The 57,671-nt window shown below is 47.4% G+C and carries 48 protein-coding genes and 2 pseudogenes (2 of these 50 only partly in view); 30 read left to right on the top strand and 20 right to left on the bottom strand.

Translation table 11 applies throughout. The features are described 5' to 3' along the window. The 4 genes from MK185_09160 to MK185_09145 all read right to left on the bottom strand — a co-directional run. Positions 1 to 424 carry the 5' end (the start) of an OmpP1/FadL family transporter gene (locus MK185_09160; protein ID MCH2040789.1) on the bottom strand. 1,109 nt of this gene lie to the left of the window's left edge, so only the first 424 of its 1,533 coding nucleotides appear in the window; its start codon is at positions 422 to 424; its stop codon lies off the left edge, out of view. A gap of 341 nt (positions 425 to 765) precedes the next feature. Beyond that, a complete protein-coding gene (locus tag MK185_09155; protein MCH2040788.1) occupies positions 766 to 1,626 on the bottom strand; it encodes a TIM44-like domain-containing protein in 861 nt (286 codons plus the stop codon). 103 nt (positions 1,627 to 1,729) lie between these two features. After that, positions 1,730 to 2,731, bottom strand: a complete 1,002-nt coding sequence (locus tag MK185_09150; GenBank protein ID MCH2040787.1) for a hypothetical protein — start codon at positions 2,729 to 2,731, stop codon at positions 1,730 to 1,732. Positions 2,732 to 2,746: 15 nt separating this feature from the next. Then, entirely contained in the window at positions 2,747 to 3,946 is a 1,200-nt protein-coding gene (locus tag MK185_09145) for a hypothetical protein (protein ID MCH2040786.1), read from the bottom strand. 194 nt (positions 3,947 to 4,140) lie between these two features. Here MK185_09145 and MK185_09140 point away from each other — a divergent pair, with 194 nt between their 5' ends. Beyond that, positions 4,141 to 5,898, top strand: coding sequence for an aldehyde dehydrogenase family protein (locus tag MK185_09140; protein ID MCH2040785.1), 1,758 nt, complete (start codon positions 4,141 to 4,143; stop codon positions 5,896 to 5,898). A gap of 136 nt (positions 5,899 to 6,034) precedes the next feature. Here the strand turns inward: MK185_09140 and MK185_09135 are convergent, their stop codons facing one another. The 4 genes from MK185_09135 to ccsA form a co-directional block, all read right to left on the bottom strand. Beyond that, positions 6,035 to 6,892: a TraB/GumN family protein gene (locus tag MK185_09135; protein ID MCH2040784.1), complete on the bottom strand. Its 858-nt coding sequence runs from the start codon at positions 6,890 to 6,892 to the stop codon at positions 6,035 to 6,037. Between the two features lie 201 nt (positions 6,893 to 7,093). Continuing rightward, positions 7,094 to 9,214 carry a methionine--tRNA ligase gene (gene metG, locus MK185_09130; protein MCH2040783.1) on the bottom strand — a complete coding sequence of 707 codons (2,121 nt, stop codon included), beginning with the start codon at positions 9,212 to 9,214 and terminating at the stop codon, positions 7,094 to 7,096. Between the two features lie 117 nt (positions 9,215 to 9,331). Continuing rightward, the gene (locus MK185_09125; GenBank protein ID MCH2040782.1) at positions 9,332 to 10,624 is read right to left on the bottom strand and encodes an HlyC/CorC family transporter; all 1,293 of its coding nucleotides are present in this window, start codon (positions 10,622 to 10,624) and stop codon (positions 9,332 to 9,334) included. Positions 10,625 to 10,741: 117 nt separating this feature from the next. Next, positions 10,742 to 11,542, bottom strand: a complete 801-nt coding sequence (gene ccsA, locus MK185_09120; protein ID MCH2040781.1) for a cytochrome c biogenesis protein CcsA — start codon at positions 11,540 to 11,542, stop codon at positions 10,742 to 10,744. 194 nt (positions 11,543 to 11,736) lie between these two features. Here ccsA and ffh point away from each other — a divergent pair, with 194 nt between their 5' ends. The 3 genes from ffh (at position 11,737) to MK185_09105 (ending at position 16,023) form a co-directional block, all read left to right on the top strand. Continuing rightward, positions 11,737 to 13,149 carry a signal recognition particle protein gene (gene ffh / locus MK185_09115; protein MCH2040780.1) on the top strand — a complete coding sequence of 471 codons (1,413 nt, stop codon included), beginning with the start codon at positions 11,737 to 11,739 and terminating at the stop codon, positions 13,147 to 13,149. Between the two features lie 320 nt (positions 13,150 to 13,469). Beyond that, a complete protein-coding gene (locus MK185_09110) occupies positions 13,470 to 15,260 on the top strand; it encodes an ATP-binding protein (GenBank protein ID MCH2040779.1) in 1,791 nt (596 codons plus the stop codon). Positions 15,261 to 15,561: 301 nt separating this feature from the next. Then, positions 15,562 to 16,023 carry a DUF4124 domain-containing protein gene (locus tag MK185_09105; protein ID MCH2040778.1) on the top strand — a complete coding sequence of 154 codons (462 nt, stop codon included), beginning with the start codon at positions 15,562 to 15,564 and terminating at the stop codon, positions 16,021 to 16,023. A gap of 77 nt (positions 16,024 to 16,100) precedes the next feature. Here MK185_09105 and MK185_09100 read toward each other — a convergent pair whose 3' ends face one another. After that, the gene (locus MK185_09100) at positions 16,101 to 17,354 is read right to left on the bottom strand and encodes an alpha/beta hydrolase family protein (GenBank protein ID MCH2040777.1); all 1,254 of its coding nucleotides are present in this window, start codon (positions 17,352 to 17,354) and stop codon (positions 16,101 to 16,103) included. Between the two features lie 140 nt (positions 17,355 to 17,494). On the opposite strand from MK185_09100, the gene rpe reads away from it, so the two are divergent. From rpe to MK185_09035, 13 genes are all read left to right on the top strand, one after another. Then, complete coding sequence (rpe, locus tag MK185_09095; GenBank protein MCH2040776.1) at positions 17,495 to 18,172, top strand: ribulose-phosphate 3-epimerase; 678 nt, start codon at positions 17,495 to 17,497, stop codon at positions 18,170 to 18,172. A 3-nt stretch (positions 18,173 to 18,175) separates the two neighbouring features. After that, positions 18,176 to 18,889 (top strand): phosphoglycolate phosphatase, encoded by a 714-nt coding sequence (locus tag MK185_09090; protein ID MCH2040775.1) that lies wholly within the window; start codon positions 18,176 to 18,178, stop codon positions 18,887 to 18,889. A gap of 28 nt (positions 18,890 to 18,917) precedes the next feature. After that, positions 18,918 to 19,472, top strand: coding sequence for a hypothetical protein (locus MK185_09085; protein MCH2040774.1), 555 nt, complete (start codon positions 18,918 to 18,920; stop codon positions 19,470 to 19,472). 11 nt (positions 19,473 to 19,483) lie between these two features. Further along, positions 19,484 to 21,139 carry a DNA recombination protein RmuC gene (gene rmuC / locus MK185_09080; protein ID MCH2040773.1) on the top strand — a complete coding sequence of 552 codons (1,656 nt, stop codon included), beginning with the start codon at positions 19,484 to 19,486 and terminating at the stop codon, positions 21,137 to 21,139. Between the two features lie 77 nt (positions 21,140 to 21,216). Next, positions 21,217 to 22,218 (top strand): UDP-N-acetylglucosamine 4,6-dehydratase (inverting), encoded by a 1,002-nt coding sequence (pseB, locus tag MK185_09075; GenBank protein MCH2040772.1) that lies wholly within the window; start codon positions 21,217 to 21,219, stop codon positions 22,216 to 22,218. Next, on the top strand, positions 22,215 to 23,363 hold the full coding sequence (gene pseC, locus MK185_09070; protein MCH2040771.1) for a UDP-4-amino-4,6-dideoxy-N-acetyl-beta-L-altrosamine transaminase: 1,149 nt from the start codon (positions 22,215 to 22,217) through the stop codon (positions 23,361 to 23,363). The genes pseB and pseC overlap by 4 nt, the downstream gene beginning before the upstream one ends. After that, the gene (locus tag MK185_09065) at positions 23,356 to 23,898 is read left to right on the top strand and encodes a GNAT family N-acetyltransferase (protein MCH2040770.1); all 543 of its coding nucleotides are present in this window, start codon (positions 23,356 to 23,358) and stop codon (positions 23,896 to 23,898) included. Before pseC ends, MK185_09065 begins: the two co-directional genes overlap by 8 nt. A gap of 5 nt (positions 23,899 to 23,903) precedes the next feature. Beyond that, complete coding sequence (locus MK185_09060) at positions 23,904 to 24,794, top strand: aldo/keto reductase (GenBank protein ID MCH2040769.1); 891 nt, start codon at positions 23,904 to 23,906, stop codon at positions 24,792 to 24,794. Beyond that, on the top strand, positions 24,794 to 25,591 hold the full coding sequence (locus MK185_09055; protein ID MCH2040768.1) for a glycosyltransferase family protein: 798 nt from the start codon (positions 24,794 to 24,796) through the stop codon (positions 25,589 to 25,591). Before MK185_09060 ends, MK185_09055 begins: the two co-directional genes overlap by 1 nt. Then, positions 25,566 to 26,837, top strand: a complete 1,272-nt coding sequence (locus MK185_09050) for an aminotransferase class III-fold pyridoxal phosphate-dependent enzyme (protein MCH2040767.1) — start codon at positions 25,566 to 25,568, stop codon at positions 26,835 to 26,837. The genes MK185_09055 and MK185_09050 overlap by 26 nt, the downstream gene beginning before the upstream one ends. Next, positions 26,834 to 27,856 (top strand): UDP-2,4-diacetamido-2,4,6-trideoxy-beta-L-altropyranose hydrolase, encoded by a 1,023-nt coding sequence (pseG, locus tag MK185_09045; GenBank protein MCH2040766.1) that lies wholly within the window; start codon positions 26,834 to 26,836, stop codon positions 27,854 to 27,856. The genes MK185_09050 and pseG overlap by 4 nt, the downstream gene beginning before the upstream one ends. Beyond that, the gene (gene pseI, locus MK185_09040) at positions 27,846 to 28,892 is read left to right on the top strand and encodes a pseudaminic acid synthase (GenBank protein MCH2040765.1); all 1,047 of its coding nucleotides are present in this window, start codon (positions 27,846 to 27,848) and stop codon (positions 28,890 to 28,892) included. Before pseG ends, pseI begins: the two co-directional genes overlap by 11 nt. Further along, positions 28,885 to 29,445 carry a hypothetical protein gene (locus tag MK185_09035; GenBank protein ID MCH2040764.1) on the top strand — a complete coding sequence of 187 codons (561 nt, stop codon included), beginning with the start codon at positions 28,885 to 28,887 and terminating at the stop codon, positions 29,443 to 29,445. Before pseI ends, MK185_09035 begins: the two co-directional genes overlap by 8 nt. 10 nt (positions 29,446 to 29,455) lie before the next feature. Here the strand turns inward: MK185_09035 and MK185_09030 are convergent, their stop codons facing one another. From MK185_09030 to MK185_09015, 4 genes are read right to left on the bottom strand one after another with little or no spacing between them, the layout of a single operon-like run. Then, positions 29,456 to 30,211 carry an imidazole glycerol phosphate synthase cyclase subunit gene (locus tag MK185_09030; protein ID MCH2040763.1) on the bottom strand — a complete coding sequence of 252 codons (756 nt, stop codon included), beginning with the start codon at positions 30,209 to 30,211 and terminating at the stop codon, positions 29,456 to 29,458. Beyond that, positions 30,205 to 30,819: an imidazole glycerol phosphate synthase subunit HisH gene (hisH, locus tag MK185_09025; protein ID MCH2040762.1), complete on the bottom strand. Its 615-nt coding sequence runs from the start codon at positions 30,817 to 30,819 to the stop codon at positions 30,205 to 30,207. Before hisH ends, MK185_09030 begins: the two co-directional genes overlap by 7 nt. Next, entirely contained in the window at positions 30,816 to 31,970 is a 1,155-nt protein-coding gene (locus MK185_09020) for an N-acetyl sugar amidotransferase (protein MCH2040761.1), read from the bottom strand. Before MK185_09020 ends, hisH begins: the two co-directional genes overlap by 4 nt. A gap of 1 nt (position 31,971) precedes the next feature. After that, entirely contained in the window at positions 31,972 to 34,056 is a 2,085-nt protein-coding gene (locus tag MK185_09015; GenBank protein ID MCH2040760.1) for a DUF115 domain-containing protein, read from the bottom strand. A 206-nt stretch (positions 34,057 to 34,262) separates the two neighbouring features. Between MK185_09015 and MK185_09010 the strand changes: the two are divergent. The 4 genes and pseudogenes from MK185_09010 (at position 34,263) to fliD (ending at position 41,030) form a co-directional block, all read left to right on the top strand. Continuing rightward, positions 34,263 to 34,949, top strand: a pseudogene (locus MK185_09010) (flagellin). 1,284 nt (positions 34,950 to 36,233) lie between these two features. Beyond that, a pseudogene (locus tag MK185_09005) lies at positions 36,234 to 36,509 on the top strand (flagellin). A gap of 70 nt (positions 36,510 to 36,579) precedes the next feature. Then, complete coding sequence (locus MK185_09000) at positions 36,580 to 36,975, top strand: flagellar protein FlaG (GenBank protein MCH2040759.1); 396 nt, start codon at positions 36,580 to 36,582, stop codon at positions 36,973 to 36,975. A gap of 107 nt (positions 36,976 to 37,082) precedes the next feature. Next, positions 37,083 to 41,030 (top strand): flagellar filament capping protein FliD, encoded by a 3,948-nt coding sequence (gene fliD, locus MK185_08995; GenBank protein MCH2040758.1) that lies wholly within the window; start codon positions 37,083 to 37,085, stop codon positions 41,028 to 41,030. Between the two features lie 137 nt (positions 41,031 to 41,167). On the opposite strand, the gene MK185_08990 is transcribed toward fliD, so the two are convergent. After that, entirely contained in the window at positions 41,168 to 42,136 is a 969-nt protein-coding gene (locus MK185_08990) for a class 1 fructose-bisphosphatase (GenBank protein ID MCH2040757.1), read from the bottom strand. A gap of 215 nt (positions 42,137 to 42,351) precedes the next feature. On the opposite strand from MK185_08990, the gene mpl reads away from it, so the two are divergent. The 5 genes from mpl to MK185_08965 all read left to right on the top strand — a co-directional run bounded on the left by mpl (position 42,352) and on the right by MK185_08965 (position 47,764). Then, positions 42,352 to 43,755 (top strand): UDP-N-acetylmuramate:L-alanyl-gamma-D-glutamyl-meso-diaminopimelate ligase, encoded by a 1,404-nt coding sequence (gene mpl, locus MK185_08985; GenBank protein ID MCH2040756.1) that lies wholly within the window; start codon positions 42,352 to 42,354, stop codon positions 43,753 to 43,755. Between the two features lie 13 nt (positions 43,756 to 43,768). Beyond that, positions 43,769 to 44,395, top strand: a complete 627-nt coding sequence (locus MK185_08980; protein MCH2040755.1) for a UbiX family flavin prenyltransferase — start codon at positions 43,769 to 43,771, stop codon at positions 44,393 to 44,395. Then, positions 44,392 to 44,799 carry a hypothetical protein gene (locus MK185_08975; GenBank protein ID MCH2040754.1) on the top strand — a complete coding sequence of 136 codons (408 nt, stop codon included), beginning with the start codon at positions 44,392 to 44,394 and terminating at the stop codon, positions 44,797 to 44,799. The genes MK185_08980 and MK185_08975 overlap by 4 nt, the downstream gene beginning before the upstream one ends. A gap of 70 nt (positions 44,800 to 44,869) precedes the next feature. Next, positions 44,870 to 47,380, top strand: coding sequence for a thrombospondin type 3 repeat-containing protein (locus MK185_08970; GenBank protein ID MCH2040753.1), 2,511 nt, complete (start codon positions 44,870 to 44,872; stop codon positions 47,378 to 47,380). A gap of 126 nt (positions 47,381 to 47,506) precedes the next feature. Continuing rightward, on the top strand, positions 47,507 to 47,764 hold the full coding sequence (locus MK185_08965; protein MCH2040752.1) for a DUF2175 domain-containing protein: 258 nt from the start codon (positions 47,507 to 47,509) through the stop codon (positions 47,762 to 47,764). A gap of 18 nt (positions 47,765 to 47,782) precedes the next feature. On the opposite strand, the gene MK185_08960 is transcribed toward MK185_08965, so the two are convergent. Further along, entirely contained in the window at positions 47,783 to 49,336 is a 1,554-nt protein-coding gene (locus tag MK185_08960; protein ID MCH2040751.1) for a DUF3369 domain-containing protein, read from the bottom strand. Between the two features lie 116 nt (positions 49,337 to 49,452). After that, positions 49,453 to 50,091 carry a cAMP-activated global transcriptional regulator CRP gene (gene crp / locus MK185_08955; protein ID MCH2040750.1) on the bottom strand — a complete coding sequence of 213 codons (639 nt, stop codon included), beginning with the start codon at positions 50,089 to 50,091 and terminating at the stop codon, positions 49,453 to 49,455. A 212-nt stretch (positions 50,092 to 50,303) separates the two neighbouring features. On the opposite strand from crp, the gene MK185_08950 reads away from it, so the two are divergent. From MK185_08950 to MK185_08940, 3 genes are read left to right on the top strand one after another with little or no spacing between them, the layout of a single operon-like run. Beyond that, a complete protein-coding gene (locus MK185_08950; protein ID MCH2040749.1) occupies positions 50,304 to 50,726 on the top strand; it encodes an OsmC family protein in 423 nt (140 codons plus the stop codon). Between the two features lie 34 nt (positions 50,727 to 50,760). Beyond that, positions 50,761 to 51,552, top strand: a complete 792-nt coding sequence (speD, locus tag MK185_08945; protein ID MCH2040748.1) for an adenosylmethionine decarboxylase — start codon at positions 50,761 to 50,763, stop codon at positions 51,550 to 51,552. After that, positions 51,552 to 52,739, top strand: coding sequence for an MFS transporter (locus MK185_08940; protein ID MCH2040747.1), 1,188 nt, complete (start codon positions 51,552 to 51,554; stop codon positions 52,737 to 52,739). The genes speD and MK185_08940 overlap by 1 nt, the downstream gene beginning before the upstream one ends. 276 nt (positions 52,740 to 53,015) lie before the next feature. On the opposite strand, the gene MK185_08935 is transcribed toward MK185_08940, so the two are convergent. Genes MK185_08935 through MK185_08925 form a run of 3 tightly spaced genes read right to left on the bottom strand, consistent with a single transcriptional unit; the run spans position 53,016 to position 56,933 of the window. Then, entirely contained in the window at positions 53,016 to 54,992 is a 1,977-nt protein-coding gene (locus tag MK185_08935; protein MCH2040746.1) for a TonB-dependent receptor, read from the bottom strand. A 4-nt stretch (positions 54,993 to 54,996) separates the two neighbouring features. Continuing rightward, complete coding sequence (locus MK185_08930; protein ID MCH2040745.1) at positions 54,997 to 56,010, bottom strand: class I SAM-dependent methyltransferase; 1,014 nt, start codon at positions 56,008 to 56,010, stop codon at positions 54,997 to 54,999. Then, positions 56,007 to 56,933, bottom strand: coding sequence for a MerR family transcriptional regulator (locus tag MK185_08925; protein ID MCH2040744.1), 927 nt, complete (start codon positions 56,931 to 56,933; stop codon positions 56,007 to 56,009). Before MK185_08925 ends, MK185_08930 begins: the two co-directional genes overlap by 4 nt. A gap of 173 nt (positions 56,934 to 57,106) precedes the next feature. Here MK185_08925 and MK185_08920 point away from each other — a divergent pair, with 173 nt between their 5' ends. Continuing rightward, positions 57,107 to 57,562: a PAS domain-containing protein gene (locus MK185_08920; protein ID MCH2040743.1), complete on the top strand. Its 456-nt coding sequence runs from the start codon at positions 57,107 to 57,109 to the stop codon at positions 57,560 to 57,562. Between the two features lie 51 nt (positions 57,563 to 57,613). Here the strand turns inward: MK185_08920 and ppa are convergent, their stop codons facing one another. Continuing rightward, positions 57,614 to 57,671 carry the end of an inorganic diphosphatase gene (gene ppa, locus MK185_08915; GenBank protein ID MCH2040742.1) on the bottom strand. 476 nt of this gene lie beyond the right edge of the window, so 58 of the gene's 534 nt are visible here — the last part of the coding sequence; its start codon lies off the right edge, out of view; its stop codon occupies positions 57,614 to 57,616.

Below are 57,671 nucleotides of genomic sequence, written 5' to 3'. Positions count from 1 at the left end.
CAAAAGGAGCAAAAACACCCAGGCCCACGGCCGCTTTATCATCCAGTTTGTGAACGTAATAGCCAAATGGAATCAATTTATCTTCGAGAAAGTTTCCACCGTCGTTGTAGACACCGGCTTCGCCAAATGGCGTCTGTGCAGTTTTTGGCAGGTTGCTGCTGAGTCCGGCAGGGTCGATACGCTCTCCGCTGAATTCGCCGTTCAGATTCAGGTAAGTGAAACCGAATGATGCCTGGGAGCGTTCAAGGCGACTCATACCAGCCGGGTTAAAGAAGACAACGGAAGCGTCTTTCGCTACCGCAGCACTGCCAGCAAATGCACGGCCAGATGCACTTGCAGCCTGTTCATTGATTTTAAATCCGGATGCCATGCTTTGGGACGCAAGCATAACAGCCGCAGCCAATACTGAGCTTTGCTTCAACATTAAGTGATCCTTGGGTATATCTGGTTTTTAATAAAAATGGCGTAGATGGAGCGCCAGCGCGGCGGATTATGTCAGGATGAATTGCGCCAAAATGTAACTAATTGTGCTTTTTGTGTAATTTATAGAATTACAAATATGAAACTAAGTCACGAATGAGGCGCGATGTTTGGGTTGAAACCTCGCTAAATGAGTTCTCAAGACAGCGAATAATGCAGGGAGCAGCGACGGAAGAGCGCGAACGGAAACAGCCAGAAGCGCTGTTCGACAGTAGTTTTGAAGAATGTATAAGGTCCCTGATCTGGGGTGTTCTGACCAGGGACGTAAGCATAAAGGTAGTGTGCTTACTCGGCTTCGATTCCGACGATGACCCAGTTAGAATCTGACGCGGCGGTATCGCGTTCCAGATGCCAGGTATCAAAAATACCGTCTTCAGACTTCTCCAGCTCATCTTTGCACAAACCGCGAAACAGGACGCTGATTTCAGCGACGGAACCGTTCTGGTCTGCACGCACAATGTCGGCATTTAAATCGAGGATTTCTGTTTGTGGCGGTACCATAAGGCGTTCGCGTTGTTGCTTCAGACCAGCGAACAGTGGTGCAGATACGTATTCTTCAATCACTTCCAGCTTGCCGTCATTCCAGGCTTGCTGAACAGTTCGGTAATGCTCCAGTGCGCCCTGAACAAAACCTTCGGCATCAAAACCCGGTGGCAGGTTGCGGGGCGATTGATCTTGCGCTGTCGTTGCATCAAAAGCGTGTCCTCCTGCCGGGGCATCTTTTGGCATTTCAAAGCTCTGACGTTGTTGTGGTTGCTGGCCATAACCGGCTCCCTGAATGGCAGGCTGACGTTGGGCGCCTGCCAGTGAGCGAAATATCTTCAGCGCGATAAAGGCCAACAGGGCAAACAGGATGATGTCCATAAACTGGATCCCCTCAAATGCGCCACTTCCTAATAAGGCTGCAAACAAGCCGCCGGCCAATAAGCCACCGAGCAAACCACCCATCATGCCACCGCGTTTCTTCTGTGCAGCATTCTGGCCCTGTTGTTGCTGTTTTTGCGGTTCAGATTTTTTCTTAAAAAATGGCGTGGTCTTATGGCTTTTGCCAAAGCCACCACCACCACCAAAACGCTTGGCGTGTGCTTCGCCAGCAAAGGCAAAGATCAGACAAAGGGAAGTCAGAAAGGTCAGAAAGGCTTTCATCAAGGCGTCCATTGTTAGTGTTATTGATTGGCGGAGTATATCACTGCCCGATACCTCAGGCAGTGATACTTTCAGAAGAAACCGGCGACAAGAACTCTGAAAATCAGGCGTCTTCGAGGGTGAGATAAACCAGAGTCTGATTGACCAGCTGATAGGCAATTTCGCCGAAAGTAAATGGCCCGGTCAGAGTCGCGGTTTTTCGACTTTCCAGTTCCCCATACAGGAAATTAAGTATGCAGTTAAACGACAGTGCGGCCTGATCGGTTTGCTCCGTGGCGATTGCACCTTCCAGACTGGCAACGTAATCACCAACCGGATTGGCAAAACGATAGCCCACGCCCTCAAATACAGGAGCGTATAAATCCACGGAATCGGAACCGGCTTCCTTGATCGAAACATTGACATTGACACCGTTGTAGTCGGCTACCAGGGGCAAGCGGGTATCGATGTTGTGTTCTTTCAGGTAACTGGCGAGATTGGTTGGTTGGCCATCGACTTCGCAGTTGTTAACGTTAAAGCCACTTTGTGGGAATTTGATTTCTGCGCCATTGCCCTGCTGGAACAAGTTTACAATATTAATATTAGCGAACTGATTTTCCGGCAGAGGTACGTGCATTGCGATGCCTTTATCTGCCATCAACATGCTGGCGGTACCAAACCCTACTTTGGCGCTGGCGTCTGCTTCGGCCAGGTGAGCGCCGGCAATCCAGCCGACCACCGGAGTAAAGAACATATTCGCAAATGACGGTGCATTGTCAGCATAGTTAATATGGATATCGGAACCTGCCGGGAGAATGGTGATGGTAAAGCCATTATCTGGCGCATCGCTGGCGATGTTCTCAATGGAATGCACATCATAAGGCGTAATGCGTGGCGGATTATTGCCACTGATGCCGTCGATGGTATTAACGAACGCTTTATTCTGACTGACCTCACCACCGTCTTCACCCATAAAGTAGGGAATGGTGCCTGCAATCCAGTTACCACTGGGTAACTGGGATAGTACTTTCTCATCAGCAGCGATTACCAGGTAATCACGTTGATTGATTCTTTCGATCAGAGTTTCCAGGTTCAATAACTCGGAACGGATACTAACTTTGCTCATTACTTCTAAATCCTGTTATACCGCCTGGCGTACCAGTTGGTTAATCTGTGCAACTTCCGTTTTCATGGTTCGTTGATTTTCAACGAAGAACTGGCGTAATTCTTCTGCGCACTGTTCATTACTGACTTGGCCACGTTGGCCTTTAATTTTAACCAGCAATAAACTCAGATTGATACGTTGTGTGTTAATACTGACTTTATCGTCAAGAATATCGATCCAGATATTATGATGAGCATCGGGAACTTCGGCTCCACGGCTCTCTTGCTCAAGACTCTGCGACAGACGTTTAATCGAAAGCAGTTCTGCTTTCAGGTTCGTCATGTTCTTCTTCAGATACTTCATCATATCGATAACGATTTCGCGCTTCTCAGAAAGCGCAAGGTCATCTTTGTACAAATCCTTTAATCGAGTAATGTAGAGATTAAATGCCAGATTTGATGAGATAATAGAAACACTGCCATTAAGAATATTCTCCCATACCGGGTGGTCAGGCTTGAGTGACTTCTGACGTGGTTGTGTTTGTGGCAGCGCATCATTTTTAGCGCCAATTTGTTGATATTCCGACTTTAACCGCGCTTTGTTTTTAATGAAGAATGCACGCAGTGTCGAAATTGACTCCTGAAGTGATCCTTCTCCTTTCAGCTCTGCCAGTTCAAGTTTATGCAGCAACATACGCAAAGGATTGGACTTGGTTTTAAGCGGAAACTCGCTCTTTATAATCCGAATCCAGATCGGGTCAGTTTCAAGTGGTAATAAACTGCTTGCCTGATTGTCTAATTTGTCACTTTCTGCTGCCAGAATTATTCTCTTAACAATTTCTTCCTGACTCCCTGTCAGCTCTGAGATTGTTTTCGGATCGAGTTTTTTTGAGTGACCCAATAATACGGAGTCACAAAGTTGGACGGTGTACTCTGAATCGGGCTTACCTAAAAATGAAGGAAATACCGGTGTGGTTAACCGTTTGAAGCCAGACGGCGTTGTTCTGAATTCTATCTGAGTGGCATATCTTCCTAATTGAGTATGCTTCCATCGATAGGTCTTTGCTGTTGGGTTTTCTCTGAATCTTGACCTTATAGACAGCTTTGAGCGACTGCTTTCTTCATCAATTCTGATTAAAAAACTATCCTTGTTTTCATCGATTCCTATTTCTTTGATGAAGAAAGGAGGATATATCCCTAATAGGTTTTCTACATCCTTTAAACGTAGTTTATCCATGTATTTCTTCCGCTAAAAAAAATTCCTGGTGAGCAATGAATGAAATAAAACTGTATGAATTTTAAGCGTGTAATAAAGCTTTAAAAATTTGTAACTAGTTTCTTGTCAGTAACATTCAATGTGTGTCAGCATGATAACGGTTCTCATCGCAATAACCAACTATTTGATAACCTGAACTATAAGGAAAGTAGTAAATGATAGAGTCAGCAGTAAACCTATCAGAAACCTTTAACAATTTTGAAAACCTTAGAAACTATCTGGTTGATATCTCGTTTAATAAAGGCGATGTGGTTTTTTATCAGAATGAACAAGCAACAGATTGTTATTACCTTGAGCAAGGTGTTGTTGTCCTACAATATTATGATGAAGACCTGGGAATAATGGTCGATCTCAGTACTCATCACGCAGGCGATATTATTGGTGCGATTAGTATTATCAGCAAAGAAACACGTTCTTTGACAGCGGTTGCGCGTACTCCAGTAAAAACGCAATGCCTTACTCAGGATTGTCTCGAAAAAATATCTGTTACCGATACCGAAGCCCATAAAGAGTTTCTGGGTTTGGTTAATAACAGCCTGATTAATCGCTTTAAAAACAATCAGAGCATCGTAAAAAATGATGCGGTACTTCGTACCAAAGTGCCCGCTGTCGATCAGCAGGTTGCAGCCGCTGTATCTGCACATGAAGAGTTTATCAGCTGGCCAGAGGAAAAAGTTGACCAGATTATCGAAAAGATATCCCAACTAATTTATGACAGGGCTGCGGAACTGGCATTGAGAACCCGGGAAGAATCGGGTATGGGTGTTGTTGATCATAAAATGCTAAAAATTAAACTGGGCTCACTGGATGTGGCACAGTCTTTAATTAACAAACCGGGCAATGGTGTCCTCGAGTTGGAAGCAAACGGTGTAGAGAAAATGACCATGCCGGTTGGTGTTGTATTCGGTATGATTCCAATTACAAACCCGGTCGAAACCATCGTATTCAAAACGTTGATCTCTCTTAAGTCCCGTAACGCGATTGTCATCAGCTCCCATCGTAAGGGAAGACAGGTCGGTGATTATACCGTGCAGTTAATTCGCAATGTACTGAAGGACGCAGGTGCTCCTGAAAATCTGGTTCAAACACCACTGTTACCGGCTAATCGTAAGGTGACTCAGGCTTATATGAGTCATGATGATATCAGCATGATTCTGGCGACGGGTGGTCCATCGATGGTGAAGAGTGCTTATTCGTCTGGTACACCGGCAATTGGTGTTGGTAAAGGCAATGCACCGGTGTGGATTTGTGATGATTGCGATGTCGCTGACGCGGCAGAAAAAGTGATTAACAGCAAGTCATTCGACAATGGTGTTGTATGTGGCAGTGAAAATAATTTGCTGGTAGATCAGGTAATTGTTGATGAATTCAAAGTACATGCCATCCAGCATGGTGCGGCATTACTAACGAAAGACGAAATCCGGCGTTTGCTGGAGGTTGTATTTTCTTCCAACGGTCGTATTGCTCCTGAATTTATTGGACAGACGGCGGTGGATATTTGCCTGGAAATTGGTGTTGTACGTGATTATGACATTAAGCTTATCATTGCTGATGTCGCTGCTTATGAATTCGATTCGCCGCTGTTGCGGGAAAAACTGGCGCCTGTTTTATCGCTGGTAACTGTTCACTCAGAGCGTGAAGCTCTGGATCATGTCTATGAAATTCTGGAGCTTGAAGGAAAAGGACATACTGCAATCATCCATAGCCAGAATAAAGAGCGTATCAGTGCTTTTAGCATCGTTGCACAGGTGAGTCGTGTATTGGTCGCCACCGCAGGGACACAGGGGTGTATCGGTGCTGAAAACGGTCTCAATTTATCCTGGACGTTAGGGTGTGGAACTTTAGGTGGGGGCTCGGTAAGCGATAACGTGAGCTATCAGCATTTGCAGAACACCAAACGCATTGCCTATTGATTTATCAGGGCTGTGGCCAGATATGGCATCGATTCCATATCTGGTGAAATAATAACGTCTCTGTGATGGTTCTGATTCTGCAATATACCCGGATCTTAGCGTCGCTGATGTCGTTGTGACTCCCAGTTTTAGCTTGTTATCGTAATTGTTCGATCCGGTAGTCTTGTTGTGCCAGCAAATTCAGCAAGCCATCGTTTCCTGCCAAGTGTAAGGCGCCTACTAATACGAACTTGGATTCAGGGTGTTTGATCAGATTTTTGATGCGTGGCATCCAGTTGTTATTACGTTCAACCAGCAAACTGCGATAAATTTCAGGATAGTCGGTTAGCATCGGCATATTCCCGAGCAGATTGAGTTTTTCTTCGTTACCTGTTCGCCATGCATTGCGTAAGCCATTCATCATGGCTTCCAGTTCTCGTGCGTCGGCCAGAGTTTGTTCGATCAGATTGTCTTCATTGCCCTGCGCCATATTCGCCAGATATTGAATCTGGCTCTCTATGCTTTCCAGCTGACTGGTTATTTTTCCATCGGTTTTGGCCTTATTATAAAAATAGCTGTCGACGCCTTCAGCCGTCAGTCCATATTTTTGTAATTCCTGTACGGTGATAATCAGGGTGATAAACTGTGGTTTAAAGGCCATAAATTGCTGCAGGTCGATATTGTTCAGCAGGCAGTAATTGTTTAATTTACGGAATGCATCATCGGATAGGCTGGTTTTTAATGTCTGTCCCTCCGGCAATAAGAAAGCTTGCTGGAATTGTTGCTGAAACTCAGCCGTCTCCAGCTTGCCAATATCGGTTTCAAATACCAGCCAGTTTACTTTTTCGTAAGCTTGCTCAAACTCTTTTGGCAGTGGGTAATCTTCTTCTTTTAACAAATGAAAGGTGCCGCCAAGATAAATATGATTGGCCCCTTTGCTGACTTTCCACACAAAGGACTCGGCATGAGCAGTAAGCGCGGTGAGTAATAGAGGAAGACAGAGTAAATAACGCATTGCAGGAAACCACAGCTTAAACAAGAAAACGCCCGAACAGCATACTGTTCGGGCGTTTTGATGTCACTCGAAAGCAATCACGAATCTGCATTGGATATTTTTAGCCGCACTCATCGTAGGGCACGCCCCTGTGCCTGCGATAGGCACGCAACATCCTGTTGCTGCTTTAAAAAACATCCAACACAGATTTCAGCGGATTCCTTAGAGAATTCGCATACCAGGTTTAGCACCTTCATCCGGCTCCAGCAGCCAGATATCTTTGCCACCCGGACCCGCGGCCAGCACCATGCCTTCAGACATACCAAACTTCATCTTACGAGGTGCAAGGTTAGCAATCATGACGGTCAGGCTGCCAATCAGATCTTCCGGTGCGTAAGCGGATTTGATGCCCGAGAAAACGTTACGCACATCGCCGTTGCCAATATCCAGAGTCAGCTGCAATAACTTATCAGCACCTTCAACGTGTTGGGCATTGACGATTTTGGCGACACGTAAATCCACCTTGGCGAAGTCGTCAAACTGGATTTCTGGTGCGATTACTTCGTTACCGTCCTCTCTCAGCTCTGGACCTTTCTTCTTGGTCTTTTTCTCTTTTTTCGCAGGCTTTTTCTCAGCCGCTTTGGTTTCTGCTTTCGCCGGTGCTGCTTCGCCATTTTCTTTAGCAAGCTCAGCTTTGGTTTCTTCCAGAATCGCTTCTACTTTCGCCATTTCTGCACGACCCAGCATTGGTTTAAATTTGTTGATCTCATGATCAAGCAGAATCGTGGTGCGTGCATCCCAATCCAGAGATTCCAGATTCAGGAAGGCTTTGGTTTTTTCAGCAATTTCTGGCAGTACCGGTGCCAGGTAAGTAATCAGCTGACGGAACAGGTTGATGGCAACGGAGCACACGTCCAATACTTCCTGCTCACGGCCTTCTTCTTTGTTCATTGCCCACGGGGCTTTTTCCTGAATGTACTCATTAGCGCGGTCTGCCAGTGCCATGATTTCTTTCATGGCTTTGCTGAATTCGCGTTGCTCGTACAGTTCGGCAATAACGTCGCCGCGATCAATAAAGCTTTGCACCATGTCTTGTTCAACACAGTTTTCGCTCAGCTTGCCACCCGACTTCTTAACGAAGTTTGCAGTGCGGCTGGCGATATTCACCAGCTTGTTCACAAGATCGGTGTTAACGCGTTGTACGAAGTCTTCCAGATTCAGATCGAAATCATCGACGCTGGCACCCAGCTTCGCGGCGAAGTAATAACGCAGGTAGGTTGGGCTGAGATGGTTCAGGAAGGTACGAGCTTTGATAAAGGTACCACGCGATTTCGACATCTTGGCACCATTCACGGTGACAAAACCGTGGGCGTTAACCGCCGTTGGTGTTCGGTACTCAGCTGCACTCAATATCGACGGCCAGAACAGCGCATGGAAGTTGATGATGTCTTTACCGATGAAGTGGTAAACCTCGGTTTCTGAGCCTGGCTTCCAATATTCGTCGAAGTCTAAATCGTCGCGACGCTCACACAGATTTTTGAAGCTGGCCATGTAACCGATGGGTGCGTCCAGCCATACGTAGAAATATTTGCCGGGAGCGTCCGGAATTTCAAAGCCGAAGTAAGGTGCGTCGCGGCTGATATCCCACTCTTGTAACCCTGCATCCAGCCATTCTGCCAACTTGTTAGCGACTTCGTCCTGCAAAGTGCCGGAACGAGTCCATTCTTTCAGGAAACCATCGAAATCCGGCAGTTTAAAGAAGTAGTGCTCAGATTCTTTTTCAACCGGTGTTGCACCAGAGATCGTAGAGAACGGATTTTTCAGATCAGCCGGGCTGTAAGTTGCACCACAGCTTTCGCAGTTATCACCGTATTGATCCTCAGTGCCGCATTTCGGGCATTCGCCTTTGACATAACGGTCTGCCAGGAACAGCTCTTTCTTGGGATCGTACAGCTGTTTAATCTTGCGAACGTTGATGTGACCTTTGTCGCGACAAGCTTTGTAGATAGCCGCGCTCAGCTCGCGGTTTTCTTCTGAATGCGTCGAATGAAAGTTATCGAAGGCGATCTGAAAGTCGGCAAAGTCGGTTTCGTGTTCAGCTTTTACGTTGGCGATCTGCTCTTCCGGGCTGATACCTTCTTTTTCTGCACGCAACATAATTGCAGTACCGTGAGCATCGTCAGCGCAGACGTAGGTACACTGGTTGCCACGGGCTTTCTGGAAGCGAACCCAGATATCGGTTTGAATATATTCCAGCAAGTGGCCCAGATGAATAGAGCCGTTGGCATACGGCAGGGCACTGGTCACCAGAATTTTGCGGTTGTTGCTTGATTGATCTGTCATGAGAATCGTATCTACGCGCTGAAAAATAAAAGGCGCCATTGTACGAGGGGGAGTGGTTGCAGTTCAACCAAAGTTCCTGTGGTTATTGCGTAACGGTCGGAACTCTGGCTGTTTGGTTCAGTCATCGGTATCAGGTTTGCTGCCTGGTACCAGGGTAACCCGCGCGACTTTGATGGTGTTGTCCTTAACCTGCAGGGTTTCAAACCGGTAGTTGTCGATTTGCACACACACCGGGCTTTCGGGAATATGTTCCATGGTCTCGACCAGCATACCACTGATGGTTTTTGGTCCATCGGTTGGCAATGACCAGGCCATGGTTTTGTTGACGTCACGGACAAACGCGGTGCCATCAACAATAAAGGAACCATCCTTCACCGGTTTAACATCAGGCGAGCTGGCGGTAGCAACGTCGGTAGTAAACTCACCAACAATTTCTTCCAGTATGTCCTCCAGTGTACAAATACCCTGAACATCGCCGTATTCGTTGACCACCAGAGCCATGCGTCGCTGGTTCTTCTGAAAGTTGAATAACTGGGTGTGTAACGGCGTGCTTTCTGGGATGAAGTAAGGCTCGCGTACAACACTTTCCAGTTCCTCCTTCATGTACTCGCCAGATGCCAGGAAGCGGCTGATATTGCGTGTGTGCAGAATGCCCACTACTTCATTAAGCTCACTGCGATAAACCGGAATGCGTGTGTGTTGTGTACTTTCCAACTGCTGACGAATGGTATCGAGATCTTCATCCAGATCGATGCCATACACCTCGTTGCGCGGCACCATGATGTCGTTCACCATCATCTTTTCCATATCCAGGATGCTCAACAGCATATGTTGATGGCGTTGAGGAATCATGGAGCCAGCTTCACGCACCACGGTGCGCAGTTCTTCGGTGGATAAGTTGTCGGGTGTTGGGTTGTTGACATCGACACGACCAAGCTTCAACAGCGCATTGGCAATTGTGTTAACGAACCAGACAAACGGATAGAGCAGCCATTGCAATCCTGCCAGAACCGGAGAGGCGGGGAAGGCAATTTTCTCCGGTGCAATCGCGGCCAGCGTTTTCGGCGTCAGTTCGGCAAAAATCAAAACGACCAGGGTAAACAAAATCGTGTTCACAAACACGGCCAGATCCGGGTTATCCGGCCACAACCGTTGGCTGATGATGGTCGCTAATGCTGCAGCAGCGAAGTTAACCAGGTTGTTACCGGTTAATATGGTGCCAATCAGGCGGTCGGGTTTTTCCAGCAGTTTTGCGGCACGCTTGGCGCCCTTGTGGTCGTTTTTTGCCAGATGGCGCAGTCGGTAACGGTTGAGCGACATCATGCCGGTTTCAGAGCTTGAAAAAAATCCGGAGAAAACCAGAAGAAGAGCCAGTATGCCGAACAGCACACTTAAGGGAACGTCGTTCAAGACGGGGTCCTGTAGTTATGGAATGGTTGTGAAAGGGTTACTGATATCTGCTCATCATAGGCAGGCGCGGTGTGGTGTCAATCTCTTCTTCAGCGTGAAGCGCGAGAAAATCCATCGTCAGCCTTTGCCCAGCAGGACTTCGACAACAAACTTCGAGCCAAAGTACGACATGATCAGAAAGCCAGTACCAATTATGGTCCAGCGGCTGGCCGTGACACCACGCCAGCCAAACTGATAACGACCAAACAGCAGGGTCGCGAACACCAGCCAGCCAAGCACAGCAAACGCAACTTTGTGAATCAAAAACTGAGCTTTCAGATCGATAACGCTGGGAAGACCAATAACAAAGGCGGCAGTCAGCAGAATCATGCCGAGCCATATCATCTCAAACAGCAGCAGATCCATCGTTTGCAGTGGTGGCAGGTTTTGCACTAGACCACGAAAATGATGCTTTTTCAGACTCTGATCCTGCAGGTACAGCAACACCGATTGAACGGCCGCAATGGTAAACACGCTGTATGCCAGAATGGCCAACAGAATATGCCAGGCCAAGCCATAGCTGACTTTATCCAGTGGCACTTGTTGATCGGACAAGGAAGCTGACAACAGAATAATGGCAGCCATTGGTAATAAGCCGATAAGCAAGTTATCGATGGGCTTGCGCCAGCTTGAGAACAGCAACAGCAAGGTGATGACCCAACTGATCAGCGAGCCCACTTCAAAGAAAGCAAAATTGATGTATTGGCCAACCAGCATATCTGTGCCGAGGTAGCCAAGGTGCAGCAACGCAGCAACCATTGCCGCAGCCAATACCAGGCCGCGATTAGCGGGTTGTTTACCACTAACGGTTAACCATTGACGAAAGGCGCTGAACAAATAAAACGCGGCGGCGGGCAGCGCCAGGGCAAGTCCTGACATATCACTTCCTCATGGCTTCGTTCAGATGGGTCGATAGAACAGAACGAAGGTGTACAGGCTAAAGCAACGGAGTGTCGCACTTTTTATATTTGAAATCATCACTTGTAACGCTTTTTCATCGGATGACTGTTGGGGATCAAGGCGGGCTCGGGCTATACTGCCGACAATTTTTATTTGTATCTGAGTCATCGACGATGTTTGAGAGCCTTACCGATCGCCTGGGCGGTGCGTTAAAAAGTATCACCGGCCAGGCCAAGTTAACTGAAGAAAACATAAAAGGCACCCTGCGTGAAGTGCGCATGGCGTTGCTGGAAGCGGACGTTGCGCTGCCGGTTGTTAAAGAATTTACCAATCAGGTGAAAGAACGCGCCATCGGTGCCGACGTTCTGCAAAGTCTGAACCCGGGCCAGGCCTTTCTGAAGATCGTCCACGACGAACTGCAATCGGTCATGGGCTCGTCGAACGAAGCTTTGAACCTGGCCGTTCAGCCACCGGCTGTCGTATTAATGGCCGGTTTACAAGGTGCCGGTAAAACCACCACTGTGGGTAAGCTGGCTAAGTTCCTGGCAGAACGTGAAAAGAAAAAGGTCATGGTGGTTTCTGCCGATGTTTACCGTCCGGCGGCCATCAAACAGCTGGAAACTCTGGCGGGCGAAGTGGGTGCTTTGTTCCATCCTTCTACCGCTGATGAGAAGCCAATCGATATCGCCAACGGTGCTATTGAAGCGGCTAAGCGCGCTCAGGCGGATGTGCTGTTGGTGGATACTGCCGGCCGTTTGGCTGTTGATGAGGCCATGATGGCTGAGATTCAGGCGTTAAACGCGGCGATTAATCCGGCTGAAACCCTGTTTGTGGTCGATGCCATGACAGGTCAGGATGCCGCTAATACCGCCAAAGCATTTAACGACGCTCTGCCGTTAACCGGTGTGGTATTAACCAAAGCGGACGGTGATGCCCGCGGCGGTGCTGCGTTATCGGTTCGGCAGATTACTGGCAAGCCAATCAAATTTATGGGTATGGGTGAAAAGACCGATGCCCTGGAGCCATTTCACCCGGATCGTGTCGCTTCCCGTATTCTGGATATGGGTGACATTCTCACCCTGATTGAAGAAGCCGAACGTAAAATCGATAAGAGTAAAGCTGACAAGCTGGCTCAGAAGATTAAGAAAGGTAAAGGCTTCGATCTGGAAGATTTCCTCGACCAGATGCAACAAATGAAAAAGATGGGTGGCCTGACGGGTATGCTGGATAAATTACCTGGCATGGGTAATTTAGGTGCCATGGGTAAGCAGACTGATGCTGCTGAAGGGCAGTTTAAACAAATGGAATCCATTATTTATTCCATGACACCGGATGAGCGTCGTTTCCCGGACAAAATTAACGGTTCACGTAAAAAGCGTATCGCCCGTGGCTCTGGTACGCAGATTCAGGATATCAATCGCCTGCTGAAGCAACATAAGCAAATGCAGAAAATGATGAAAAAAGTCACTGCCAAAGGTGGTATGCGCAAAATGATGCGTGCGATGGGCGGTATGGGAGGCCCTGGTGGTATGGGTGGACCGGGCGGTGGTATGCCGCCGGGTGGACTGCCTCCTATGATGCGTTAAGCCTTTTTGAAGTAGCTTCCGATCAAGAAACGCCCGTTGTTATTCAATGGGCGTTTTTTTATGCAGATATCTGATAATAATGTGATATTCCGGCCAAATCGTGATGAAGATTTACCATCAGAAGCTATGATTTACTGGCTATTTATGACGGGCAGCTTTGACTTAAGAGATCGATGTCAGAAGGTCCTCGTCGAAGCGAACGGATATGTCTTGATAGCGGTATCGATCATTCTGCAAAAATAGTTGCCGCAAAAATATTACAAACTATGATTGATAAAATATTCCGATTACCTTCGAGCTATCTTCAATAAGGAGTGAAAATGGAAGCGCCCTCCAGAAGGCTTGCTGCAGCGGTACTGATTTACCTGGTGGGCATTGCTGTTGTTGCCTTCACAAGTTATCTGTTCGAGAAGCAACGGTACCTGGAAGATATTGATGCACGATTGTTAGCCGCTGCTAGTAATCTCAGCGAGATCCTGCCTAAGGATTTTCATGATATTGCCCGTTCTCCTGATGCTATTTCAGATGAGCAGGATCGTTATAATCTCGAATTGTTAACCAGTCACGCCAAAAGTGCAGATATGACCTATATCTACAGCTATGTGATGGTTGACGGGGAGATCTTTTTTACCAGCTGCAATTACACCGAAGAAGATGTCAAAAAGGGTCAGGTCGTAACCTATTGGACCGGTTATCCGGAGGGTGATCAAAAGTACTTTGATGCGATGACGGCGACGGAGCCGGTTTACGTTACAGCAGGGGATCGTTGGGGATTATTCCGTACCATCTTAATGCCGATGACATCGCCATCAGGATTGCCGTATGTGGCGGCAGCTGACATGGACATCACGGTGATCGAACAGGCTCTGGTCGACGATATGCTTTACGTTTTGGGTCTTAGCCTGTTGTTTGCCTTTTTTGTTGCTCCGCTGGTGTGGGCATATCACAAGACCTATTCCGAAATGAATCGTGAATTGCGCGTTCTGAATAGCAAGTTACAACAGGATATTGATCAGGCCAAAATTCTTGAGGAAGAACTGAAGCAGGCGAGTAGTGCGGCAGAAGCGGCCAGTCGGGTTAAAAGTCAGTTTTTATCCAATATGAGTCACGAGTTACGAACACCGATCAATGGCATTCTAGGGGTCAATCAGTTGCTTCTTGATACTTCGTTGAACGACGAACAGCATGAATACGTCAACTGGGCTGGGCAAAGTGCACTGATATTACTCGATACTGTTAACCAGATTCTCGATACCGCTGCGATTGAGGCCAATGGCCTGGTTCTTCATCCAGAGCCTGTAGACATGCTTACGCTGATTGAAGAGATCAGCCAAATGTTCAGTTCGCAGGTGGGGGCGAAACGGCTGGATCTTGTGTTCCACCTTGCCACCAATTTGCCTGCCACAATTTCGGTTGACGTTGTACGTTTTCGCCAGGTATTGATTAATCTGATTGCTAACGCGTTAAAGTTCACCAGTGTTGGGGGCGTAAAAGTAACGTTAACCTGGAAGGATAGTCGCTTGGTGGCCGAAGTGCAGGACAGTGGAATTGGTATACCTTCGAGCAAGCAGCAGGATATTTTTGAAATATTCCATCAGTTAGATACCTCTCATTCCCGTACTCATGATGGCAGCGGCCTGGGACTATCCATCGCGCAAAAAATCTGTGAGTTAATGGACGGTGAGCTGAGACTTCAGCACTCTGATTCCAGTGGCTCGTTGTTTGCCTTCTCTGTGGATGTTCCTGCAGTCGGTGATAAGACAATCAACCGTCTCGCCATTCGCTCTGGTATTCGTATCGGGTACTGTTCGTTGAGTCATTTTAATCAGCAGTGGCTGGAATATGAGTTAGGGACAGCGGATATCGAACAATTCTCATCGATCGAAGCGATCAACATCCAGGAAACGAAAATCAGTCATTTGCTTGTCGATGCCAGTATTAGTGATGATGATTTGGTTTCTCTGACTCAGTTAAGTCACGATATTGAGTTATCGCTGTTGTTATGGCCAGGTCAACATGTTCCGCAAGCACTGAAAAACAGGGCTAAGGTTATCCGGAAGCCTTTATTGCGCTCCGATTTAACTGGCTTCTTCGGTAATTCTGATGGCTGACAGCTGTCTCTGACCCTGGTTATAAATACGAATGTTAAGGTGAATGCGACATTCGTTCGTTATACCCAGGGGCCATCTGCATCGTTCCTTTTTACTCGTTTTTCTTGGGGTAACATCTCAGTGAGTCAGTCGTGGTTGCTGACATTGAGTTTCAAAACACCAACTGTTCTCCGGCCACGCACCCGCTATATGATGAACTGCGCTTTTTTCCCTGCTAAAAAGACCGAGCAACCATACTTGGCTTAACCTTATTTCCGGGATAACTTAATAGTGACAATCGTTTGGGATAGTGAGTAAACGTATGAGGCGTTTCGTACTTTTGGTGATGGGATTACTGGCTGCAGAAGTTCATGCCGAAATGTATAAGTGGACCGATGCCAATGGCAAGCAGCACTTTGGCGACTCGGTACCCATTGAGTATCAACAGCAGGCGGTACCGTTGAAACCGACTATCGAGCCAACCAGAGAGCAGCAAAATGAGGCGTCTGAAGCGGCAGCCCGTACCAAGGCGTTGGCGGAAGAGTATGATTATCGTCATCAGAGTCGGCAACAGGAACTACTCAATAAAAAAAATGCGGCTACGCAATCGACAACAACGAAAAAGCAGTCAGAGCAGGCCATTGATCAGCGTTGTGAGGCTCGCTTGAAGCGTTATCACGAAAGTGCCGAGTGTTTTAATCAATTTCGCAACGCCAACGGTTCTTTAAAAGCAGCGGCTTACGAAAAATGCAAAGACGTTGAGGCGCCAGAGGACTGTCTTTGAATTCTTGTCACTGACATTGATCTTTCCAGCAGGGCGTCTCGACAACGTTATTTGGCCATGGAATCCACACTGGTTTTTCAGGATGCCGGTAGCTCAATACCCGCTGCATTAACTTTCAGCCAGCCACGTATACGACGCTTTAATGTTTGATGTTGTCGGCTGGATAAGTCTGGTCCATCGATATAAATCTGACGATAACTATCACGCTGGCGGTGCCTCATCATGCCGGCGCGGCGTTTATTGTCGGCCGGATTCAGGTTATTAAACTCAGTCACCAGATCGAGAATCGGTATTTCTAATTGTTGCAGTTGCTGCTCGAGATAGAGTTGGTTGTCAGTATTCTGCACCGGATCAACCAATATAAGGGCCAGACCGCGTGTATCCTGATCGTCGGCCAGTCTTTGTTGCTGTTTATTATTGAGAAAATCGATCGCCCAGGAAGCGCTGTTGCCGTTGGCGATGAGCACCAGATTAAACTGGCCGCGACTATTGAGGTAGTTCATTCCTGCGGTCAGACGAGAACGCATTTGTTGTTGGTAACGCTGCTGTGGCGTCTGTTGGGTAGGTTGTACTTCCGCTGTTGTCTGCGGCGGGTTATCGACGATTTCTGGTAAGCCTGTCAGTCGCGGCAAGGCGGGTTCATTATCTGTCAGGGTCTGTTGTTCCAGCGGTTCTGTTTTGCCGCTTGCGGCAATACCTGTGCTATCGCTTTCTTCCGCAACCTGAGCCGCCTCCTCAGAATTATTGCTCGCCTGGGTTTCTTCTGTTGCTTCTGAGGCCAGCGCAGGCAGCTCGCTGTCACCGACTATTTGTGCGTCGTAGGATGGACGAGGGGGCAATAATGCGCTGGGTTGACTGGGTAGCTCAATGGCCAGCGTGGCCCAGCCATAATCCGGCAAATATTCCCGCAGTGGACCGGTGACTGCTGGCCAATGACCATGTTGCTGATTGTCGTGCAGAATCAAAATCCCCCCCTGGGGTTTGCCTGCGGTTTCCTGCAAAAACAGGCCATTAAACGGTGTATCCGCTGCAACCAGCTGAACCACTTCACGTTGACGCTGGTAAAGGCCGAGATGCGCAATCAGCGATGCATGTCGGTTAATGTGGGGTTGGGGAGAGCTACGTTCGATAACGGTCGCTGTCTCTGTGCCTGCCTCTTGTGATTCGTTACGCTGCTCACCATTGCCTGAGGTGTCAGTATTGTTATCCGCTACTTCGTTCACCTCTGTCTGGCTGTTGCTGGTGGCTTCGTCTTCAGCAGCAGCGCGCAGGGGCGCCGATAAAATGGTAAGCAGCAAAAATACGACGCTGGCGTTTGGTGAAAATGGCATGTTGCAGGCCTGTGGTAAATACGGTTGTCTGACTTTAGCAAAAGATGTACCTATCTGAGTGTGGCGCCTTGCTGCAATCACCCTGCGCAACACGTACAATGCCAGCCTGATAATTAAGACCGACATTACCGGATTCGCTCATGAAAGATTGTTTGATCGCCCCTTCTATTTTGTCCGCTGACTTTGCCCGCTTAGGCGAAGAGGTGGATAACGTTCTCGCCGCTGGTGCCGACGTGGTTCACTTCGACGTGATGGATAATCACTACGTTCCGAATCTCACGATTGGCCCTATGGTGTGTAAAGCACTGCGTGATCATGGCGTAACCGCTCCGATTGACGTGCATCTGATGGTGAACCCGGTGGATCGCATGATTGGTGACTTTGCCGAAGCCGGCGCAAGCTACATCACTTTTCACCCGGAAGCTTCAGATCATATCGATCGCAGCCTGCAGCTGATTAAGTCGGCTGGCCTGAAAGCAGGCCTGGTATTTAATCCGGCCACTCCACTGCATTACATGGACTATGTCATGGATAAGCTCGACGTCGTATTGCTGATGTCGGTTAACCCTGGGTTTGGTGGGCAATCTTTTATTCCGGCGACTCTGGATAAGCTGCGTCAAGCGCGTGCCAAAATTGATGCATCGGGATATGACATTCGCCTGGAAATTGATGGCGGTGTAAAAGCCGATAACATTGGTGAAATTCGCGCTGCTGGCGCCGACATGTTTGTTGCCGGTTCGGCCATCTTTAATGCGCCGGACTATAAAACCGTGATTGATCAGATGCGCGCAGAAATTGCCGCAGCAGAAGCGAAGTAACGGATGCGCTGGCATGAACGGATTCAGGCGTTGTTCTCTCATCTGGAGAACGGTCCGGAGTTGGTGTTATTCGATCTCGACGGTACTTTGATCAATAGTGTTCCGGATCTGGCCGCTGCCGTGGATACCATGTTGAAGGAATCCGGGAAGCCGATTGCGGGTCAGCAAAACGTCAGTCATTGGGTGGGTAACGGCGCCGATAAGTTAGTACGCCGTGCTTTGTGCAATGGCGATGACGTGGCAGCAGATGCGTTAGACCCGGAATCGGTTGCACCTTACCGGGCGATATTTGATCGCGCCTATCTCTCGGCATTGCATCATGCCACCGGCGTCTATCCGGGCGTACAGTCATTACTGGATCGCCTGTCCGAGGCCGGCATTCCGAAAGTACTGATTACTAACAAGCCCCGCTTGTTTACCGAACCACTGGTCGAGTCTCTGGGCTGGCAAGGTCAGTTTCAGTTGCTGCTGTGTGGCGATGATCTGGCGGAGAAAAAGCCGTCACCTATGCCACTGCTGTTCGCCTGCGATAGACTGGCTGTTTCGCCAGGAAAGGCGTTGATGGTGGGGGATTCTCGTCATGATATTGGCGCCGCCAAAGCGGCCGGTATTGTGAGTGTTGGCGTGCCCTACGGCTACAATCACGGGGATGATATCGCCCTGTCTGGCCCTGATATGGTCGTTGATAATCTGAAGACCCTTATTTTCGCTGGATGACTCAGGTTCTTGTTTAATGGCGACGTTTATGGATAAAAAGATGTGCCGACTTTACTGCGTATCCTTAATGCTGATTGCAGGTCAGATGTCTTTGGCTGAACCTGCAGCGTATATCGAGGGCGCGATTGGTCTGGGTGTTCAGTCGTTGCAAGATGAAGAAGATACAACCGCAGCCAGCCGGGTGCTGAAGCTAGGCAGTGGTATTCAACTTCTGCCGTTTCTCAGTGGTGGTGTTGTGTTGCACAGCTGGGGTGTTGTTAAAGATGATCAATCGGAGGATTCCATTAATTTTGATGGCCTCAGTGCTGGTTGGGAGTTGGTCGCGCATTTACCCTTGTCCTTAACAGGTTTGCCATCCGGGCCGTATTTTCGCTACGGAGGGCATTGCTGGTCGGCGACGATCACTGGTCTGGCCCAACCCTGGGCAAAAAGTGGTTGCTCGGATCTCAGTGCCGTTGGTCTGGCTTTTTCTTCTGACAGCCGCCGCGAAGGTCAGGCGTCCTTTTACGTTGAATTCTCTTGCACCCGATTTGATGATGTGACATCAGGCAGTGTCATTGCAGGTATCCGTAATCGTTATTGAGACGACATAATATGTTTGAGTTAAGTCTGAACTATCTGATTGTTTTTACATCACTGCTGGTGGTATCAAGCGCTGCCGTGACTGCGCTGGTTGTTAACCGCAAGTCGAAGCTGGCTGAAGCCGATCTATTGCAGCAACAACTGCAATCGGAGCAGAAAATTACGGCTCTTGAACAGCAGTCAGAACTGCTCAAACAACAACAGGAACTGGAGCAGAAGCAGCTTCAGCAACAACACCAGCAATGGCAAAAAGACACTCAGCAATTAGAGCAAGATCTTCAGCAACAGCGTAACAGTGAGCAATCACTTCGCCAGCAGCTGCAGCAACAGCAGCTGGATGGTACGCGTTGGCAAGAACGCGCAGAGGCGTTACAGCGTCAGCAGGAGACATTGCAGCAAGAACTGGCGGAAACCAAGCGCCAGCTGGATACTCAGCACCAACAGCGTTCAGAGCTTGAAACTCAGTTAGCCACAGAGCAGCAGTCGAGCCAGCAACAACAGCAGCACAACGAAGAGAAATTGCAGCTGCTGCAGGAGAACAAAGAGCAGTTATTGAAAGAGTTTGAGCTGCTTTCTCAGAAAGTACTGGAACAGAAGACTCAGCAATTTAACGAACAAAACAAGCAGCAGACTGAGCAGCAAAAACAAGGGTTGGATGCGTTGCTTAATCCATTCCGTCAGCAACTCGATGGCCTGCGCAAAAAAGTTGAAGACGTGCACCTGCACGATGCCAAAGACCGGGCTACTCTGCGCACTCAGATCACCGAATTACACAAACTCAATCAACAAATGAGCAGTGAAGCTCAGGCTTTGACCACGGCATTACGTGGCGAACAAAAAGTGCAGGGTAACTGGGGCGAGATGGTGCTGGAAACCGTACTGGAGCGCTCCGGACTGCGCGCAGGTGAGGAATACGTGCGCGAGCAAAGTCACCATGATGACAGCGGTCAGCGTTATCGCCCGGATGTCATCATCAACCTGCCGGAAGGCAAGCATATTATCGTTGACTCCAAAGTATCGCTGACGGCTTACAGTGAGTCGGTGAATGCCGAAACGGACGAACAACGTGACGCAGCTCTGAAGCGTCACGTTGAGTCGGTGAGAATCCATATTAAAAGCCTCAGTGAAAAAGCCTACCAGCAATTGGAAGGCCTGAATTCTCCGGATTTTGTTTTCCTGTTTATGCCTATTGAGCCGGCGTTTATGGCGGCTTTCCAGCAGGACGAGCAGTTGTTTAACGAGGCATTTGAGCGTCGTATTGTGGTTGTGACGCCAACAACGCTATTGGCGGCCTTGAGAACGGTTGCCAGTCTTTGGGCCATCGAGCGGCGAAATCGCAATACCGAGAAAATCGCTGATCAGGCGCGTTTGGTGTATGAGAAGGTGGTGAGCCTGGTCGAGTATATGGAGAAGCTTGGCAAACAGCTGAATACTGCTCAAGGCACCTACGACGATGCCTGGAAGTCGCTCAAGCAGGGTCGCGGTAACTTACTTAGTCGTGCGGATAATTTCCAGAAACTTGGCGTGCGAGTTAAAAAAGAACTGGCACGTAACCTGATCGAGGAAGCCAATGCCGAAGCTGAGCTGCATGAAGCACTGGCGACAGACTCGGGCTTACAAGCCGCAGAAAGCCCATCTCCGAAACAGGAAAGCTTACTTAGCGACTGAATCGGCCATACGTCAGAAATTTGGTTCAATAATTGCTAAGCTTTAGTCAAGTCTGAATAAATGACAGAGATTTGACTATGTTTGACGGGCAAAGCATTTTAATTACCGGCGGTACGGGTTCTTTTGGGAAACGCTACACGAAGACCCTGTTAGAGCGTTATAAACCAAAAAAAATCATCATCTTATCCCGCGATGAACTGAAGCAGTTCGAAATGCAGCAGGAGTTTAATGATGACTGTATGCGTTACTTTATCGGCGATGTGCGTGATAAAGAGCGTATGGTGCAGGCAATGAATGGCGTTGACTATGTTATTCATGCCGCCGCGATGAAGCAGGTTCCTGCTGCTGAATACAATCCGATGGAATGTATCAAGACCAACATAAATGGCGCTGAAAATGTGATTCATGCCGCCATCACTAATAACGTCAAAAAAGTCATTGCTCTGTCGACTGATAAGGCGGCGAATCCGGTTAATCTTTACGGCGCAACCAAACTTTGTTCGGATAAATTGTTTGTTGCAGCCAATAACATGGTGGGCGCTGCTCAGCCTCGTTTTTCCGTTGTGCGCTACGGCAATGTTGTAGGGTCTCGTGGTTCTGTCGTTCCTTTCTTTGAAAGGCTGTTAGCGCAAGGCGCCAGCTCTTTGCCAATTACTGATATGGGTATGACACGCTTCTGGATTACTCTCCAGCAAGGTGTCGATTTTGTTCTGAAAAATTTCTCGCGTATGAAAGGTGGGGAAATTTTTGTTCCTAAAATCCCATCTGTGCGTATTACGGATTTAGCGACGGCTATAGCGCCAGAGGCAACTCAGGACGAAATCGGTATTCGTCCGGGGGAAAAACTTCACGAAAAAATGGTACCTAGGGACGACGCCAATCGTACCTTTGAGTTCGATGATCATTACGTGATTGCGCCTGCAATCAACTTCCATGATGAAAATATTAACTATGCATTGAATCAGGTTGAAGAACAGGGCAAACCAGTCGACCCTGGATTCAGTTACGACTCTGGACGTAACGATCACTTCCTGACCGTAGAAGAAACGAGAGAATTATTACAAGAGGCTAAGCAGTGATTCCTTACGGATGCCAGGATATTTCCGAAGAGGAAGTGCAGGCCGTTGTGGAAGTATTAAACTCCGACTACCTGACCCAAGGAAGTAATCCAACTTTATTTGCTGAGGCGATTGCCCGGTTTAATGGTATTCGCCACGGTGTCGTTTTTAATAGTGCTACTTCTGCACTTCATGCTGCTTGCCTGGCAATGCAAGTTAATAACCAAAGCCATGTTTGGGTTACCGCCAATAGTTTCGTCGCTACCGCCAACTGTGCCGAGTACTGTGGTGCGGTAGTTACTTTTATAGATGTTGATGAAGACACTGGCCTGATTTCTGTTGACTCCCTTCACGAGAAGTCGGAGTTGGCGCTGAAAGGAAAAATTCCCCCACCTGATGTGATTATCCCGGTTCACTATGCTGGCCAGTTAGCCGCTATGCCAGCAATTCATACTATCGCAGCAAGACTGGGAGCTAGAATTATTGAAGATGCCTCTCATGCGTTAGGCGCAGAAGCTCCGGATGAATGGCCAAACGATTGCCGTGGAGATATTCAGGTTTTTAGTTTTCATCCGGTGAAAATGATCACTAGTGGAGAGGGCGGCGCGGCGATTACTGACGATGAAGTGCTCGCAGAAAAGCTCAGACTTTATGGGAATCATGGTATTGTCAGGGATACTGGAAAATTAGAATACGGTTCTGATGGCCCTTGGTATTACGAGCAGCAACTGCTTGGTTATAACTACAGAATGACCGATATCCAGGCAGCATTAGGCCTTGTCCAGCTAAAACGACTGCCAGATTTTCTAGTGAAGCGACGGGCGATTGCCGAACGTTACGAAAATGAATTAAGCGGTATTGTTCAGAGCGTCAACCAGAAAATAAATGGTATCAGCAGTTACCACCTTTACCCGGTATTGGCCGATGTATCCCGAGCTGATGAGCTGTTTAAATACCTTCGGGAGCAGGGTATAGCAACTCAGAAGCACTATATCCCCATTCCTTTTCAGCCCTATTACCAGAAGAAATACAATATAGACCGTTCTGATTTCCCGGCCGCAGAACGTTTTTACCGACGGGTTATCGCTCTGCCCATGTTCAGCCGGTTAACGGATGATCAACAGTCTTATGTCGTTAACTGTTTGAAGGTATTTCATGATGGCTAAATCGGAAATACAGCTTACAAGTGACCTGGTTGCTTTAAGAGTACTGACCATAGATGATGTCAGCGAAAGATACGTAAGCTGGATGAATGATCAGGAAATTAATCAATATCTCGAGTCACGTTACACTGCCCATGATTTGAGCAGTGTCCAAAGTTTTGTTGCTGATATGTATGCCTCAGAGGATGATTATTTATTCGGGATTTATTATCGCGAAAAACATGTTGGCAATATTAAGCTCGGTTCACTGAGTAAGTATTATCTCAGAGCGGATATAGGCCTGCTACTGGGTGAGCGTGATTGTTGGGGTAAGGGAATTGCAATGGTTGCCATTCAATTAGTAACCGAGTGGGCATTCCAGAAGCTGAAATTAAAGCGTGTAGAAGCTGGCTGTTACTCAGACAATATTGGCTCCAGAAGGGCATTTGAAAAATCAGGCTTTACGGTAGAGGCCGTTTTAAAAAATCGCTTTCGTCTAGATAGTGGTGAGTGGCAAGACCAGGTATTTATGGCCAAAGAAAATTCAGAGGTTGAATAAGCGTGATGTCCAATCTCTGCCTGGGAACTGCTCAATTTGGCCTTGATTATGGCTGTACTAATCATTCGGGTAAGGTTACTACCAACGAAATCGGTAAAATACTAGAAAAATTCCACACTGCTGGTGGGCAGTTTCTTGATACCGCACCTGCTTACGGCAATAGCGAAATGTTACTCTCAGGCTATTCTCAGGACTTTAATATTCTCTCCAAAACCCCTCATGTGGACCCTCTTGCACAGGTTGATCAGGTCATTGAATCATTTGAATCGAGCCTGGAAAACTCGTTAGCCGCTCTGAATACTTCTCACATTCAGGGCCTTCTGCTTCATCAGGCAAATATCGTAAATCAATATCCCGATGAAGTTATTAATTGGCTCACGTCTGTTAAGAAAGATGGGCGGGTAAGAGAGCTTGGTGTATCTGTATATGAGCTGTCTGATATTGAAGATTGGGATGCACTCGGAGATGTTATTGATTGGCTTCAAATTCCATTAAATCTGATGGATGAGCGTGCCATTCGACAACCAGTACTAGCCCAGCTGCGAAACAAAGGCGTTAAAATTCAGGTACGCAGTGTTTTTATGCAGGGTCTTTTACTTGATCATAAGAGTGCCAAAGTTGTTCTGCCTGAACCCGCCCGGGTATTTCTTGATCGATACAACACATGGTGTGAAAAAGCCAATATCAATAAGTTGGCGCTGTTATTTCAAGGTGTTATGCAACATCACCCCGAGTTAATCACCTTTGGAGTTAATAGTATCTCTGAGCTTGAACAGATTTTGTTGTCAGTCGGTGATGAGAAAACCAATCTACTGCAGCAATGGATAGAACAGGATATTGCAGCTACCGATATTCCGGAAAGCTGGCTGAATCCGTTTAATTGGGAGTTATCCTGATGAAAGTTATTGCCATGGTTCAGGCACGCTTTAATTCATCAAGAATGCCTGGCAAGGTGCTGCAAAATATGTGTGGCACTCCCATGCTGAAGCGTGTTGTAGATCGTGTCGCTCAGGCACAGTTTATTGATGACGTGATTGTACTGACAAGTGATCAAGAGTCGGATGATCCAATAGCCGATTTTTGTCAACGTGACGGTATTGATTTCTATCGTGGACCATTAAACGATGTGTTGGGGCGATACTGGCTTGCGGCTCAGTATTATCAAGCCAATCAGGTCATCAGGATAACAGCAGATTGTCCCTTAATTGATGCCGGGGTTATTGACTCTGTTATCGAGATACATCTTCAGCAGAAAAATGACTATACCTCCAACTGCCTTGAGTACTCGTTACCTGATGGCCTTGATTGTGAAATATTCAATTATGAGACCTTAGAGCAACTCGCACAGCAGGCTGACAAGCTCTCGTGGCGTGAGCATGTCACGCTAATGCTCAGACAAGGTAGCCTGAAGGGTGATTATAAAGTTGCTTGCTGGAAATCCACAGAGGACTACTCTGGCTGGAGATTAACAGTTGATTACCCTCAGGATTTCAGCTTTGTCGAAGAGATTTATCAGCGTTTCGACTATAGCCATTATGTCACTTTAAACGATGTTATTACGCTCTTAAATAATGACTCAGATTTACGAAATAAAATGCCGGTTATTGAATTAAATGAAGGCATGAATGAATCGATAAAAAACGATAATCAGGTTGAGGTAGAAAAAGATGGAACGGTACCAGAGATCAACTGAGTGGTTACATAAAACCGAATCTGTCATTCCAACCGCTTCGCAGACATTCAGTAAGTCTCACTACTCATTGCCTAAAGGTGCCGCTCCACTATTCTTGGAGGAAGGGAGTGGTGCATATGTTACCGATATTGATGGCAATCGTTATATCGATCTGGTCAATGGTTTGTTGTGTGTCAGTCTGGGGTATCAACATCCTGCAGTTGATAATGCGATTAAAAAACAGCTGCAATCGGGTATTTCATTTTCACTACCCCACAAGCTTGAAATGGCGCTCGCCGAGCGGCTTGTTGAACATATACATTGCGCAGAACAGGTTCGCTTTGGTAAGAACGGTACCGATGTAACCAGTGCCGCGGTGCGCCTAGCAAGAGCTGTTACCGGTAAAGAACATGTATTAGTGTGCGGCTATCATGGGTGGCAAGATTGGTATATCGGCAGCACAACACGACACATGGGAGTGCCACAAACGGTCAGAGAACGTACCCACGGTTTTCCGTTTAATAATCTCGAAGCTCTGACCGAACTGGTCGACCATCATGAAAATCAGGTTGCCGCCATTATTATGGAGCAAATGAATGTTGAACAGCCTGCGGAAGGCTATTTACAGGCGGTTCGGGAGTTGTGTGACGAAAAAGGAATTATTCTGATCTTTGACGAAATTATAACCGGGTTTCGTTTTGATATCGGTGGTGCGCAATCGGTGTTTGGTGTCACTCCCGATCTTGCAACATTTGGCAAAGGTATGGCTAATGGTATGCCTATATCTGCCATTGTTGGGCGACGTGAGTTGATGCAGGAAATGGATACTATCTTTTTTTCCGGTACCTTTGGTGGAGAAACATTATCATTAGCTGCCGCCTGTGCGACGATTGATTTTATGGTTGAGCATGATGTACCAGGACATATGAAACTCGTTGGTGGAATGCTGGCGGAAGCTGTTTCTAGGGCTGCAACAGTATACGAGTGTGATGACTGGTTTTCTCTGGTTGGTCACCCCTCCTGGAAAATCTGGAAGATAGACAATGACCCTGAATTTGTAAAGAAGACACTGCTGTTGCAGTTACTGGCAGAGCAGGGGGTACTCTCGATTGGTTCCCACAATATCAGCTGGAGTCTAAAGCCTGAAAATGTAGAAACGATTGTTTCTGCTTACCAGTACGCTTTTGAGAAAATACAAGGAACGGCTAATCCAGGAACGCTGATTCAGGGGGAAATTATTAAACCGGTATTTCAGGTTCGCAAGTGATTGTTTTTTTCAGGTGTGACGCATCCTCTGATATTGGAATTGGCCACTTCTCCCGCTGCCTGATTCTTGCTGATGCTTTTTCAGATCGTGGTGTTCAGTGTCATTTTATCTGTTCAGTCAGTAGCCGTGGCACTATAGGGAAGTTTGGTGATCGCTACCCAGTGTCGTTTATAGATGGTTATGATGCTGCTGACACTGTACGTATCCTTCTTGAAAAGTCGAAAACCCGTTATCGTTTAATCGTTATTGATCATTACGGGTTGGATTCCTCATGGTTGTCGGAAGTTAAACCAAATTGCAATGCCACTCTGCTGATTGATGACAATTCTGGCCGCAGTCTGGAAACAGACTGGCTTGTCGATACCAACCCCGGACTTACAGAAGAGTTGGCTTCGAAATACTATTCCTCCGGAGCCAGATTCTTCTGTGGTAGTCGTTATGCATTAATTTCGCAACAGTTCGTCAGAATGCGTAGGCCGAATTCGGGCTGTATCCAAGGCACGCCAAGAATTCTTATTAATCTGGGTGGCGGAGACCCGGCTGACTTACTCCTCGAGCTTATACCTGCTCTGTCGCTACGGAGTGACTTTGAGGTAGAATTCCTGTTGCCAGAAACACTGAATAATTACTCACTGAAAAAAAGACTGTGTCATGAAAATGGTGTGCCCTATATTAGCTTTAGCCGATCATTAGCTGATATTTATAACCGGTTTGACATCGTCGTAGGCGCTGCGGGTGTTAGTTCGCTGGAAAGGCTTGCACAGGGAATTCCAACAGTTACGGTTTGCCTCGTGGATAATCAGGATGAAATATTTAAGTCTCTGAACGAAAAAGGATTAGTCTGGGCTGCAAAAAAAGACAGTCGTTCAATTATTTCCGGGATAGATAAACTAATTAACGACACTGAATTGCGAAATCGCTTGATTAAATCAGGTCTTGAAGAAGTTGATGGTATGGGCGCCAGTCGTGTTGTACATTCAGTGTTATCAGATATAGAGGAAAGCAGTCGTGGAAATTAATGGTCGAAAGATTGGTGATAAATACCCTCCTTATATCATCGCTGAAGTTTCCGCGAATCATAATGGCTCTATAGATCTGGCGTTAGAAACGATAAAAGCCGCTTGGGAAACGGGTGTTGATGCGGTCAAGATACAGACCTATGAACCTCAGTCTATGACAATTGAGTGTGATAACCCTGACTTCTTTATTGATGACGGTTTGTGGAAAGGGAAATCGCTCTACGAGCTTTATGATATGGCGCACACGCCTTATCGCTGGCACAAGAGAATCTTTGATTTTGCCCGGGAGCATGGAATCACGTTATTTTCTTCACCATTTGATGAAGAAGCAGTCGACCTGCTGGAGAGCCTTAGCACTCCAGCCTATAAAGTGGCATCGTTTGAAATGACGGACTTTCTATTGGTCGATTATATTTGCCAGAAGAATAAGCCTGTCATTATCTCTACGGGTATGGCTGATGAATCAGAAATCACCGAATCTTACTATTGCGCAACAAACCGTCTTTCCCCGGATAATGTACTGCTGTTGCACTGCGTGAGTGGATATCCAGCTCCGGTAACAGATGTGAATCTTGCAACCATGGTCGATCTGAAGCGCCAATATGGCGGCTTGATCGGTTTGTCTGATCATACACTGGGAAATGAAGTCGCTTTGGCCGCAGTCGCACTTGGTGCAAACGTCATTGAAAAACACTTTACGCTTGATCGAAATAATGGAAGTCCTGATGCAGAGTTCTCATTAGAGCCGAACGAGATGGCTGCTCTTTGTCACGGCGCACGAACCGTCTGGTCCGCGCTTGGGAAGGTTAATTACGAACGAAAAAAATCAGAAGCATCGAATGTCCGCTTTCGCCGTTCATTGTATGTCGTAAAAGATATAAAGAAAGGTGAAGCATTTACCTCGGAAAACATACGTCGTATCCGACCAGGACATGGGTTACCGCCAGGAAAACTGCCCGAGGTATTAGGGAAGAAGGCAATTTCAGACCTGACCTCCGGAACCGCTTTAGCTCAGGAGCATATATACAGTGACTAAAGTGTTGTGTCTGGGACCTGAAGATTCAGACATCTTTCAGTGGCTTGCCAACATTGGCGAAGAGGTTGTTATTACTTCTGAGAAAATTAATCTGGCTCAGCTTAAATCCGTATCGCCAGATATCATCGTTAGTCATGGCTATCGTCACATCATTACTGCCGATGTCATTGCTGCTGTTGAGAAAGGGCGCCTTATTAACCTCCATATATCCTATCTTCCATGGAATCGAGGCGCTGATCCTAATTTCTGGTCTTTCTATGACAATACGCCGAAAGGGTTCACTATCCATTGTATTGATGACGGCTTGGATACTGGTGATATTCTTTATCAGCGAGCGGTAGATATAAACGCTTCTCATACACTCAAAAGCAGTTATGAACTACTTCAAACAGAGATGTGCAAAGCGTTTCGTGACAACTGGGTGAGCTTGAAAGGTCTTTCTGTTTCAGCGGCTAAACAAGCCGGTTCAGGGAGTTATCATCGGGCCTCTGAACTGAAAGCTATAATCCACAGGTACCCCAAACATTGGGATACCCCTGTGGCTGATATCTAGAGTTTCACTATTATTGGTTCTTCATTGCGATGCCGTGATTCTTCAGGAATGCTTTAGCACGTATAGGGTTGGAATCACTGAAGTTGAACAGGCTGCCGCACACAACACCATTTATCTCACAGCTATTAAAAACATCCAGTAAATGTTGATAAGTGCCGGAACCGCCGGAGCTTATTACTGGGATGTTGACAAGAGAACATACTTGCCTGGTTAACTCTTTATCGAAGCCATCCATTCTGCCGTCGTGGTCAATTGACTGGATAACAACCTCACCACAACGACATTTCACCAAAGTCTCCAAGTGCTGCTGCAGTTTTACTGGTTCACGCTTTTCACCATTTCCACTAAAGAGTACGTATTCATCGTTTATCTTCCTGACGTCGACAATACAAACGACCGCTTGTGCGCCGAACGTGTCAGCAATCTCTTTGATGATCTCCTGGTTTGTGTATGTAACCGAATTCAGCGCGACTTTATCTGCTCCACATTCGATAAGTTTCGCAGCCTCTGCAAAGCTTGTAATACCACCACCCAATGTCAGAGGCATAAAACACTCCTCAAGTACCGGCTGCAGTATTTCCAGTAGTGGTTCTATACCTTTTTCTGCCTCGGTATTCAGAATAATCAGTTCATCTGCCAGTTGAGAGTTGTATACGGATGCGCTTTTCACCGGATCCCCAACATCACGATAGTCCCGGAAATTAACACCTTTAACAAGACGGCCTTGGCGCAAGAGCAAGGTTGGAATAATTCGTTTTTTCAGCATGTTCCATCCCAGTCACAAAAATTTTCAATAAACTTCAGGCCTGAATTCTGACTCTTTTCCGGATGGAACTGCACGCCAATGATATTTTCGCTGGCGATGACGGAGGGATAATCTTCCTGGTAGTGTGTTGTTGCAATGACTGATTTTTTCGAGACATTTACCGCTCTGAAAGAGTGAACAAAATACATATCGGAGTTTGGTTTGATATCTTCAAGCAGTGGGTGTGGGTTTCTGAGATGAATTTCGTTCCAGCCAGCATGGGGGACTCGAACTTTTTCGTCGGAGAAGCGCCTTATTTCGCCTTCAATATAATCAAGACCTTTACTGTGTTCTCCTTCCTCGCTATCTGTCAGCAACATCTGCATTCCAAGGCAGATACCCAGTATAGGCTTTCCTGACCGTTTAAATACTTGTAGCGGTTGTTCAAAGCTGGCTTGTCTGAGTTTATTCATGGCAGTAGCAAAATGACCAACACCAGGAAGTATAAGATGGCTACACTCTTCAAGATCTTCGGGAGTTTCAACCATAATGTAGTCAAAACCACTGATATATACGGCGTTGGCAACAGACGAAATATTGCCACTGCCAATCTTCAAAATACCAATCACGCTTTCTTCTCTCTGAACCACGTATCAAAGTCCCAGGTTTTGGGCGCATCTTTAATCGCAGAGAAGTCTGGTTTAAAAGGTGGAACGATTAGCTTCATAACTAATTCATTAAATTCTGTTTCCGGCATATCCAGATATTCCAGGAAAAGATCGAGTGATGGCGGTCGTTTTCCTTCAAACTCTTTAATCAGGGCATCGGCATCCGGTTTACTGATTTCTCCTTTTCGTAAATCCAGTGCAGTCATTTGAGTAACGCGGGAGTAACCACGCTTGAGGAATTTTATGTAATCACGAACTCCCTGCAAATAACATTCGATCTTCTCGTACGGATAAATATCCCATGGCATGCCTTCAACCTGATCACCTTGCCAACCAAGTTCATCCATAATCAGTTTTGATTGTTTTTTGGTATTCCATGGAATATAAGATCCCAGACAAACAGAATGATACTTAAGTCGCTTAAGATCCCGGATGGATGGATAAGTGAAGGGAGTCATATCCCGGGGGTCGAAATCGAAATCGGATGAAATCATCCCTTGCATATCTTCTGCAGTGATTCCCAAGTTTACAAACCGATTGAAACGGGTCTCATCCACTGTCTCGATTTCATCTTCACGGTAATCGTAGTAGGCAGTATATTCGGACGATGGTTCACCCCAGAAAATCAGTGGCGTTTTATATTTTAAGGCAACATGCATTGGATAGGCGAAAATTCCGGTATGGCAATGCCAGCAAAAGTCACCTTTGCGAATCAAAGCTTCCAGCATCAGACGCTTCACCAGTTTCCAGTTAGGGGTGAAGCTATGCACATCGACGCCAAGTTCTTTAAACGTACGCTCGTTGTTCTTCAGCAGGTTGGGTCGCATAAAACCGTGGTTGAATTGAACAACCAATGGCTTGATACCATATTCCTTGATCAGGTAATGAAGGGTGAATGTAGAGTCTTTCCCTCCTGAAAAAGGAATGATGCAATCATATTCATACTTGCCGCGGTATGTTTCGATCAGTTTATCTAGAGTCCTTTTTCTGGACTGCCAATCGATATCTGTATCACGATAATTCTTCTGATTACAGATATTGCATACCGAGTTTTCATCAAACTCGATGGTTTCATACGTTTCAGGAAGTCCACATTGTACGCAACGCTTCATATCATGCTTCCTCTTTATCATATTTTTTGAGCCACTTTTCGATATCCGGCTCATTCTCGCTGATCTGCAATGTCAGCTTTATATCATCCGGGTTTTTCGTGTCGGACAAATAGCTATCATAGTGCTTGGGTAAATCTCTCAGGAATGAAGAGAAATACTCAGTGAATGTTTTCACAATATCCGGAAGATCTTTTTCAGCATCGAAATGCTTAGCTAACGCATAGAGATTAAATAGCCAGAACCAGATTGTTCCCCTTACCATCATGCTGACTAATGCAACATCAGGGTTCTTGTTATTGATGACAGATTGGTTGGCCTTGAAACAAAAAACCTCAATTGACTCAAGGTTTGGTTGTAGCTGGTTGGTATATTCCAGTAGCTCTTCGCTAATAGCTACAATGGCTTTTCTGATGATCTTTATACCAGTGTTTTTTTCCGCATGCGAAATGGGGCTTGCTGCATTTTTGACTAATTGGAATACGTCGTAATCTGAATCCGTCAGATTTTCAAGTAATTTAATGAAGTCATCTTTCTTCATGAACGGACAATTTTCGATGGTTGCACCCTGAGAAAGGTTATGAATATCGAATCTTTTACCGGACAGCAGCTTACGCTGAGCGTGAGTTCTCGAAGTGTTGTAAAACGGTGTGGTGTAAATTTTTCCATGCTCATTCTCTTCAAGAAAATAAGCGCCATCAGCCAGGTTTTTACGCCAGTCTTCAAACTGTCCCGATGTGTCCTCATCTAGATAGAAAGAAGATTGTGAGTGAGTTTGCATTTTGTCCTGAAAACCATAATCCAGGCCAACAAAAAATATATTGGGTAATTTAAGGTCAATCGCAACAGCCAGTGCCGCATTCGTTGCACTTGGAGTGCCGTCCATTACGGTATCGTACTTAGATTCAAATACTTTCGCATACGTTGTTTCCTGCTTGAGATACATGATACCGTCGGAAAACAGGTTATAGGTCTCTGGCCTGATTTGGGCCGCACCAATAATTGGAATGGTCTCGACTTCGGGTATGAGCGCCAGATCGTCGTACATCGCTGCATCTGACTCCAGTGAGACGAGAAAATCTGGTTTGATACCGTTTTTCATCAAAGAATGTCCGGCACTGCCGGCGGCAATAACGGTTAAGCGAGCTCGGTACTTTTTGATCGTTTCGATATAGTGGTCAAGTGATGGGCCGTTACCACATACCAGTGTCGCTCGTGGGCTTGAGGACAAATCAATCGAGCGCATGACAGGTACCCGTTGATTGATATTGTGAATCAGATGATTGAGCTGATTAATTTCATCGTCATAAAAGCCCCAGATGTTAATGTAAGGTTCGATTTCTTCATTTAGACGGTTCGCCACTCGGGTGTAAAACGCATCCCCCTGGTGAACGTAAAATACGGTCTGAATCGGCATAAATGGAATATTCATACAGATGTTATTCCAAACAGCCGCGAAGCCTGTATGCACCCTGATATGGTCTTCCAGCTCTATTGTGTCACCAATGGATAGAACGAAGGACTTTGTCTGATCCTGAATATATGGAGTTATTAAATCTTCCCAGTCAGTCACATACAAACTGGCAGCGAATACATCCATATCATGTTCGGCAACAACAATATGACGAACATCTCTGATTTTGAGGAATTCGCTGATATGTTGGCCGAGGCCACAGCCAAGAAATGCAACCTGCGGGATACTGTGCTCGAAACGGTATGGGCGCTCGTTACCTTGGACAGCACCAACAGTCCTCAGGAACCTAGCCAGGGTGCCGTGGAAAAATCGCCCTTGATGGAGTTCGGTATCGAAGGTGTGTCTCAGTGGGTGATTCATTCCGCCAACCGGAAAAGCGTCAGAAAACTGTCGGGCTTCCTTATGATTAAACCCCGCAACGGCTTCAGGGTAAATCGCGATTCCCTCTTTCATCAGATTCACTTCCAATGACTTGGGATCAATATTCACCTGAGTTCTTTGTAGCTTCCGTTCCTTTACCTTCTCATGAATACCGGGAAAGTTACGGGCGAAAAAGCTCAGGTTCTTTTCTTTGCGTGCTTGTAGTGAGGCTAATACCTCTTGTGGCGATTGCATAACTCATCCTCTAGTCCCTGAACCTAATAAGCATTTTTTATGCCATGATTGGCGGTCGGCGGCAGGAAATATTTCTTAAAATTCTAAAAAAATTGCCTAAAGCTTTCTCAGGTGGCGCCGTTAACCTTTTTGACAGAGTCAGGAATGCTACCAACTAACTCAGAGCGGTGGTGGTAGCCCCGATAAGAAGGTACAGGAGAAAGACTATGCCTCAAATTATTAATACCAACATCGCCTCGCTGAATGCTCAGCGAAATCTGGACCGTTCACAGTCCGCCAACCAAACAGCGTTGCAGCGTTTGTCTTCCGGCTTGCGTATTAACAGCGCAAAAGACGATGCAGCGGGTTTGGCGATTTCTACTCGTTTTACTTCCCAGATTAAGGGTCTTAACGTTGCCGTACGAAATGCTGGCGACGGTATTGCACTGGCGCAAACTGCTGAAGGTGCATTGGGTTCTATCAACGAAAACTTACAGCGTATACGTGAGCTGGCAGTACAGTCTGCTAACGCCACGAACTCTGACGTTGACCGTGATGCGCTGCAGTCAGAGGTCAATCAGTTGCTGGCTGAGGTTTCGCGTACCGCTGACGAGACAGACTTTAACGGCCGTAAGCTGTTGGACGGTTCCTTCTCTGCAAGCTTTCAGATTGGTGCCAATGCCGGTCAAACGGTGGATGTTTCCATCAGTGAGCTGACGGCCGATAAGTTAGGTGCTTCTAAGCAATCTGGTGTTAGCTCGTACGGTACTGACTTTGGTTTGTCTAACGGCGACTTAAGCATCAATGGTGTATCTATCAAGCCATCCGTTGCGACTGATGATGACAAATCTACTGTGGATGCCGCGGCTTCCAGTATCGCTATTGCGGCAGCAATTAACCGCTCAAGCGATGAAACAGGTGTTACGGCATTTGCAAATGCCAATGAAGTGAATGGTACAACCATGACTTCAGCTGCTGGCGGTACCTCAGCCAGTATTGAAATCAACAACGTTAGCTTCTCGCTGCAGGCTACTAACAATGGCAACGATGTTGAAAAGGCTCAGACCCGTAAGTCGACTATCGAAGCAATCAACGCGAAGTCTGATCAGACTGGTGTTGTTGCGATTGATGGTGGTAACGAGAATGGTGTTGTGCTGCGTGCCGCTGATGGTCGTAACATCACCATTGAAAGCACAGGTGGTAACGTAACTACTGCATTTGGTCTTGCCACGGCAACCACTACAGCTGGTGCAGCAGATGGCTCGTTAACTGGTGCGATAGCAGGTGTATACGAGTCGGGTGTAACGCTTGTTGCTGACGGTGACACCAAAAATATTGAGATTACAGGCGGCTCCGGTACCGGTACCGGCGATATCTCTCGTACTGGTTTTACTGAAGGTACTTATAATAAGAGTACTGCAACAGTTACCACCGAAGCGAAAGATGTAGCAGCAGCTTCTGGCGGAAGCGTGGCGTCACCATTGGCTATTGAAGAGGGTGATCTGGTAATTAATGGTGTAACCATTGGTGCAAGCTCATCTGTTAGCGACAAAGCATCTGATACTACGGCGAATTCTTCAAACGCTGCTGGTTCTGCGATTGCGATTGCTGCGGCGATTAACAATGCATCTGAATCAACCGGCGTTACGGCTAAGGCCAACGAAACGGTCCTTGTTGGCGTAACGGGGGCAGCACCGGCAGCAGCGGCGACTGCTGGAACCCAGTTGGGGATTGTTATTAATAATGTTGATATTGGCTCTGTAACTTCACAAGGCGATCTTGAGAAGGACCGTGCGGCCACAATCGGTGCTATCAATGGAAAATCTGGTCAGACAGGTGTGGTGGCTGAAGACAATGGTGAAGGCATCACTCTGAAAGCAGCAGATGGACGTAACATATCGGTAGCCATCGGTTCTACAACTGCTGCTGCGCTGGCAACTGGTACTTTCGGTCTCGATACTAGCGTTGCTGGTATTGGTACGGTTGCTACTGGCGGTGCGGGGATAGCGACAGCTTTTGCTACTTCGGCAGAAACAAAATATGCGACTGTACAGCTCGAATCAGCTAAGAGCATTGATATTGAGGGTGGTTCGAAGGGGACCGCTGGTCTAGAAGATTCTGGTTTCAAACGCGGCGAATACGGCGGTGGTGAAGATGGTCAGTTCCTGAAGGATTTGGATATCTCAACCGTTGAAGGCGCTCAGAAAGCGCTGACTGCCATCGACAACGCCATCGGCGATGTTGCAAGTAACCGGGCAGAGCTGGGTGCGGTTCAGAACCGTCTGGAATCAACGGTGAAAAACCTGCAGGTAACCTCCGAAAACCTGAATGCTGCGAACTCTCGTATTAAAGATGCTGACTTCGCCGCAGAAACTGCCGAGTTGCAGCGTACGAACGTACTGCAGCAGGCTGGTATCTCGGTACTGGCCCAGGCTAACACTTCTGGTCAGCGAGTACTGTCACTACTGGGTTAATAATTCAGTAAATGGAACCAGACCTTCGGGTCTGGCTCTGACAGGATAACGTTGATTTGAGAGGTGGGTTATGAACGATTTAAAAGGTGAAATGCGAGATACCGTATCTTCAGCTACCTCGTCTGTACGTAATACTCAGACTGCTAAAGATGCAGCTGCTACACAAACTGGAAGTGTTCAGGTGCAAGAGTTGAGAGGAAAGGGGTTGCCGGGACAGGCAACAGAAATTGCCGGGTTAAGCGAAGAGCAGCTGACTGAAGCCGTCTCTAAGATTAACCAGTATGTTCAGAATATGGAGCGTACTCTCGATTTTCAGGTAGATGAAGACAGTGGTCGCACGGTGATCAAGGTATTTGATAGTGAGTCGGAGAAATTGATTCGCCAGATACCCAGTGAGTTAGCTCTCACATTGGCGCAGAAATTGAATGATGACGAACCAACGTTATTGTTCAGTGCCAAAGTGTAGTATTTAAGTAAACTCCTATACAGAAAGCTCCGCATTGGTCGATAACACCATTGTGGAGCTTTTCTTTTTGCTGCTCCAGCCTATATTAAGGGTCGCGGAGGTCAGTTATGGCAATTGAATCATTAGGTTTGGGGTCTGGGGTGTTAACCAGTGACTTGGTGGATAAGCTGGTTCAGGCAGAACGAGCATCAACCGAGTTGCGCCTTGATCGTACCGAAACACTTGTTGATGCCAAAATTACGGCCTATGGCGAAATCCGCTCGCTAATGTCAAAACTGAACAGCTCCGTGTCAGCGTTGTCTGATCCTGCTCAGGCTGGCGCCACGAAAGCAACTTCCTCTGATGACACCATATTAACAGCCAGTAGTGCGTCCAATGCAGCGACGGGTACCTATAATGTTAATGTATTGAATACGGCTAAATCTCATTCGTTAGCGAGTAAATCGTTCGCCGGCTTTAATGAAGAGGTGGGTACTGGCAAGCTGGTGATTTCATTCGGTAAGATTGGTTACGATGGCTCTGGCAAATTTCAGACATTTGAGCCTAATGACAAGAAAGCATCCAAAACCATTAATATTGATTCAGGTAGCCGCAGTCTTAATGGAATTAAAGAAAAAATTAACAGTGAAAATATCGGGGTTAAAGCTTCGATCGTTAATGATGGTAGTGGCTATCGATTATTGTTGACCTCTGAAGAAACCGGTGAGGAGAATGCCCTTCGTATCGAAGCATTGGATGATTCAGGAAATCCATTATCTACAGGTCTTTCAGCATTTGCGTTCAATGAAACCCAGAATGGTCCTGATAATTTTGAACAAAAGTCGAAAGGAGAGGATGCTCAGATCAGTTTGAATGGTTTGAATATTACCCGCTCATCTAACACCATCACAGAAGTAATTGACGGCGTGACACTTGACCTTAACAACGCAGATGCTGGCAAAACGGTCGCAATTAAGGTTGATGCTGACGTCGATAAATTAGCAGGTAATATTGAATCCTTTGTTAACGATTATAACAAACTCAAAAAGTTCGTTGATGACATCTCTAAGTACGATAATGATAAGCAGGAAGCCGGTTTGCTGCTGGGTGATTCGACCATCCGTGGAGCGTTGAATGAAATCCGCTCAATGGTGAGTTTACCGATCGAAGGAATCACAGGCAGTAAATACCGTTCTTTAACGGAGCTTGGTTTAAATACCGACAAGAATAATGATTATTTACTGAAGTTTTCTCGCAGTGATTTTAATACTGCGGTTGCAGAAGACCGAAATGCTGTAGTGAGTATTCTGGCTAAGTCTGGTACCACTTCGGATAGCCAGATTGTTTACAGTAACGATTCAATTAATTCGAAAGCTGGCAGCTATGATATTCAAGTTACGCAGTTAGCAACACAGGCTCAGCTGGATGGTGGTAGTTTAACTTCGCTCGATTTTTCTTCGCCGGTTATTATCGACACCTCCAATGATGAGTTTACGATTAATGTTGATGGTACTAATGCCTCCGTAAAATTGACGCAGGGCAGCTATGCCACTGGTGAGGATCTTGCCAGAGAGCTTTCAATAAAAATTAACGGTAACGAGTCGCTGTCGAAAATCGGTAAAAGTGTTTCGGTGGACTTTGATGCAGCAGAAAAGCGCTTTTCGATCACATCCAATCGGTATGGCTCGGATTCTCAAGTATCCTTTTCGAGTGTTGATACCAATACGGCGAATACGCTTGGATTTAATACCCTGACAAAAGGTACTTTCCAGGGGGTGAGTTTAACGACTCTGAATTCAGATGCGTTTAATGGTAAAGGGGCCGTGACGCAAATTGGCAGCCGAACGGTTGATACGGATGTTGGCATCGACTTTGCTGCTAATAATGGCACATTTTCTCTCAACATTGATGGCACAGGACCTGTTGCTGTAACGGTTAATCAGAATGCAAGCGGTGTCGACTTAAACGGCGATGGGGTATTTGGTGATCGAAAAGATACCTTGCAAGCAATTCAGACGGCCGTGGATGCGACGTCTCTGAATGGTAAAGTCACGGCATCGTTTGATGATCAGGGATATTTGCAGTTTGAAACAACCCAGAAAGGTGCTTCAAAGTCGATAGAATTGACGGGAGTTGGTTCTACCACCAGTGACGTATTATTGGGGCTAGACGGCTCACAGGGAGTGCAAACCAATGGCAAAGATCCAGGAGTGGTACTTGCTGGGCCTATTCAGTTTAAGTTTCAGGTTGATGGTAGAACAACCGATAATAAGGTGACCATTCCGGCAGGCAATTACCTGACTGGTGATGCGCTGGCAACTGAAATCCAGAACCAGATTAATACGACATTGTCTTCTGATCCACAGTTTGTCGGGGTGAGAAAAGGCGCTGAAACGAATGTTGGTTCGCGCAATATCAGCACGAATATTGACTTTTCTGCCGCCAATGCTGGGTTTGTATTAAATGTTAACGGTGTAAAAAGAGACGTTCTGGTAAACAGCGACTCAGGTAATAATATTACGGATATTCAATCGGCTCTGGATACTGCTTTTGGTGCGAGTGTGGTGACGGCCAGTCTTGATGGCAATGGCCTTAAGTTGACCAGTGTTGCAGAAGGTTATGACAAGTTTATACAGGTGGAGTCAGATGGTCGTGGTGTACGGACGGGAAATTTCGCCAATCTGAACAGCGGTATCGACTTTAGTGGTGGTGGTAATAACGCTACCTTTACTCTCGGCGTTGGTGGCATCGATATTAACGTTGATGTAAATGAAGATGGGACACAAGACGGTAATAATTCAGCTTCCAACCTGGCTGTCATTCAGAAAGCCCTGGATTCGGCTCTGACCGCCAGTGGAGAGTTTCAGGCAGGTGATATCAAGGCACAGGTCGACTCCTCCGGTAACTTATATTTTGAAACATTTGCTAAAAATGGTGTACGAACTGCATCAACCTTTGGTGCATCGGCTACGCTCGAAATTAAGAATCTCGGAGGTACAGCATCGTCGGCTTTAGGTCTGACGGCCGGTGTCAGTGATAACGGTTATGAGGGTTTCGGTATCGATAATACCCGAAAATTCGGTTATGACGTTGATACTCAGGTTGAGTACGTTTTTGATGCCGATACGAAGCTCGGATCATTTAAAGTCACCAGTGGTGGACAAGGAACGCAGGTGGGTTTTCAGGAGTTGGATGCTGAAGCGATCTCGGCGTTCGGTTTTCAGGATGCTTCTGTTTACAATCCCCAGCCAGCAAAAGGCCTCGATGTTCAGGGAACCATCAACGGAGTTGAAGCTAAGGGTAATGGCCAGTTCTTGCGTGCAAATGATGGAAATTTAAAAGCTAAGAACGGTTTTTATGTCGCCAACACACTAGACCTGTCAACACCTTTAGTTCTTGACGCCAATAACAGTAAGTTCATGCTGAGTATTGACGGTGTAGAAGCTGAAGTGAGTCTTAACTTTCCGGCAACCTATGTGAATGGTGATACGTTAGCAATTGCGATGCAAAAAGCCATTGATGACAACCCGATATTTAAAGGGAAAGGAGTCGGCGCAAAAGTTGAGTACACCGATAATCCGGAATCATTTGCTTATCAAAAATTAAGCTTTATATCGAAGTCCACCGGTAAAGATTCTGTGGTTGAAATTACAGATATATCCGCCGAGGCAACCAGCGCCTTCGGATTTGTTAAAGGCATTGGTGATGGTGAACGTGGAACTGAACAGGATGGTGACATCGATAACGCTTCGGGACTGCGTGTTAAAGTGATTGGCGGCGGTATCGGTGAGCGTGGTTCAGTAACTTATGTTCAGGGTTTTGCAGATCGGCTTGAGGACATTCTGGCTAACTTCCTGAGTGGCGAACGAAGCTTGATCTCAGTGAAAGAGAATGCGTTAAAGTCTGAAAAAACAGAGATTGGAGAAGATCGTAAACGTCTGGATACCCGAGTGGAAGCATTTGAGACTCGATTAAAACTGCAATTTCAGGCGAATGATGCTGTTATTCAGAAGCTAAAAACCACGCAAGACTTTATCAAGCAGCAATTCGAAGCAATGGCGAACGCGTCTAAATAATCGGTAGTCATAACATTGATTCGACCGGCAATGAAGTGCCAAGTCTTTTGTCGTCTACAGTCAGTAATCCAATAAAAAAACCGGCTAACGTTCGTTATCCGGTTTTTTCAGGTGGTGTGTTTTTTATAGCTAAAGCTTTAGCGATGATATTTCACGGCAGTATCCACTTCACTGGCAGAGCCCATAATAACGGATACGCGTTGATGAATGCCTTCTGGTTTCACATTCATGATTTCTTCAAATGCCGTTGACGCTTTACCGCCAGCTTGTTCAACCAGCATACTCATGGGGTTGCCTTCATACATCAAACGCAGTTTGCCTGGTTTTTTCGGGTCACGTTTATCGTATGGGTACATAAAAATACCACCGCGGGTCAGGATGCGATGAATTTCAGCAACCATCGATGCAATCCAGCGCATATTGTAGCGTTTACCCAGAGGGCCTTCTTCGCCCTGTAACAGGTCCGCAACGTAATTTTGCATCTCTGGAAGCCAGAAGCGCTGGTTCGACATGTTGATGGCAAACTCCTGAGTTTCTGCAGGAATCTGAATGTTTTCACGTTGCAAGAAGAACTCGCCGTCACGCGGGTCGAGTGTGAAAGAGAATACACCTTTGCCAACGGTCAGAACCAACAGAGCCGATGGACCGTACAACACATAGCCTGCGGCTACTTGTTCGGTACCTGCTTGTAAATAGGCTTCCTGTTCGCCGGCATCGGAACCCGGGGCGGCTTTCAGAATTGAAAAAATAGTGCCGACGGTGACGTTAACATCAATGTTGGAAGAACCATCCAGTGGATCAAACAGTACCAGGTATTCGCCGTCGCTATTGCAGGCAACCGGATCGTCCTCCTCTTCACTGGCAATGCCTTTAACAGCAGGGATCTTTGCCAGCGTGTCCTTGATCATGTCGTTGGAAATAACGTCCAGTTTCTTCTGGCATTCGCCCTGTACGTTTTCTTGTTCAGCGCTGCCCAGGATACCGGCAAGAGAGCCAAGGTGTAGCTGGTGGGTAATATCCTTACAGGCTACCATCAGGCCGTCGATGATTTCAGTGACGGCCTGATTGTCGCAGTGCTGGTCCAGAAAAGTACGCAGACGTTGCATAGTGGGTGATCCTCTCACGCTTATCTTATTCAAAATTGCGCGCATACTACCGGAAAATTGCTGGAATTTCAGTCAATCTCTGTGCGAACGGCGACAAAGATGTCGCCAAGTTGGCAAAAGTCATGGTTGAGCGCTTGGGGACAAGCACAGATGCCAGTACACTAGCGCCTATTCTCAGTTACGAAATACCTACTAAATCCATGGCTTCAACTCCTATGCGCCTACATATTCTCGGTATCTGCGGTACCTTCATGGGTTCTCTGGCAAAGCTGGCTAAAGATATGGGTCATCGGGTCTCGGGATCGGATGCGGGTGTGTACCCGCCGATGAGCGATCAGCTGCTGGCTGCTGGTATTGAATTGAACGATGGATTTGATCCGGTCAATATTCCAGAGGACGTTGATCTGGTGATCATTGGCAATGCCTTGTCCCGCGGTAATCCGTCGGTTGAGTTTGTACTGGAACGCGGTATTCCATACATGTCCGGGCCACAATGGTTGGGGCAATACGTGTTGCGTGGAAAGTGGGTGGCTGCGGTGTCAGGCACTCACGGTAAAACCACAACAACCAGTATGTTGGCCTGGATTCTTGAATACGCAAAGATGGCACCCGGTTATCTGATCGGTGGTGTGCCGGAAAATTTTGGTGTTTCGGCGCGACTTCCAGGATCTGCAGAACTCGGTGATTCGCCGTTCTTTGTTATCGAAGCGGACGAATACGATACGGCCTTCTTCGATAAACGTTCCAAATTTGTACACTATCAGCCACGTACCTTAATCCTGAATAATCTGGAATTTGATCACGCCGATATTTTCCCTGATCTTGCGGCTATTGAGCGTCAGTTTCATCACTTGGTTCGAACGGTTCCAGCCAATGGTTTATTGGTTATGCCTGCGTCTGAAGATGCTTTGGAGCGTGTCATCGGCCTGGGGAGTTGGACGCCTGTTCAGAGATTTGCCCGGGACGACGATCATGTTCCGGCTGATTGGTTATGGCGTTTGGATAAGGCTGACGCCTCTCAATTTACCTTGTTGGCCGACGGTACTGAGGCCACGGTGAACTGGCAGCTGAGTGGTTTACACAATGTCAGTAATGCTATTGCCGCAATGATTGCTGCACGCCATATGGGCGTCACGCCGACTATATCGGCTAAAGCTCTGGGCGAGTTTATTTCGGTAAAACGCCGAATGGAGCTGGTCGGTGACGTAAACGGTATTCAGGTTATTGATGATTTTGCCCATCACCCAACGGCCATTGCCACCACTCTCGCGGGTGCTAAAGCGAGGTTGCAGGCAGAGACTAATAAGGGCCGTATTATTGCGGTGCTTGAGCCGCGTTCCAACACCATGAAGCTGGGTGTGCATAAACATGAGCTAGCGCAGTCTGTCAGTGATGCTGATAAAGCGTTTTGGTTTCAGCCGGCCAATATCGATTGGTCATTGGCAGAAGTGGCCCACCAGTGTGAAATTGAGGCGGAGTGTTTTGATGATTTAACGCGGTTGCGTCGGGCCATCTGTGCTGAGGTACAACCGGGCGATCGTATTGTTGTGATGTCCAATGGCAGTTTTTCCGGACTGCCGAAATTATTGCTGAGTGATTTGCAAGACTGTCAGTTATGAAGGAAAGCCAGTTATGAGTAGTGAACGCATTTGTGTCGCAATCACCGGAGCTTCTGGTTCCTTATATGCATTACGTTTGATCGAGGTGTTGGTTAAGGCATCCAGGCCTGTTGATGTGATTATCTCCAAAGCTGCGCAACTGGTATTTGCTACAGAGATTAATCTGGCGATTCCGGCTAAACCTCAGGCTCAGGCTGAGTTTCTTGCCAAGCACTTTCATGTCGATGCTGAGTTGATTCGCGCCTTCGGTCGCGAAGATTGGATGGCACCATGGGCTTCTGGTTCGGGCCAGCCAGGACCGGTTGTAGTGTGTCCCTGCAGCACCGGAACATTATCAGCGATTGCTACAGGTGCCAGTAATAATTTAATCGAACGTGCTGCGGATGTCGCGCTAAAAGAACGACGTAAATTAGTTCTGGTTCCAAGGGAAACGCCTTATTCTGAGATTCATCTCCAGAATATGTTAAGCCTGACACGAATGGGTGCCGTAATATTGCCAGCGTCCCCTGGCTTTTATCATCAGCCTGAGAACATCGAAGACTTAATCGATTTTGTTGTGGCGAGAATTTTAAATCAGTTAAATATTTCCCAGCAGCTAATGCCTGCCTGGGGAAAGGATAATAACGAGGAAAAACCATGAGTGAGCCGTTGCCTCAATCACACAATCCTGTACAGGAACCGCAGGAAGATAAAGTAAAATGGATCGCGGTAGGTTTATTTGTCGGCATTATCGGTTCGGTCATTGCTCTGGATTGGTATGGTTATATTAAGCATCCATCTAATTTCGATGGTGCGACCATTGCTGAGTTCAAATTGATCTCACTGAATACCGAAGCAGCCACCAAAGTGTCTCCCAAAAACTCTGGCAAAGAAGCATTCTGTGCGAACGGGTATTTATTGCTGCGCCCAACCAACGGCAATGAAGTAGCGGGCATTCTGGTTGATCACAAAAAACGCCCGGTACACTGTCGCTACGGGTTTGCGAAAAGTGATTCTGAAGAGCAGTACCTGAAAAAGCAGATGGAAGAAGCGGACGTAAAATAAGCATTTCTTATTTGCCATTCTCACTAAGCATTCTGAAAATACGAAAATAAAAACGAAAAAAGAAGTTGTTATGTTTTTCATCCCGAGCCGTTTGTCACGATCTTTATTAGCCAGCGCTATCATCTCAGCTTCTGTGGCGATGATGCCTGTACAGGCAGAAATCAGCGATTTAGATGGTGATGGCATTGCCGATCATCTCGATACCGACCGTGACGGTGACGGGATTTCCAACTTTCTGGAAAAAGCCGCTGGCACAAACCCGGACGTAGCGGATCAGTCGGATGCGGATGACGATGGCATTCCGGATTCTCTGGATGATGATGCAGATAATGACGGGGTGCGTAATACGAAAGATGATTTTCCGGGTGATCCGTCCGAATGGCTGGATACCGATGGCGATGGTATTGGAGATAACAGCGATAAAGATATCGACGGCGATGGTATTCGTAACGATCTGGAAATTCAGCTCAATGCTGATCCGCTCGATAGCAGCGAAACACCGGCAGACTACGATAATGATGGTTGGCCGGATTTGCTTGATGAGGATATGGATGACGATAGCTATAGCAATGCAGAAGATGCATTTCCGCTGGATGAGCGGGAATGGTCGGATCTGGATGGCGATGGCATTGGCGATAACGAAGATCAGGACTGGGATAATGATGGTATCAGTAATGATCTGGAAGATCGGGTAGGAACGGATGCCAAGGATAAAAACTCGGTTCCGGGTGATATTGATGGTGACGGTATTCCGGACTCGTTAGATAGTGATCGTGACGGTGACGGTACTGACAATATTGACGATTTGTATCCTGATAACCACCGTGACTGGGCTGACACGGACGGCGATGGATTACCCGATAACCGCGATATGGACGCTGATGGTGACGGAATTCCGAATGTGTTTGAGCTGCACATGGGCACCGATCCATTGGATGCGAGCAGTTTTCCGCAGGATAAAGACGGTGATGCAATGCCAGATGCGTTTGATTCTGATCGCGACGGCGATGGGGTGGATAACGCTCTGGATGTTTTTCCGGCTGACCCGGATGAGTGGGCTGACTCTGACAATGACGGTATTGGTGATAATGCCGATGAAGACCGAGACAATGACGGCTTCTCTAACGATGTAGAGAAGCAGGCTGGTTCCGATGATCTGGATGCAACCAGTATTCCAGCTGATCTCGATAATGATGGCGTCGCGGATGTTGTCGATCGTGATATTGATGATGATGGTCGCCCGAATGATAGCGATGCGTTTCCCAGAGATGGCAGTGAGTGGACAGATTTTGATGGTGATGGTGTCGGCGATAACTCTGACCCTGATCAGGACAACGATGGCATCAACAACGATTTTGAGCGACGGTTGAATTTTAATCCATTAGATGCCGCCAGCGTGCCTGCAGATCTCGATGGTGACGGTGTACCTGATGCTCTCGATAGTGACCGCGATGGCGATACTATTGGCAACGCCATTGACCGTTTCCCGAATGACAAATTAGAGTGGAATGACATCGATAATGATGGTGTCGGTGACAACTCAGATACCGACCGTGACGGCGACGGTATTACCAATGATTATGAGATTCAGGCTGGCACTGATCCGGCTGATGGTAACTCTCGTCCTGATGATCTGGACGATGATAAGATTCCGGACCTGTTTGATGACGATATCGATGGTGATGGTTATTTGAATGCCGACGATGCCTTTCCCAGAGATCCATCCGAATGGCGAGATCTTGATGGCGATGGCATTGGTAATAATTCCGATCTGGATATCGACGGCGATCGCATTTCCAATGAGTATGAGGTGCGTCTGAATTTTGATCCAATGGATGCGGCTTCAACGCCTGCCGATCTTGATAGCGATGATATTCCGGATGCATTAGACGAGGATATCGACGGCGATGGCATTAACAACGGCCAGGATGTATTCCCTCGCGACGCAAGTGAGTGGGCAGACCTGGACCTTGATGGTATCGGCGACAACAGTGATGCCGATATTGATGGTGATGGTATCAGTAATGATTACGAGACTGCGGTGGGTACCGATCCGGCCGATGCCGCATCAGTTTCCAGCGATAGTGATGGTGATGGTATTCCCAATAGTTTGGACGATGATCGTGATGGCGACGGTTACCCCGATGCAGACGATGCGTTCCCGGATGACCAATCTGAATGGGCCGATTTAGATGGCGATGGTCTGGGCGATAATAGCGACCCGGATCGTGATGGTGATGGCTTTTCCAATAAAACCGAACGTCAGGAAGGAACCGATGAATGGTCTGTCAGTAGCTTTCCTGACCACAATGCGCCGGTGGTTGAATTTGCCGATTGGCGCAGCAATGAGCCAACGGTTGTAAGCGGAATGGCTTATGACGATGGCATGGGTATTCGTGCCGTTTGGTTGCAAAATCCATTCGGGGAGCGCTGTGACGGTTCGGTAATTTATAACGGTCATATTCGGGTAGTGTGCCCAAACCGGAATAACAGCACGGAATGGACGTTGATCGTTGAGGATGTATCGGGGAACCGAACAGAGAAAACGTTGCCTGGTGCAATTTCATCGGAGTCGAATTAATGATCGATACTCCGTATCTGATGATAATTCCTGAAAAAGTTTAAATCTCGGCTGTTTTTTGCTATTCACAAGCCGTTGCAGGAAGCAGAGACTACACTCAGTGCTGTTACTCTGAGTTTTGGTAATATGTCACTTAACTGTGTTTTTTGTAAAAAGCCTGTCTTTGGCCCAAATGGCTTAACCGTGCCAAAGCGTGGTCCGGCACATCGGCAATGTTACCAGGCTGATGCAGCACTGCGGCGTACTTTTCAAAGCCTCGATATTACCGAATTAAACGACGACGAACTTCTTGACCTGAAAGACCTGGTCCTGACAGAGGAAAACGAGAGGTACCGACAGCTGGCAGGTGAGGCTGAAGGAAGCGGGGATGTAGAGCTTTTCTGAGGGCACTTCTGTATTGGACTAATCCGGAAATTGCTCGCGGATTTGTGCAACTCTGTCGATATTATCCAATAGTATACGAACTAGATCGGGATCAAACTGCTTACCGGATTGTTGTTCGATTAATGTCAGAGCTTTTTCCAGTGGCCATGCCTCTTTATAGCATCGCTCACTGCCCAACGCATCGAACACATCGGCCAGCGCTGTTATGCGACCCGCAATATGAATTTCTTCTTCTTTTAAACCCTCCGGATACCCCTGGCCGTTCCAGTGCTCATGGTGTTGACCCGCAATAATGGCACCCAGCTGGAGAATCCGCCGATCGGATTTCGACAGAATGTCTTTACCGATGGCGGCATGACTTTTCATGATTTCCCATTCCTCGGCATCGTGTTTTCCGGGCTTGTTCAGAATCTTATCCGGAATCGCGACTTTACCAACATCATGCAACGGAGATGCAAGTTTGATCAGTTCAGCTTCCGCCTCGGATAGGCCATATTCTTCAGCCAATAAGCGAGATATTTTTGCCACTCGTTTGACGTGGGCGCCGGTTTCTTTGGAGCGTTGCTCCACCGCTTCACCCAGAACGTAGACCAGTTCGCGCTGGGTCTCGAGAATGTCTTCACGCATCAACAGGTTTTCATAGGTAATGGCGACGTTGGTGGCGTATATTTCCAACAATTGTTTGTCCAGTGCAGAAGGCTCTTTGTGATACGCCACATACAGTAAGCTTTCACTACCACGTTCTGAAGCAAAATAGCCGATATAGTAGTCGTCATAATATTGGCTTGACTGCGTTTTCATCGCGGCTTCAAATCCTGCACGGATATAGTCGGGCATGGTGGAGAAGCTATCCATGTCGGTGAACTCTTGCATATCACCGGTCGCTGCCAATACTCGGAAACGTTTTTCATGCAGGTTCAGATGGTCTAGCTGTGAGCTGCTTGAGCAATACAGTGCCGTCTGCTCCAGGCCCAGCAGGTTGGTGACCTGGTCGAGAACAGCCGAGGCAAATTTACTGATTTTGCCTGCGCTGAATACCTGAGCCGATGCTTTAATGACATGCTCCAGGCCACGACGATGCTCGTCCAGGGTGCAAATATCGCGATAGCTTCGTAGGGTGGCGTACATCAGGGTATTGAGTTTGGTGGTCGTCAGCTCGGTCTTGTCTTTATAGTCATTGATATCATAGGTGCGTATGACTTCATGCTCGGGTGCTTGCCCCGGTTGGCCAGTTCTCAGCACAATTCGTGTGTAACGGTTGTTCAGGTCTTCACGAATGTAGCGGGCAACATTCAGGCCGGCATGGTCCTCTTCCATGACCACATCAAGCAAAGCCATGGCGATGTCGTCATTATCGCGCATGATTTGTTTGGCTTCCTCGCCGCTGTAGGCGCTGATCAGTTCCATCTTGCGTCCATCGAACTGGAAGCTGGTCAGAACCATGCGGGTGATGCGATGAACATCGGGTTCGTCATCAGCAATCAGAACCTTCCATACCATCTTTTCGGTGTTGTTGGTTGGTGTCTGACGATCCGAATTATTATCGTCAGCAAAGAGAAAGTCATCTGGCATATAAAACTCCAACCTGATGTCGCTTGAGGTTATGGGGCTGACCAGCGGTAAGAATAAACATTCACTTATTCTAGTTCAGAATGAGGGACTTGGTGTTTTGGGTAGCGGTTGTAACGTCATCGCGTACCATATACCACCATTGTTTTTCCTTTAACAGAAACCAGTCCCTGTTCTTCCAGATCTTTCAGTACCCGACCGACCATTTCACGAGAGCAGCCAACGATTCGGCCAATCTCCTGGCGTGTAATCTTGATCTGCATGCCATCAGGATGGGTCATTGCGTCCGGTTCTTTACTCAGATCCAGAAGAGTACGTGCAACCCGGCCAGTTACGTCAAGAAACGCCAGATCACCGGCTTTGCGCGTTGTGCGGCTCAGACGTTCGGCCATCTGGCGGAAAATCCGGAAGATCAGTTGTGAATCCTGGTTGGCCAGTTCCTGAAATTTTTCGTAGCTGACTTCAGCGACTTCGCACTCTGTTTTGGCTTTTACCCAGGCCGTACGTTCTTGTTGTTCTTCATCAAACAAGCCCATTTCGCCGAAAAAATCGCCTTCGTTGAGGTAGGCCATGATCATCTCTCGACCATCACTGTCTTCAATGAATACGGTAACGGAACCTTTGATCAGATAGTACAGTGTGTTGCTCTCTTCGCCTGCGTAGATCAGGGTGCTGCGCGCCGGATAGCGACGTCGATGGCAATGAGATAAAAAGTCTTCCAGGTGTTGGTGTTTAGGAATGATGGGAGGAAGGCTCATAAGGTGACATCCGGTCAGAATACAATGCAAGATTATTACTGATTATGACGACTTATGTAAGTCACAATAACAATGGTAATCGGGGATCGTTTTGCGGTGATTGTGCCATTCTGTTCGCGTATCGGCGTCACAATTTTTCTTCTCCGGCAATCCTGCCCTGTGGTAATCTGCGCCGTCTGAGCGGGGTAGGTAAATAACACTGGAGTATTCACGTGAAAGCAGCAGTAAAGTGGGTTGATAATGCCATGTTCCTGGGCGAATCGGGAAGTGGCCATAGCGTTGTGATGGATGGCCCGGAAGACCATGGCGGGCGCAACATGGGGGTGCGTCCGATGGAAATGTTATTACTGGGTTTGGGTGGATGTACCAGCTTTGATGTGATGAGTATCTTATCGAAGCAGCGTCAGCAGGTCGTTGACTGTATTGCCGAAATCGAAGCCGAACGAGCTGATGCGGTTCCGTCTGTTTTCACTAAGATTCATGTGAACTTCAAAGTAACCGGAAAGAACCTGAAGGAGTCCCTGGTTGAGCGGGCGGTTAAATTGTCGGCAGAAAAATACTGCTCCGCCTCCATTATGCTGGAGCAGGGTGGGGTAGAAATCAGTCATAGCTATGTTGTGATTGACGCAGAATAATCTCTGCAACTGTTTTTGAATTGAGGATACGTTATTGAACAAGAAGTTGCGTCTGCACGGTTTTAATAATCTGACCAAGTCTCTGAGTTTTAACATTTACGATATTTGTTACACGCAAACTGAGAAAGAGCGTCAGGAGTACATCGAATATATCGATGAGTTATACAGTGCAGATCGTTTGACCAAAATCCTGACAGATGTTGTTGATATCATCGGTGCCAATGTTTTGAATATTGCACGTCAGGATTATGAACCGGAGGGCGCCAGCGTCACCATTCTGATCGCTGAACACGAAGTACCGCCAACGGCGGATCTGATGGAAGAAGCGCCGGGTCCATTAAAAGATTCTGTGGTTGCTCACCTGGATAAGAGCCACGTAACGGTTCACACCTACCCTGAAAGTCACCCGCACGGCGGCATCAGTACCTTCCGGGTAGACATCGATGTGTCTACTTGCGGTCTGATCTCGCCACTGAAGGCACTTAACTATCTGATCCACAGTTTCGATTCAGACATTGTGACTTGCGATTATCGTGTGCGTGGTTTCACCCGTGATGTTGACGGTGTCAAACATTATATCGACCACGATATTAACTCGATTCAAAACTATCTGAGTGAAGATACTCAAAACGCTTATCAGATGATTGATGTGAATGTGTATCAGGAGAACACGTTCCATACAAAAATGTTGTTGAAGGATTTTGTGCTGGATAACTATCTGTTTGGTGAAGGCTCAAAGAGCTTAACAGTGACCGAACGCCACGAAGTTGAAGCTAAGGTGCGCAAGGAAATGCTGGAAATTTTCTACTCGCGCAATATGCCCTGATGCCAGTTGGTGTTCAGGGGTCCGCCATCGTTTGGTGGTTGATGCTGACACAGGCGTTGGCTCTCAGCGCTGCGCCGCTCATGGTGTTTGCCGGCGGACTGATCGGCAAGCAACTCCATACCGATCCGGGATTTGCGACACTGCCGATCGCGCTTATGATTGTTGGGACCGCGATAACCGCATTGCCAGCGTCGCGTCTGGCACAGCGATTGGGTCGGCGTAGACTGTTTTTGCTGGCCGCTGGTATGGGTGGTATATCCTCGTTGGTTGCCGGATTTACCATCGCAGTCGGGTCTTTCTGGGGGTTTTCGCTGTCGGCTCTGACCCTGGGTGGCGTCATTGCTGTGATGCAGCAATCTCGTTTTGTCGCGATGGACAGCGTGACTGCCGATAAAAAACCCGTTGCTGCTGCACGTCTGCTGTTGGGTGGTCTTGTTTCTGCCTTCCTTGGCCCTGAATTGACGTCATTATCGGCCCTCTGGCCAGATTATGGCTTTGCTTCGGCATTTTGGGGACTGGCTGTGCTATTCATTGCTGTATTGGCGGTGTTTTATTGGGTATTACCGCCCCTTCATTTACCGCAGCGGCAGGCGAATAACAGTGGACGACCGATCGCTGAGATTTTCTCGCAGCCAGTTTTATGGCTGGCGGTGGCAGCGGGTGTCGGAGGCTACGGTCTGATGGCCTTTATTATGACGGCAACCCCCCTGAGTATGACGACGCTGGATAATCATTCTGTGATGGAAGCCAAATGGGTGATTCAGAGTCATATCGCAGCGATGTTTTTACCCTCACTGATATCTGGTCAGCTGGTGCGCTATCTCGGCTATCACCGTATGATTTTATTGGGGGTCATCGTTTATGCCGGAACTTTGCTGGTATCGGGTTTTGATCAAACCCTGGTGCATTATTGGGTCGGGCTGATATTGCTTGGTCTGGGCTGGAACCTGATGTTTGTTGCAGGAACCGCGTTATTGCCCCTGACCTACCGCGCTGAGGAAGCCAGCCGGGTTCAGGGTGTAAACGACATGCTGGTATTTACCGCTCAGGCCCTCGGTGCCCTGGCGTCGGGTACCGTCCTGATGTATCTCGGCTGGCAAGGACTATTATTCAGCACAATTCCGGCCTTGTTATTGTTACTGACACTGCTGATAAAGGTTCCGGCAAATAAACTGCAACAGGGTTAGTGTTTATCAGTCAGCTGTTCCAATAAAATTTCCTGGGGCAATTGTGCTTTCTTTTGTTGGATAAGGCAGGTATACGCCGCACCACACAGCAAAAGTGCACCCAGTAGACTGTAGGTTATAATCATGAGCATCTCTCCACATCAATTATCTGAATGGTAGAAAGAAATAAGAATTTGCCCAGGCAACTTCTCTGGCAGTTTCTGTTTTTGCTTTGCCGGAGAATATAACTTTATGAAATAGCTACAAAAAAAGATTTGTAACTATTTCGGATTTGAGTCAAAACTGATGATATATCTGAGCTTGCCAGCGTGGTTGGCGATGATATGTCAATTGAGTGTTAGCATCAGATATCACTGAGTTGTCATCCAGTAGCTGTTTAACGCCCAGGCTCATATGCCACGTATGCCACTGTCGGCTTAAATAGAGTTCGAGTTGCTGGCCGAGCTGGCTTGTTATTTTTACGTTTTCGCCGTCAATATTGATCTTCTCTTCACTACTTCCCTGATAGCGCCAGAAAATACCGTATTTCCAATGAGACCAGTTACCATCAGCGGCCAGGGTTACGCTGTACTGGGGTTGATGCGCCAATGGTTGGCTGGAACGCTCTGTTGTCGCGCGCATGAAGGAGGTGTAGATCCCGGCCTCTGCCGTTAACGACAGGTCAGGAGAGAGCTGGATTCTACTGTCCACTTCCAGGCCTCGTAATCGGCCGTTGACTTCGCTGTTAATCGGTTCGATGACGGTCACAGTGCCGTTGTCGAGCGGTTCCTGGCGACTGATATTGAGTATTGCGTTATTGATGGTGCGCTGAAAAAGGCTGAGCCTGAACTGGTTCATGTTGCACCGGTCGTGATAGAGAATCGTTGCTTCTGCCGCACTGACCAGCTCTGCCTGCAGATTTCCGTTGCCTCTCAGCTCGACATCTTGTTGGCGGATACGATAGGGGATTCGTGCTGTCAGTTCTGGCTGCCGGACACTCTGGAAAGTACTGAATTGCAATTCTAGTTCATCATTGTATTGATGTTTCAGATGGAAGCTGGGGAGCCAGTAGGTATCGCCGGTTGTTTCAGAGGTGTTGGATTCACTCAATTGGTCGGTTTGTTTCAGGCTGTACGTTTCCATACGAAAACCTGCTTCAAATCGTGTTGAGTCGGTAAGGTGCCAGCGATCTAGGCCAAAGAAATGCCATGAAAGATCATCAACTTCGTAACTGAGTGGTGTCGATTCATTGATGTTAATTCTCTGATCGCTTTTTACCTGCCGGCGCATGTGTTTTACATTTAGCCCTGCTTGCCAATGATGCTCATCGACAACTTCCTGAAGGTTGGCGGTAAACTGCCAGCGGTTATCATCTTGCTTAACTTGAATGCCTTGCAGCTGTTGCGTTTTGTTGTGGACTTCTGCAATTAACGAACTTTGCCAGCGCATATGCGACCAATCACTGGCGATCTGCGTACGCCAGCGAACGCTGTTTTCGTCGCCGTTCTGGTTTTGCAGGTTACGGAGATTAGGATCGACTCTGCCACTGGATCGGTTTTCTTCGGAATTTTTTAAGTGCAGCAAAGTGCTGGTAAAGTGTGTTTGGCTGCTGGTTCGGCTGTAGCCAAGATAATAACTGGTGCGGTCATCGGCTTGCTGGCTATTCCAACGGTCTTTGCTGCGTGATTGCTCCTCAGAGCGATCAATTTCCGTTGCGTGTACTTTATTTCGACTCTTTTGCCAGTCAAACGCATAGTAGAACTGATGCTGGCCAAATAGCTGTGAACCGTTAACGGCGGCCGCTGAATTCAGCGGCAATGCACCAGCATACAGGCGCAACGTATGATCTTGTTGGTCACTGTTGCGCAATACCAGGTTGATGGTTCCTGCTGCACCGCCACGCGAATCAAGATCTGCGCGCCCACTGCGGGTTACCTCAATTCGTTCGATCATACTGGCAGGAATCTGGCGGGCGCTGACGGCATTGTTAATACTGTCTCCACTGAGTGGATGACCATCAACCAGAATGGCCAGATAACGATTTCCCATTCCGTGCATCTGCAGCAGTGGTTGACCTTCACTGTCTTGTTGCAGGGTAACGCCGGGAATATGAATCAACATATCCAGTGCAGTGTTCGGCTGCCAATGGCTGAAGTGCTGCGCCCGGTAGTTGAACTGGTTGTAAGCTTCGTCAGTATTGGTGAGCTGTGCTTGAGTTACACTGGCGTATAAACAGGCTGACAGTAGAAACAGTAACAACCCGGATGCCGTCATACCGTTAGTTCCCTTTAATCTGGCTCAGGCACAATATTTTAAAGCCGTCTTGTTGAGCCAGTATCTCAACGCTGGCAAAGCTCTGCAGGGCCCACTCCTCATAAGCCAGGTGACGGTTAGCGACTATCCATAACTGGCCATCACTCACCAAATGTTTCTTTGCCTGGCGGAACAGATCTTCAGCAAACTGATAGTTTGTTTCTTTGCCTTGATGGAAGGGCGGGTTGCTGATGATGTAATCAAACAGACCATCAATTTGCTGCAGGCCATCACTGGCGGTCACGTTCGCAGCAGCACCCAGTCGCATGCTATTGAGTTGGGCACTTCTCAAGGCGAATGCATCGACATCAGCGAGAGTAATATCAAGAGCATTCTGGCGTTGTTTCAAACTCAGACCAATCACACCACTGCCACAACCCAGGTCGAGCACTTTGCCATGGGCCGGAGCAGCTAAGTGTTCCAGCAAAACGCGAGTTCCGGTATCCAGTTTACCGTGACTGAATACCCCTGGCAGCGTCATATAGGCCTGTTTATCCCAGGTAAACGACTGAGCCTGCTTCAGCCAGTTGAAGCTGTCGGTACGAATCAAGTCCAGTTGCCATAACGAGCAGCGCCGCGCACTGTCGAGTTTTTCACTGTTTCGGGTGAGGTCGGCGCAGGCTTTTCCGATGCTCTTTCCACCGGCATCGTTGGCCGCAACAGCAAAACAACGATCAGCATGGCTTGAGGTAAACTGAATCAGACTTTTCGCCAGAGGTTTGGATTTAGGCCATAACACGATGATGTGCTCTGGTTGCCAGTCAAGGCAGTCGTTTTGGGGAACTGCAAATTGCTTGAGTGCATTATCGAGCTGGTTGTAGCGGATGTAGGTTTGCCAGTCCCAGGTCAGAATTCGGGCACCCTGCGCAATCACTAGTTGCTGCCAGTCGCTGCTGAGTTCAGCACCATTACCGATGATTAATGCCCGTTTCAGAAGGTCTGGGTGTCGTTGTAAGATTTCGTAGACGGGCTGGCTCATGCCGGCATTCCTGTTAATAAATCCCGAACCGTTAGTGCGGATTCCTGAATGTCTTTGGAGACTGGAATCAGATTGTGATGGGGCAGGGTATCGTTCATTGTTGTTGGCAGACCGATAACGAAGATGGGCTTGCCAGACTCGATCGCCGCTTGTTGCAGCTGCTTAAACTGGGCTGAATCAGCGCTTTCCGTCATTTGTACCAGGAAGGCTTGCCACGGACCGGATGTGATCAGCTCTGTGATGTTCGAGCCGTTTAAAAACCCACTGAAATAATGAGGGCGCAAACCGAGTTGTTTCAGTAATACTGCCATTAACAGAAGCGATACATCGTCTTGCTGACTGAAGTTGGTGATCGCAATTGCTGCTTGCTCCTGAGCAGCAGCATTGCTGTTGTCGTATAGACGGGTTGCCAGTCGAGCCTGTAAAAAAGCCGAATAAAAACCCAGCCTGGCTTTGCCCAATTCCGCCTGGCACTGATCTTTCAGTTGGTTGTAAATCGGGATTAACAAAAACCTCAGCGTAATATCGACCGGAAAATAGCGTGTCGCTTCTTCAAAAACAGCATCAAGCGTCTGCTCGTCAAAGTTGTGAAGTGCCTGATGAAGCGTCTCGCGGTAGTGTTGCCACTGTGAGGTTTGCTCTGCACTGTCGACTTTCAGTGGCGCCGTCTCGATGCTGTTCTCGCTCAGCATGGCTTGCGCCTGCGAGATGGGAATGCCACGGTTGAGCAAGCCAACTACTTGTTTGATCAGACGGATATCTACGTCAGAGTACAGGCGATGACCTTTTGCTGTGCGTTTTGGACTTAACAGGTTGTAGCGTCGCTCCCAGGCGCGCAGTGTAATTGCATTAACACCGGTTTGCTGAGAAACCACCCGGATGGGAAAATAGGCGGCTTGACCGTCGTTGTTGCTACTCGCCATTGTGTACTCTTACTTTAGGTTCGCTATGAGGCTTGATTTTATAAGTACTTATACACAATGTAAAAGAATTGGCGAAAAGTGATGCGTAACTTCGACATTGATCTTTTTCTTCTCAACGTGTCGTAGTAAATTACCGGGTATGAATTTGTTCTTTTTCTCTCCGGAGGCGGTCATTGGACTCCAATACGGCAATTGATCTTGATTTACTGAAGAAAGCTGTTGATGCTTCCAGCGAAGGTATTGTTATTGCCGAGCGTGAAGGTGATGACAACATTCTGATTTACGTGAACAAAGCGTTTGAGAGGCTGACAGGTTATGAAGCGGATGAAATCCTCTTCCAAGACTGTCGTTTTCTGCAGGCGGGTGATCGTGATCAGCAAGCGCTGAATGATCTCAAAGTCGCACTCGAACACGACGAAAGTGCTCGTGTTGTGATTCGTAACTACCGCAAGGATGGCAGCTTGTTTTGGAACGAGCTGAGTATTTCACCGGTATTTAACGAATTGGACCAGCTGATGTACTACATTGGCGTACAAAAAGATGTCACCGCTCAGATTGCCGCTGAACAGCGGGCTGATAAAGCCGAAGAAGAGTTACGCTTATTGAAGCAGAAGTTTGGTATCGAATAACTGACAACAAAAAAGGAGCTCATGGCTCCTTTTTTGTTGTTCGACACTGGCTTACTTGGCGTCGTGGTAAGCTTTGGCAGAGTCGACGATCATCTTACGCGCGTCGTCA

Source organism: Saccharospirillaceae bacterium (assembly GCA_022448365.1).
Lineage (GTDB): Bacteria > Pseudomonadota > Gammaproteobacteria > Pseudomonadales > Oceanobacteraceae > Bacterioplanoides.
Note: the sequence above shows the minus strand (reverse complement) of the source record. Positions and strands in the feature narration are given on the sequence as shown.

Coding starts and splice junctions, on each gene's coding strand:
- MK185_09155 (MCH2040788.1), bottom strand. CDS start 1,626: ATGAAAGCCTTTCTGACCTTTCTGACTTCCCTTTGTCTGATCTTTGCC.
- MK185_09150 (MCH2040787.1), bottom strand. CDS start 2,731: ATGAGCAAAGTTAGTATCCGTTCCGAGTTATTGAACCTGGAAACTCTG.
- MK185_09145 (MCH2040786.1), bottom strand. CDS start 3,946: ATGGATAAACTACGTTTAAAGGATGTAGAAAACCTATTAGGGATATAT.
- MK185_09140 (MCH2040785.1), top strand. CDS start 4,141: ATGATAGAGTCAGCAGTAAACCTATCAGAAACCTTTAACAATTTTGAA.
- MK185_09135 (MCH2040784.1), bottom strand. CDS start 6,892: ATGCGTTATTTACTCTGTCTTCCTCTATTACTCACCGCGCTTACTGCT.
- metG (MCH2040783.1), bottom strand. CDS start 9,214: ATGACAGATCAATCAAGCAACAACCGCAAAATTCTGGTGACCAGTGCC.
- ccsA (MCH2040781.1), bottom strand. CDS start 11,542: ATGTCAGGACTTGCCCTGGCGCTGCCCGCCGCCGCGTTTTATTTGTTC.
- ffh (MCH2040780.1), top strand. CDS start 11,737: ATGTTTGAGAGCCTTACCGATCGCCTGGGCGGTGCGTTAAAAAGTATC.
- MK185_09110 (MCH2040779.1), top strand. CDS start 13,470: ATGGAAGCGCCCTCCAGAAGGCTTGCTGCAGCGGTACTGATTTACCTG.
- MK185_09105 (MCH2040778.1), top strand. CDS start 15,562: ATGAGGCGTTTCGTACTTTTGGTGATGGGATTACTGGCTGCAGAAGTT.
- MK185_09100 (MCH2040777.1), bottom strand. CDS start 17,354: ATGCCATTTTCACCAAACGCCAGCGTCGTATTTTTGCTGCTTACCATT.
- rpe (MCH2040776.1), top strand. CDS start 17,495: ATGAAAGATTGTTTGATCGCCCCTTCTATTTTGTCCGCTGACTTTGCC.
- MK185_09090 (MCH2040775.1), top strand. CDS start 18,176: ATGCGCTGGCATGAACGGATTCAGGCGTTGTTCTCTCATCTGGAGAAC.
- MK185_09085 (MCH2040774.1), top strand. CDS start 18,918: ATGGATAAAAAGATGTGCCGACTTTACTGCGTATCCTTAATGCTGATT.
- rmuC (MCH2040773.1), top strand. CDS start 19,484: ATGTTTGAGTTAAGTCTGAACTATCTGATTGTTTTTACATCACTGCTG.
- pseB (MCH2040772.1), top strand. CDS start 21,217: ATGTTTGACGGGCAAAGCATTTTAATTACCGGCGGTACGGGTTCTTTT.
- MK185_09065 (MCH2040770.1), top strand. CDS start 23,356: ATGGCTAAATCGGAAATACAGCTTACAAGTGACCTGGTTGCTTTAAGA.
- MK185_09060 (MCH2040769.1), top strand. CDS start 23,904: ATGTCCAATCTCTGCCTGGGAACTGCTCAATTTGGCCTTGATTATGGC.
- MK185_09055 (MCH2040768.1), top strand. CDS start 24,794: ATGAAAGTTATTGCCATGGTTCAGGCACGCTTTAATTCATCAAGAATG.
- MK185_09050 (MCH2040767.1), top strand. CDS start 25,566: ATGGAACGGTACCAGAGATCAACTGAGTGGTTACATAAAACCGAATCT.
- MK185_09030 (MCH2040763.1), bottom strand. CDS start 30,211: ATGCTGAAAAAACGAATTATTCCAACCTTGCTCTTGCGCCAAGGCCGT.
- MK185_09020 (MCH2040761.1), bottom strand. CDS start 31,970: ATGAAGCGTTGCGTACAATGTGGACTTCCTGAAACGTATGAAACCATC.
- MK185_09015 (MCH2040760.1), bottom strand. CDS start 34,056: ATGCAATCGCCACAAGAGGTATTAGCCTCACTACAAGCACGCAAAGAA.
- MK185_09000 (MCH2040759.1), top strand. CDS start 36,580: ATGAACGATTTAAAAGGTGAAATGCGAGATACCGTATCTTCAGCTACC.
- fliD (MCH2040758.1), top strand. CDS start 37,083: ATGGCAATTGAATCATTAGGTTTGGGGTCTGGGGTGTTAACCAGTGAC.
- MK185_08990 (MCH2040757.1), bottom strand. CDS start 42,136: ATGCAACGTCTGCGTACTTTTCTGGACCAGCACTGCGACAATCAGGCC.
- mpl (MCH2040756.1), top strand. CDS start 42,352: ATGCGCCTACATATTCTCGGTATCTGCGGTACCTTCATGGGTTCTCTG.
- MK185_08980 (MCH2040755.1), top strand. CDS start 43,769: ATGAGTAGTGAACGCATTTGTGTCGCAATCACCGGAGCTTCTGGTTCC.
- MK185_08975 (MCH2040754.1), top strand. CDS start 44,392: ATGAGTGAGCCGTTGCCTCAATCACACAATCCTGTACAGGAACCGCAG.
- MK185_08970 (MCH2040753.1), top strand. CDS start 44,870: ATGTTTTTCATCCCGAGCCGTTTGTCACGATCTTTATTAGCCAGCGCT.
- MK185_08965 (MCH2040752.1), top strand. CDS start 47,507: ATGTCACTTAACTGTGTTTTTTGTAAAAAGCCTGTCTTTGGCCCAAAT.
- MK185_08960 (MCH2040751.1), bottom strand. CDS start 49,336: ATGCCAGATGACTTTCTCTTTGCTGACGATAATAATTCGGATCGTCAG.
- crp (MCH2040750.1), bottom strand. CDS start 50,091: ATGAGCCTTCCTCCCATCATTCCTAAACACCAACACCTGGAAGACTTT.
- MK185_08940 (MCH2040747.1), top strand. CDS start 51,552: ATGCCAGTTGGTGTTCAGGGGTCCGCCATCGTTTGGTGGTTGATGCTG.
- MK185_08935 (MCH2040746.1), bottom strand. CDS start 54,992: ATGACGGCATCCGGGTTGTTACTGTTTCTACTGTCAGCCTGTTTATAC.
- MK185_08930 (MCH2040745.1), bottom strand. CDS start 56,010: ATGAGCCAGCCCGTCTACGAAATCTTACAACGACACCCAGACCTTCTG.
- MK185_08925 (MCH2040744.1), bottom strand. CDS start 56,933: ATGGCGAGTAGCAACAACGACGGTCAAGCCGCCTATTTTCCCATCCGG.